The organism is Streptomyces sp. NPDC046925, from assembly GCF_040644915.1.
Lineage (GTDB): Bacteria > Actinomycetota > Actinomycetes > Streptomycetales > Streptomycetaceae > Streptomyces.
Genome location: NZ_JBEYWZ010000001.1, coordinates 115,343 through 172,254, shown reverse-complemented (window position 1 = coordinate 172,254; position 56,912 = coordinate 115,343). Strand labels below are relative to the sequence as shown.

The window sequence follows — 56,912 nt, the reverse complement described above, 5'->3', positions numbered from 1 at the left end:
TCTTCGAGCCGTCGTCGTCCCCGGAGTCCGTGCCGGAGTCGTTGTCCTGGTCGGTCTCACCCTTCGAACCGGAGTCCGAGCCGGAGTCGTTGCCGTTGTCGGGCGACTGCGAGTTCGTCCCCTCCGGGTCCTTCGACGCGTCGCCGCCCTGCTGCGAACCGTCGTCGGTGCCCGTGGAACCCCCGTCGGACGGCTGCTCGGAGGGGTCGGTCGACGGGGTGGAGGGCCGGTCCGGCGAGCTGTTGCGGCCCGTGAAGCTGTTGCTGATCGTGGTGCCGTTGCCCCCGCTGAAGTCCTCGCCGGAGACGATCTCGTACGTCGTGATGCCGGCCATGGCCACACCGAAGACCACCGCGGCCGCGAGCACCGGGCGCTTCCAGCTCCGGGTCCGTGTGCGATGCGTGATGCCTTCGGTGAACTCGCCCTCGGTGAGCTCGTCCGACGGCAGTGGCGGTTCGAGCGGCTCCATCGCGACGGCCGACCCGGCCGGATCAGCCTGCCGCAGCACCCGCGTGGCGTCGTCCCGTGGCACCGGCCGTGTGGCGTCGACCGATCCCAGCAGCTGCGTCTTCTCGGCGTCGGCGCCGGTGCCCGTCACGGGGAGCAGCGTCGTGCGGTCCGCGTCCGCGTCCGCGACCGGGAGCAGCGTCGTGCGGTCCGCGTCGGCGTCCGCCACGCGCAGCACCGTCGTGTGCTCCGCCGCACCCGCGGCGGGCAGCACCGAGGTGGCGTCGGGTTCGACCGCTCTCCCCCATGTCGTCGTCACCGGCCCCGGCCCGGCGTGAGCCGTCGCGTCCGTATACGCCGACGACCGGAACGTCTGCGCCACCGGTGCACCCGAGCCGTCGGTCAGCGGGACCTGCCGCGCCCTGGGCTTGGCCTGCACGGTGACGTCACGTATCTGCTCGCCCGTGCGGCGGAAGAAGTGCTGGAAGAGCGTGCCGCCGCAGGTCGCGACGGCGCTGACCACACCGGCGCCGAGGATCGTGCCGTAGACGCCGAAGCTCGACGCCAGCTTCGCCGCGACGACAGCGGCCACCGCGCTTCCCGCCACCTGCGGCACACTCAGATCGAGGCGCCGCTTTCCGCTCGTCTCCTCCTGGTCCGTCGCCTCGTCCTTCGACTCCCTGCCGGAATCCGGCTTTTCACGCATCTCCGACCCTTGCCTGCCTTTCGCGACCACCTGTCCGAGAAAGGGACGTATGGGTGAAGTGGATAGTTCCGTTTCTGCAGATTCCGTGAAGTGCGCCACTACCGCGCCACCCTGCCCGGGTATCTCCGGGCGCCAACTCCCGCCCCCCGCGAGAACTTCAGCGGCGCGGCGGACCACCCGCGTGGCCCGAATGGAGTACTGTTGCGAGCCCTGGGTCCGGTCTCCCACCTGGGTGCCCGGAGCCTTCCAGGACCTGCCGGGAGGGGGCTCGCTGCACAGGGTGACCAAAGTGGTCACTGAGAGTTGCGAAGAGGTAACCGTGCCATAACGGCGACCTAGGGCCCATGCCCGACACGCCGGGCAACTCGGCAAGGTTGTGGCAGGCTGCACCCGGGCAGGCCACACTCGACTAGCGGAAGCAGCGACGCACGTGACGTCGGCAGGCACCACCCGGGAGGTCCCCATGCCCGAACTGCGTGTCGTGGCCGTCAGCAACGACGGCACACGGCTGGTGCTGAAGGCTGCGGACAGCACGGAGTACACGCTTCCGATCGATGAGCGTCTGCGCGCCGCCGTGCGCGGTGACCGTCCGCGTCTCGGCCAGATCGAGATCGAGGTGGAGAGCCACCTCCGCCCGCGCGACATCCAGGCGCGTATACGTGCCGGTGCCAGCGCGGAGGAAGTCGCCTCGCTCGCCGGAATCCCCGTCGATCGCGTCCGCCGCTTCGAAGGACCCGTGCTCGCCGAGCGCGCCTTCATGGCCGAGCGGGCCCGGAAGACCCCCGTGCGCCGTCCCGGCGAGAACACCGGACCCCAGCTCGGCGAGGCCGTGTCGGAGCGCCTGCTCCTGCGCGGCGCCGACAAGGAGTCCGTGCAGTGGGACTCCTGGCGCCGTGACGACGGCACCTGGGAAGTCCTGCTCGTCTACCGCGTCGCGACCGAACCGCACTCCGCGAGCTGGACGTACGACCCGCCGCGGCGGCTCGTCCAGGCCGTGGACGACGAGGCGCGCTCGCTGATCGGCGAGACGGACGACATCGCCGCGCCCGAGCCGAGCTTCCCGTTCGTGCCGCGCATCGCCCGGCTGCCCAGGGACAGGCCCTCCCAGCCCTCCCTCGAGCGGCCGCTCGACCGCGCCCTTGACCGGCAGCTGGAGCGCCCGACCGCGCCGCCGCCACCGGAGCCGGCCGAGGAGGGCACGGCGGCGACCGCGGCCGTCTCGGAGTCGGAGCGTGACTCGCTCACCAGCCTCCTGGAGGCGGTGCCGAGCTTCCGCGGCGACATGATCGTGCCGGAGCGCCCCGCGCTGCCGACCACGGACCTTCCGCCCGCGGAGGAGCCCGAGCAGGACCCGGAGGCCGAGGAGCCCCCTGCCGCGGCCGGGGCGGGTGCCGCGTACGCGGACGTTCTGATGCCGCGCTCGGTGGCCAGCCACCGCGACCGCCTCGTCGGCACCACCGACCGCCAGGCGGAGGCCGACGGCGTCCGGCCCGGACGGCGTGCCGCGGTGCCCAGCTGGGACGAGATCGTCTTCGGCACGCGCCGCAAGAAGCAGGAGTAGCACCTTCTTGTACGTCGTCGGGCCCCGCATCGTTCAGATGCGGGGCCCGACGACGTATGTGCCGCCCGCTACTGCGGATCCGGCCCCTTGGCCACCGGACGGGACTCGTCCGAGGACCACTGGGACCAGGAGCCGACGTACAGCGACGCCGGAATCCCCGCCACCGCGAGCGCGAGCACCTCATGGGCGCCGGACACACCGGAGCCGCAGTAGACGCCGACCTCGGAAGTGTCCGACGCGCCCAGGGAGTTGAAGCGGTCCGCGAGATCGGCCGCCGGCCTGAAGGTGCCGTCGTCCGTGACGTTCTCGGTGGTCGGCGCGGAGACCGCACCCGGGATGTGGCCGCCGACGCGGTCGATCGGCTCGACGTCACCGCGGTAGCGCTCGGCGGCGCGGGCGTCCAGGAGCAGACCGGAGCGGGCCAGGGCCGCCGCCGCGTCGGCGTCGAGGAGGTCCTTCGTGTTCGGCTCGGGGGCGAACGAACCCCCGGCCGCCGGGCGCTCGTCCCCCGTCTCCAGCGGACCGCCCCACGCGGCGAGCCCGCCGTCAAGCACGCGCACCGAGGGATGCCCCGTCCAGCGCAACAGCCACCAGGCGCGTGCGGCGGCCCAGCCCTGGCCGCCGTCGTATACGACCACGTCCCGGTCGGCGTCGACCCCGGCGGCCCGCATCACCGCGCCGAAGTGCTCGACGTCCGGCAGCGGATGCCGGCCCTCCGGGCCCGCACGCCCTGCCAGGTCTGCGTCCAGATCGACGAAGACGGCGCCCGGGATGTGCCCCTTCTCGTACTCGGCCCGCCCGTCGAAGGCGGCGGCGCCCGCCGCCTTCGCGGTGCTCAGCTGCCAGCGGATGTCCAGGAGCACCGGCGGGTTCTCGCCCGCCGAGTCGCTCGCGAGTTCGGATGCGGAGATGATGGCATTCATGGCCCCATCCTTGCGCACGGGGTGGCCGCGTCGGTCAAGTCCGGCTACCCTGCTCCGCCGGAGACGACCGAACACGCGGCGTAGGGAATCAAGTACGCCGTGTACTGCCGAAAGACACCACTGAGCAACCGCGCGTTAACGGATGAGAAACGGCAAACCGGGCATCCTCCGAGCGGGGCGCGGGAACGCGGCGCGGCCGAAGCGCGCGGCGCCACCGGTGGTGCAAGCATCTGCACGGGCGAAGACGCGCAATAGGCACGCGTGTTCGAAAGCGGAAGCCGAGCGGCCACCATGACGGGCCGAGGAGAGAGTGACGATGACGGAGGCATGGGGGTCGACGGGTCGGCGTGACGGCTCGGAGGCCGTCCGCCGCGCGCCCGGCACACCCACCTGGGTGAGCCTGATGGCGCACGGCCTGGCCGCGACCCAGGAGTTCTACAGAGCGCTGTTCGGCTGGGAGTTCCGGCCGGGCCCCGAGCAGCTCGGGCCCTACGTACGGGCGCTGCTCGACGGCCATGAGGTCGCCGGGATCGGCCAGCTGCCGCCCGATCACCATCTGCCGATCGCCTGGACGCCGTACCTGGCGTCGGACGACGTGGACGCGACGGCCGAGGCCGTGCGGCACTGCTGCGGCACGATCGGCGTCGGCCCGCTGGACGCGGGGGCGGCCGGACGGATGGCCATCGCGGTGGACCCCGCGGGCGCGGTGTTCGGGATCTGGCAGGCGGCGGAGCACGCGGGCGCCGCACTGGTCGGCGAGCCGGGAGCGGTCGCCTGGAACGAGCTGGTGACGCCCGAGACGGCGGGCGTCGTGAAGTTCTACCAAGCGGTCTTCGGATATACCGAAGAGGCGCCCGTCACACCCGACTTCGACCATGTGACGCTCCAGGTCGAAGGCCGTCCCGTGGCCTCGATCCACGGCGTGGGCCAGGCCCTGCCGCGGGACCGGGGCGCGCACTGGATGACGCACTTCGAAGTGGCCGACGTGGACAAGTCGGTGGAGCGCGTCATCGAACTCGGCGGCCGTCTCGTCAAGCCCGCGCGCGCGAGCGCCCACGGGCGGATGGCCACGGTCGCCGACCCGGAGGGCGCGGTCTTCACGCTCGTACGGTCGAGTTCCTGACGGCGTCGGATCACGCGGGCGGATCACGGCGTCGGGTCCCGGGCATCCCGCGTTCCGGCAAGGGGTATTTGACGCCACGTGCTGGCCAGAATCTCACTGTGAGAACTTCACGCCCCGACCGTGAGAGGGCCACTGTTTCCGGCCTTTGTCGCACACGAGTATGACGTGCCACAGAGCAAGTCCGGATCGGCACGAAAGGGCAATACGTTCATGACCCTTGTCATGCAGCACCGTTTCGAGCCCGTACAGCAGACCTCCGCACCGCGCACCAGGACGCAACGTCCGCGCCTGGTGATCGAGAACCTGAGCGACGCGCTGGGTCCGGGCGTCGCCCTGGCCTCCATCTGCACCATCGCCGAACCGCCCGCTCCCAAGACCCCCGCTCCCGAGGCGCCCGGCACCGAGCCGGCCGAGAACCGGCTGCCAGAAGTGCGCGGGTGGCTCACGGCATGACTCTCACCGGGGGGTGGCAGGCCGGTCCGTCGCTGGGGAGCGAACGGACGGCCGTCGGATTCAAGCTTCATCTGCGCCCGGTCGTCGTACCGGGAGAAGCCACGTATCTGGTGTCGCGGCTCGGCGTGACCGCTCTGCGCGGCGAACACGCCGAACTTCTGGTGCCGTTGCTCGACGGCACCCGCGACCTGGAAGGCGTCGTGCGCGACGCCGCACCGGGACTCGACTCCGAGTCCGTCATGCGGTCGCTCGACGATCTCACGACGGCCGGCCTGCTGCGCCTGCACCCTCGTGCCGTGCCGTCCGCTCCGGCGGGCGGCACGGCACGCGCCGCGGCCGAGGCCTACTGGGATCTGGCCGGACTCGACGGCGGGGCGGCGGCGGCCCGGCTGCGGCGGGCGTCGCTGCGCGTCGAGGTGCTCGACGACATCGATCCCGAAGCGGTCCGCGCGGCCTGCCGGGCCTCCGGCATCGCCCTCGCTCCCGAGGGCGGCGCCGCGGACCTCACTCTCGTACTGTGCGACGACTACCTTGCGCCGCGCCTGCGCGACCTGGACACCGCGCACCGCGCCCAGGGCACACCGTGGCTGATCGCCAGGGCCTGTGGCGCCGAGCCCTGGATCGGCCCGGTCTTCCGGCCGGACGGCGGGCCCTGCTGGACCTGCCTGGGCTCCCGGCTCTCCGGGCACCGGCGCGCCGAGGGCCCTGTGCGGCGGGCGCTGGGCATCGAGGGACCGCCGGCCAGACCCGCCGCCTCGCTCCACGCGGGCCGTGCCGTCGCCCTGAACCTGGCCGTCCTGGAGGCGGCGAAGTGGCTCGCCGGGGTACGGGACGACTCCCAGGGGCAGCTCCACACCTGGGACACCCTCCGGATGCGGGGCCGCAGCCACCGCGTCGACCGGCGCACGCAGTGTCCCGTCTGCGGCGATCCGGGCACCGTGGCCGCGTGGGTCGAGCGGCCCTTCGTGCCCGTCACGCGGCCCAAGGCGTCCACGGCGGCGGGCGGCGGGCACCGCGCGCTGACCCCCGAGCAGATGCTGGCCAGGCACGGTCACCTCATCGACCCGGTGACCGGGATCGTCAAGGAGATCCGCCGCGCGCCCCGCACTCCGGAGGGGCTCAACTCCTGTATCTCCGGGCCCAATCTAGCGATGAGCGCACACACCCTCGGCGGGCTGCGGGCCGGGCTGCGCGCGCTGAGCGGCGGAAAGGGGCTCACCGAGACGGAAGCCAGGGTCAGCGCCCTGTGCGAGGCCGTGGAGCGCTACAGCGGGACCCGGCACGGCGATGAGCCGGTGGTGCGCGACACCTACCGGGCTCTGGGCGCCGAGGCCGTGCACCCGTATGCCTGCCAGCTCTACGACGAGCGGCAGTTCCGCGAACGGGAGCACTGGAACGCCCGGTTCTCCAGCTTCCAGTACGTGCCCAGGCCTTTCGCCGACGACCGGCCGACGGAGTGGACGCCCGTGTGGTCCCTGACCTCGGGTACCCGGCGGCTGCTGCCCACCTCGATGCTCTACTTCACCCACGGCGAGCCGACCGAGGACGGCCTGTACGCCGACTCCAACGGCAACGCGGCGGGCAGCAGCCGCGAGGACGCCCTGGTCCAGGGGTTCCTGGAGCTGGTCGAACGGGACGCGGTGGCTCTGTGGTGGTACAACCGCACCCGGCAACCGGCCGTCGACATCGACGCGTTCGCCGAGCCGTACGCCGACCGCATCCGCACGGCCTGCGCCCGTCTGCGGCGCGAGCTCTGGGTGCTCGACCTCACCTCGGACCTGGGCATCCCGGTCTTCGCCGCCCTGTCCCGGCGCACCGACAAACCCGCCGAGGACGTGATCTTCGGATTCGGGGCGCACTTCGACCCCCGGGTGGCGATGCGCAGGGCCCTGTCGGAGCTCGGCCAGCTGCTGCCCACCGTGTGCGACGCGCGGGCGGACGGCACCGGCTACGCGCTCACGGATCCCGAGCCGCTGGGCTGGTGGCGCCGGGCCACGATCGCCAACCAGCCCTATCTGCGCCCCGATCGCCGGCTGCCCGCACGGAAGCCGGAGAGCTGGGACTACGTCCACCGCGCCGATCTCCTCGACGACGTGTCGGCCATCACCGCACTGGTACGGGACCGGGGGATGGAGCTCCTCGTGCTCGACCAGAGCAGGCCGGACCTTGAGGTTCCGGTCGTGAAGGTAGTGGTGCCGGGAATGCGTCACTTCTGGGCACGGTTCGCTCCCGGACGGCTCTTCGACGTGCCCGTCGCCCTGGGCCGCCTCTCCGCGCCGACCTCGTACGAAGCGTTGAACCCCGTGCCGCTCTTCGTGTGACCAGACGCTTCGCCCGGAGCTTCTGTCGGCGAACTCCGCCTCGTAAAGCGACTTTTGAGTACTCATGCGGACTCTTACGCGGTTGTCATGGCCTTCACATATCATCCGCAGACAGACGCGCACAGTTGCGAGAAGAGGTCGCGAACGGTGGACAACCAAGCACGGTTAGACATCGCTGACAGAAGCAACGGAGAGCGCGCCAGGGGCGGCGGGGAGCGCCACAGACCCGGCGGGGAGCCGGGGACACCACCGCCGGAGAGACGCAGCCGGGACCTGCCTGCTCCCCGGGTGGCCCACGTCATCCTGGTGATGGCGCTGCTCAGCTACACCGTCGTCACCCTGCTCAACCTCCTGGGCGCGGACATGGCCGGGTATCAGCAGGTCATCGCCCTGGCGTCGCTCGCGGCCATTCTCGCCCTGCAGCTCAGACACTCGGCGCCCGGTGCCAACCGGGCGCCGCTGTGGCAGCGCTGCCTCACCCTGACCGCGCAGGCACTCCTGACCTACCTGCCGTTCTTCGTCTTCCAGGCCGAGTGGGGCGCCATGGCGGGGTTCCTCGCCGGGTCGCTGCTTCTCCTGCTGCCGGCGCGCGTCGGCTGGAGCCTGTACGGGGTGGTCGGGGCGAGCCTCTCGGTGCCCGCCGCGCTGGAGGGCCGGTCGGTCCTCGTCGTCGTGTATCTCTGCCAGTCGACGCTTCTGACCGGCCTGGTCACCTACGGGCTCTCCCGGTTGAGCGAGCTCGTCAAGGAGGTGCACGCGGCCCGCGACGAGCTGACCCACATGGCCGTGACCGAGGAACGGCTGCGCTTCGCCAGGGACTTGCACGATCTGCTCGGCTTCAGCCTCTCCGCCATCACGCTGAAGAGCGAGCTCATCCACCGGCTCATACCGCAGCATCCGCAGCGCGCCAGGGAGGAGGTCCAGGACGTCCTGTCCGTCGCGCGCGACGCGCTGGCGGATGTGCGTCGAGTGGCCAGAGGGTTTCAGGACATGTCCCTCGAACAGGAGATCAGTTCGGCCCGCTCGGTGCTGAGCGCGGCCGACATCGGCACGACGGTACGGGTCTCGCTCGGCAGCGTGTCCACGCAGACGTCCTCGGTCCTCGCGGCGGTCCTCAGGGAAGCCGTGACGAATGTGCTGAGGCACAGCAAGGCCGACACGTGCAGCATCGAAGCCGTCCAACTCGACGGCAACGTACATCTGTTGGTCGCCAACGACGGAGCCGCCCCGGATCATCACGAGCACTCGTTGCACGGCGGCAGCGGCCTGATGAACCTGGAGGCGCGGGTACGGGCGATCGGCGGAGAGGTGAAGGCCGGGCGGGTCGACGGCACCCGGTTCCGCCTGCGGGTCGTGGTCCCGGCCGAGCAGGAGCAGCCCGACAGGCCATCTTTTCCCGGCAGTTGACCGCTCGGGGCTTTACCGCTTAGTCGGATCTGACCACCCAGTTGATAGAATCCGGCCGGAATTCGCTGATTACGGGGGGGGCCGTGATTCGGATACTGCTGGCTGAGGACATGCACATGGTCCGCGGCGCGCTGGTCGCGCTGCTCAATCTCGAAGCCGATCTCGATGTGGTGGCCGAAGTCGAGCGGGGGGACGAGATCGTCGCCAAAGCCCTGGAGACGAAGCCCGATGTGGCGGTCATCGACATCGACCTGCCGGGACTCGACGGTCTGACGGCCGCGACCCACCTGCGGGAGCGGATGCCGGAGTGCCGCACGCTCATTCTCACCAGCCTGGGCCGCCCCGGCACGCTGCGCCGGGCGCTGGCCGCGCATGTGTCCGGCTATCTCCTCAAGGACGCCCCGCCCAAGGAGCTCGCGGAGGCGGTGCGGCGTGTCGCCGCGGGCCAGCGTGCCGTCGACGCGCAGCTGGCGCTCGCCGCCTGGGGTGGCGCCGAGAACCCGCTGACGGAGCGGGAGAACGAGGTGCTCAAGCTGGCCTCGCAGGGGGCGGAGGCGCCCGAGATCGCCTCCCGGATGCACCTGACGACCGGCACGGTCCGCAACTACCTGACGACGGTCGTCTCCAAGCTCAACGCCCGCAACCGCGTCGACGCGATCCGCATCGCCCGGGACTCCGGGTGGTTGTACTAGGGCCTGTCGTCATCCGGGGCCGGTGGATGCACCGGCTTCGCCATGCCCGCCGCCACCAGATAGCGCAGGATGCCGTCCGTCACCTCGGGGTGCAGCGGCAGGGCCTCGGTGGCGGCGTCCGGGGTGACGGGCCAGGCGAGCATGCCGACCACCCAGACCGCCTCCGGGCGGTGCAGCACCACCCGGTGCAGTGAGGCCGCCGACTCCAGCGCGACCCCCGCGGCGTCCAGCGTCACCCTGACGTCCCGCGGCAGCCGTATCTCGTCCGCGGCCTCGAGTTCGTCGGGAGAGAACGTCGCGAGCCGGGACTCGGGAGACACCGACAGGAGCGGCCCCTTCAGGTCGTCGAGACCCAGGGTGCGCACCGTCAGGTGGGAGATCCGGCTCAGCGTGGGCAGGAGCACCAGGCAGATGCTGCCCTCCGGGTTCGCCCGGACGTTGGCGGGCAGTACGGGGCCCAGCTCCATGCGGCGCAGCGCCTCGCGGACGATCGGGTCGGGGTCGATGAGCTCTTCCGTGCCGAACCGGCCCGTGAGTACCACCGCGTCATCGGTGGTCTCCACGACGACGTCCTCGCTCAGCGACCACAGGTGCAGCGGCTGCCGACCGAGAGGTTCCGGCATGGCGCGCTCCCTTCCGATGCGTGGTCGGCCACCGAGTATCCGGCAGCCCGGCAGCGCGCCGACAGCCACGGTTTCATGGCTCGCACATGAAGATCTCATAGGTGATCGGCAGCTTCCGCCCGTCCCGGATCTGACCCGTCCGCTTGCCGCTTAGCCCGGTCGCAAGGACCACTCCCTACGTTCGGCGACAGTCAGCCCACTGCGTCCACGTCTATGGGAAGGGGGACGGCCGGTGGCCGTTCATACAGTGGAGAGCAACGAGTCCCCACCCGCCGGGAGCAAGGAGGTCCGTCGTCTGAACCGGGTGATCATCCGCTTCGCGGGTGACTCGGGTGACGGCATGCAGCTCACCGGCGACCGGTTCACCTCCGAGACGGCGTCCTTCGGCAATGATCTGTCGACGCTGCCGAATTTCCCCGCCGAGATCCGCGCCCCCGCCGGGACGCTGCTCGGAGTCTCCAGTTTCCAGCTGCACTTCGCCGACCACGACATCCTCACGCCGGGCGACGCGCCGAACGTCCTGGTCGCGATGAACCCGGCCGCGCTGAAGGCGAACATCGCCGATGTGCCGCGCGGCGCGGAGATCATCGTCAACACCGACGAGTTCACCTCGCGGGCACTCCAGAAGGTCGGCTACGCGTCAAACCCCTTGGAGGACAACGGACTTGACGCCTACCGGGTCCATCCCGTCCCGCTGACGACGCTCACGGTCGAGGCGCTGAAGTCCCACGGCCTTTCGCGCAAGGACGCCGACCGGTGCAAGAACATGTTCGTGCTGGGGCTGCTGTCGTGGATGTATCACCGGCCCACCGAGGGCACGGAGCGCTTTCTGCGGACGAAGTTCGCCAAGAAGCCCGATATCGCGGAGGCGAACATCGCGGCGTTCCGGGCGGGCTGGAATTTCGGGGAGACGACGGAGGATTTCGCGGTCTCCTACGAGGTGGCCCAGGCGGCGGCCGCGTTCCCGGCGGGCAGGTACCGCAATATCTCGGGGAACCTTGCGCTGTCGTACGGGCTGATCGCGGCGGGCCGGCAGACCGGGCTGCCGCTGTTCCTGGGCTCGTATCCCATTACTCCGGCCTCCGACATCCTGCACGAACTCTCCCGGCACAAGAATTTCGGGGTGCGCACCTTCCAGGCCGAGGACGAGATCGCCGCGATCGGGGCCGCGCTGGGTGCGGCGTTCGGCGGGTCGCTGGCCGTCACCTCCAACTCCGGGCCCGGTGTGGCGCTGAAGTCGGAGACGATCGGGCTCGCGGTGTCGCTGGAGCTGCCGCTGCTGATCGTGGACATCCAGCGGGGCGGGCCGAGCACCGGGTTGCCGACCAAGACCGAGCAGGCCGATCTGCTGCAGGCGATGTACGGGCGCAACGGTGAGGCGCCGGTGCCGATCGTGGCCGCGAAGACCCCGGCCGACTGCTTCGACGCGGCGCTGGAGGCGGCCTGGATCGCGGTCACCTACCGCACCCCGGTCTTCCTGCTGTCCGACGGCTATCTGGCCAACGGCAGCGAGCCGTGGCGCATCCCCCAGCTCGACGAACTGCCCGAAATGCTGGTGCAGTTCCCGCAAGGGCCCAACCACGTCCTGGACGACGGGAGTGAGGTGTTCTGGCCCTACAAGCGCGACCCGCAGACGCTGGCCCGCCCGTGGGCGATCCCGGGCACGCCGGGTCTTGAGCACCGGATCGGCGGGATCGAGAAGCAGGACGGCACCGGCAACATCTCCTACGACCCGGCCAACCACGACTTCATGGTCCGCACCCGCCAAGCCAAGATCGACGGAATTGCCGTACCTGACCTGGAAGTTGACGACCCTTCAGGCAGGGCCCGCACTCTCGTCCTGGGCTGGGGTTCGACGTACGGGCCGATCACCGCGGCGGTACGCCGGCTTCGCCGTACGGGCGAGGCGATCGCCCAGGCCCACCTGCGCCACCTCAACCCCTTCCCGTCCAATCTGGGCGAGGTCCTGCGCTCGTACGACCGTGTGGTGGCCCCTGAGATGAACCTGGGCCAGCTCGCGCTGCTCCTGCGCGGGACATATCTGGTCGACGTGGTCTCGCACACCCAGGTCAACGGGATGCCGTTCAAGGCCGAGCAGCTCGCCGCCGTACTCCAGGAGGCTCTCCATGCCCGCTGAGGCGCTCACCCTCGTTCCGAAGTCCGATGTGCGGCTGGCCGCCAAGGACTTCAAGTCGGACCAGGAGGTGCGGTGGTGCCCGGGCTGCGGGGACTACGCCGTCCTGGCCGCCGTGCAGGGCTTCATGCCCGAACTCGGCCTGGCCAAGGAGAACATCGTCTTCGTCTCCGGCATCGGCTGCTCCAGCCGCTTCCCGTACTACATGAACACCTACGGGATGCACTCCATCCACGGCCGTGCCCCCGCCATCGCCACCGGACTGGCCTCATCGCGACGCGACCTGTCCGTCTGGGTCGTCACCGGCGACGGCGACGCCCTGTCCATCGGCGGCAACCACCTCATCCACGCCCTGCGCCGCAACGTCAACCTCAAGATCCTCCTCTTCAACAACCGGATCTACGGGCTGACCAAGGGCCAGTACTCCCCCACCTCCGAGGTCGGCAAGATCACCAAATCGACGCCGATGGGCTCCCTGGACGCACCCTTCAACCCCGTCTCGCTGGCCATCGGCGCCGAGGCCTCCTTCGTCGCCCGGACGGTGGACTCGGACCGCAAGCACCTCACCTCGGTACTGCGCGAGGCCGCCGAACACCCCGGCACCGCCCTGGTCGAGATCTACCAGAACTGCAACATCTTCAACGACGGCGCCTTCGAGGTGCTGAAAGACAAGCAGCAGGCCGAGGAAGCCGTGATCCGCCTCGAGCACGGGCAGCCCATCCGCTTCGGAGCCCCCATGGAAAACGGACTCGGCTCCAAGGGCGTCGTACGGGACCCCGCCACCGGCGACCTCAAGGTCGTCCCGGTCACGCCCGAGACCGAGTCGCAGATCCTGCTCCACGACGCGCACTCCACCTCGCCCACCACGGCGTTCGCCCTCTCCCGCCTCGCCGACCCCGACACCCTGCACCACACCCCCATCGGCGTCTTCCGCAACGTCCAACGCCCCGTCTACGACACCCTCATGGCCGACCAACTCGACACCGCCATCGAACAGAACGGCAAGGGCGACCTGGCCGCGCTCCTCGCCGGCAACGACACCTGGACCGTGGAGAGTTCCTCATGACCTACGTCATCGCCCAGCCGTGCGTGGACCTCAAGGACAAGGCCTGTGTCGACGAATGCCCCGTCGACTGCATCTACGAGGGTCCTCGCAAGATGTACATCAACCCCGATGAATGCGTGGACTGCGGCGCCTGTGAACCCGTCTGCCCGGTCGAGGCCATCTTCTACGAGGACTCGATGCCGTCGGAGTGGGCCGGATACGCCACGGCCGACCAGGAGATCTTCGTCTCGGGCGAGGTGAGCGGTGGGGCCGGCGCCGCGGGCCCGCTGCCCGCCGACCACCCCGTCGTCGCCGCTGAGCCCGTAAAGGAGACCAACTGAGCTCTCTGCACGGCTCATTGGACGACGCGAGCGGCCCTTCACCCCGATGGTTCACGGGGGAAGGGCCGCTCGACGTGGTGCAGTGGGGCTGTGGCGCGTCGGGTGGGAGTGCGGTCACGCGGACCGCGGGAACGTGCCCGGGCCCTGCTGCCGCGCGCCCCGTGCCGAGGGGTGGCGGCTGCGCAGCATCCGCCGCCACTGCTCGGCGCTGTACTGAGCCGGTTCCGTGGTCGCGATGAAGTCCCGCAGGACGTTCTCGAAGCGCTGCGGGTCCGTACGGAAGGGGAAGTGGCCCGCCTCCTCGAAGATCTCCAGGCGGCTGCCGGGCATGGCCACATGGCCGAGTCCGGCGTGCGTGGCGGGCACCACCTGGTCGCGGCCTCCCCACACCAGCATCGTGGGCATCCCCCCGGCGAGATAGCAGCGGTCGAGCATGGTGCCGACCTGGCCGCGCCAGTCGACGACGGCCCGCAGTGTCCTGATGAAGGCGCTGCGCGAGGTGCCGTCGGGCAGCGCGTCCACCACCCGCAGCAGGTCGGGGGCGTCCACTCCGAGCCCGGTGTCGAGGAGCCTGAGCGCCTTGACGGCGATGCCGAGCTGGGTGCGCATGGTCGGGAGGCCCAGGGCCATCAGGAGCAGCTCGGCGCCCGGCAGTGTCGCCGCACGCAGCAGCGGGGTCACCTGGCGGCTGATCCCGCCGGTGCCGACGAGGACGAGCCGCTCGCACCGCTCGGGGAACTGGTAGGCGAACTGCATGGCCACCGCGCCGCCGAGCGAGTGCCCCACCAGCGTGACCCGTTCGATGCCGAGCACGCCGAGCAGGTCGCGCATCCCGTTGGCGTACGCGGCCAGGGAGTAGTCGGCGCGGGGTTTGTCGGAGGCGCCGTGGCCGAGCAGGTCCGGGGCCAGGACCCGGTAGTTGCGGGCCAGGCCCGGCATGATGTCGCGCCAGGTGTCGGAGGAGTCCCCGATGCCGTGGATCAGGAGGATCGCCCGGCCCTTGCCGGCCATCCGGAAGGCCCGCCGGTAACCGTGCACGGTGCGGTACCGCATCCGGATGGCCGAGCTGTTGCCGCGCTGCCCGGAGCCATTGTGCGAGGTCATGGTGTGCTGCCTCCCTCGGGGGCACGGTGGCGCCGCTCGCCCGGTCGTTCGCCGGGCTGCCGGAACGCCGCGGCGGGCCTGTGGTGGACGGTGGTCAGATCGCTTTCGGTCACTCCGAGCGAGGCGAGGCTCTGCCAGGGCCGGACCGTTCGGGACGTACGCGAGGGTTTCGGCGAGTCCGTCATGACGGGACACCTCCTCGGGTGGGCCGGCCGGTTCGGGGGGACCCTGCGGACCGGCCGGGCCCGGTGGTGACGCAGACGCGCCGGGCGAGGCGTCGGCGCAGCAGCGAGGAGAACAGCCAGCGCCGCATCGCGCCCAGGTGGGCGGGAGAACCGTGCACGTCGTCGAAGACCTTGAAGCGGGCGTTCTCGGCGCACCGGCGCAGCAGATCCTGTTCCCCGGCGGGGATGATCTCGTCCCGGCTGCTGGCGACGTACCGGACGGGTATCCGTACGGCGTGCAGTTCCTGCGGGGTGAGCGCGAACTGCGGCAGGAGGGAGCGGAGTTCGGCGGTGGTGGCGGTTCCGGTGAGGCGGCGCAGGGTTTCCGCGGTGATGCCGGGCACCTGCGGCCACCAATCGGTGTCGGCGAAGAACTCCGAGACGGGGGCGCCCACGGTGAGGACCTGGCACACCCTGCGGTCCCGTGCGGCCGCCCGCAGCGCGAGGTGGCCGCTGAAGCTGAGGGCGAGCATCGAGGTGTCGTCGACCGCCGCTCGGCCTTGCAGCCGGTCCATCAGGAACGTCAGCATCCGCCAGGAGTCGGGGGCGTACGGAAGGGTGTTCTCGCCGACGCCGGGCAGTTCCGTGACGACGGCGGCGAAGCCCAGCTTGCGCAGCACCGGCAGGAGCGGCGCCCACTGTTCCTTCACGCTGACGATGCCGCCCATCACCACAAGGAGCGGTCGCGGGCGTGGCGCGTCGAGGCCGGACGCCCAGCAGGCGAACGAACCGTCCGGGTGCTTGAACTCAAGGCGTTCGATGCCCTGTTGGCCCTTTCGCCAGCGGTCGAAGGTGTCCACGCACAGCCGCTGGGCGAGGGCCCTGTCGTCGTCCGCGTGGTACGGGAAGCGGGCGAGGGAGTAGTGCCTGCAGGCGTCCAGGAGGTCGCCGCGGGCCGCCGCGACCTTGCCCTCCGCGGTCCACACGGCGGCCCAGGACGCCGGGTCGCCCGCTGTGTCGTTGTCGATGCGTGCGAGCACTCCGGCGGCGTGGTCGGGCGCCATGCCCTGGCCGCGGGCGTGCAGGCGGGCGAATTCCTTGAGTTCTTCCAGATGGTCCATGTCTTTCCGCCCCGTCTCGTAGCGTCTTGTCCCGCGTCGTACGGTGTCGCGCCCGTTCGGTCAGTGGATGGCGCCGTCGGGGCGCCTGAGGCCGAAGCCGAAGGCACGGTCGACCGCGATGTGGGTGGTCCAGCCGAGTCCGGCGAGCAGCAGCGGCCGGTTCGCCGTGAGCACGCCCGCCGCCACGGCGGCGCCGGCCAGGCGCGGGTCGTGCAGGGTGTTGTAGAGGCGGACGGTGTCGGGCGAGAGCATGCCGGGGCCCGCGGGCGGTGTCGCGCCACGGTGGAAGAAGGCGGCGTCGGGGGCGACGAGCGCGGTCCAGAAGGTCCAGCCCACCGCCCCGCCGAGCGCGAGTCCGGTGCCGAACGCGGCGGCTCCGGTGACCGCGCTGAGCGCCCGCCCCGTGGTGGTGCGCCAGGTCCAGCGGTCCGCCGGGACGGGTGCCGGCGGAGCCGGGGCCCCGGCGGCCGGCGAGTGTGCCGGCGTCGTGCGGGGGGCGGGTTTCGTCACCCGGAGATCGGTCTTCATGGAGCGTCTCCTGTCGCGGTCACCTGCGCGGCTTGTCGGTTCTGCCGCCAGTGTTCCCGCGGGTGCTTGGGGCCCGCTTGTACGGGATCGGGCCCCGTCACCACCAGTCGTCGGCCGCGTCCTCCTGCGCCTCGTCCTCGCCGAGCACCTCGGCGAGCGCGTCCATGATTCCCGCGTCGAGGGCGGTGCCTGCGGCCGTGTCGGCCGTGGGGCCGAACCCCGCGTCGCCGACGGCCACGCTGACGGTGTACGCGCCGTCGATGTCGTACGTACGGAACGTCCACTCGCCGTCCGAACCGGGGCTGCCGTCGGGGCGCAGCACATCGGTGGACGTGCCGTCCGTACGGAAGCCGAAGTTGGTGAAGCGGAACTGCATGCCGAGGCCGATCGCCTTGCTGTAGGCCTCCTTCAGCGTCCAGAGCCGCACGAGCGCCGGATCGCGTTCCTCCGGCGCCATCGCCTCGATCTCGGCGGCCTCGTGCGGGGTGCACAGATGCCGGTCGAGCCCCGGACCGTACAGCTTGCGGTCGGCGAGCTCCGCGTCCACGCCGATGACACCGCCGGTGGCCAGGCCCACGAGAAGCAGCTCGTCGGTGTGGCTGAGGCTGATGTGCACGCCGTCGTAGCCGCGCAGATAGGGCCGCCCGGTGTGCGTGTAGCCCAACTCGACGGCCTGCGGCGGCACATGGAGTGCCGCCGCGGCCGCGAACTTGAGCAGCACCCGGGACGAGGCGAACCTGGTCCGTACGTCCGGGTGGGTCAGCTCCAGGAAGCGCGCCCAGTCCCGGCCGAGCAGGGCCCGCAGGCGCGGGCCCTTCGCCTGCTCCGGACGCCAGTCGCCCAGGCGGGCGTAGAGGATCGTGCAGGCGTGCCGGTCCAGGTCAGCGCGGACTTGGCTCCAGTCCCCGCCGGGCCCCGTGATCACGATCGGCTCCCCGATGGTCCGGAGGGCAGGCCTGCCCGCTGGAGCCGTCATCAAAGGCCTCCATGGTGTGGTGGAGATCGGTCAGCAGGTCGGCGGCCGACCCGCCGTCGATCACCCGGTGGTCGAAGGTCAGGCCGAGCCGGAGCACGGGTGCGGCGGCCACGGACCCGTCCGCGCGGACCACGGGCCGCTGTGCGACCCGCCCCGCGCACAGGGTGACGGCGGTGCCGCCCGCCGAGTGGAAGCCGTCCACCGAGCCGTGCCCGAGTGAACTGACCGAGACGGTGCCGAAGACGGCGGGCCGCTTGCGCGGGTCGCGCAGCGCCGCCGCGAACGCGGTACGGGCCACCGGCAGCGGGAGGCGTCCGAGCATCCGCACGCCCTTGAACTCGGGGAGTTCGGCGGTGTCCTGCCCCCGGTAGCGGTCGACCTGCTGCTGTATCTCGCGCAGCCCTGCCCGCTCCAGGTTCGGCACCAGGGCGGACAGGACGGTCCGTTCGCCCTCCACTTTCCGGTCGAGTGCGAGTTTCGCGGTCACGCCCTCGAACCGCACGATGCGGGGCGCGCGCAGCAGGCCCGGCCAGCCCGGTGCCATCACCGCGTTGGCCTCGGGGTGCCGCTCCAGGGCGCGGCCCGCCGCGTACAGCAGATACGTCACGTACGAGTAGCGCAGGCCGCGGGCCCGGGCCTCGGACCGGTGTTCCTGGATCCGCGTCATGTCGATGTCGGTGTCCAGATGCACCGGGCGCTGGCCGGCCGCCCACTCCAGGAAGAACAGAGTGTGCCGACGGCGCCGCTCCACGACGGTGCGCGCCCCGGGCGCCGTGGCCCTGCTCATGCCGGCACCGCCAGGTCGTAGATCTCCTTCAGGCTGCGCGCCTCCAGGATCCTGCCGACGGGGACGCCGTGGCCGGTGGCGCGTTCCAGGGCCGTCACCAGTTTCAGCAGGTAGAGGGAGTCCCAGTCGGGGAGTTCGTCGAAGTCCGCCGTGACGTGCTCGGGCTCCAGGGGGATGCCGATCTCGTCGCGGACGAGTCGGGTGAACGCGTCGACGGTGAAGGTGCTCGCGGGGCTGCTCATATCTTCTCCAGGGCGAAGCCGGCTTTGATCCACTTGCTTGACTCGACGGCGACCGCCAGGGCCTTCTCGCCCGGTGACATCTCGCCGAGGAGCTTCTCCATCTGCAGGAAGGGCAGGGCGTTGCCGTTGTTCCCGGTGTCGGCGACGCAGGACACCTCGCGGGCGGTCGGCAGGCCGAGCTCCTCGGTGATGCGGCGCGTCATACGGCCCGACAGCTGGGGCGGCAGCAGATAGTCCAGGTCGTCGGCCTCCCAGTCGAGTTCGCCGAGGAGTTCCCAGAGGATCTCCACGGCCATCACCGGTACGCCTTCCTCGATGGCCTTGTAGTCCTCGGTGAGCGCCTGGCGGTCGTCGTGGCGGTCGGCGAGCCCGAACCACTCGATCACCTGCCCCGCCTTGCGGCCGAGGCCCGTGAACCGGTTGAGGACGCGGCGCACCGCGATCCGCTGCCCGGCCGGCTCGGACGTGAGCACGGCGGCGCCGGCACCGTCCCCGAAGAGGACGAAGTTGACCAGGTCGCTGGGGGCCGCGTCGGAAAGGTCGCGCTTGACGTCGAGGTGTTTGCTGCACACGTCGCCGCCGATAACGAGGCCGGTGCGGTACTGCCCCGAGGCGATCATGGTCTGGGCCAGGCTGAGCGCCTGGACGGCGCCCGCGCAGCCCGACTGGAGCTGGAAAGTGGGCACTTGGTCGAGGCCGAGCTGGTCGGCGACGTCGTTGACGGTGGCCGGCATGAGGGTGTCGGGCGTCGCGGTGCCGAGCACGATGAAGTCGATGTCGGCGGCGTCGACGCCGTCCGCGTACAGGGCCTTCTCGGCGGCCTTCGCACACAGGTCGGCGAGGGACCAGCGGACCTCGCCGGTGGCCAGGTCGCGGGCGAAGTGCCGGGTCTTGGTGCCGATGAAGACCTCGATCCACTCCTCGTTGACGCCCAGCATCTTGGCGAGCGTCGCGTTGTCCACCGGGTCGCCGGGCAGGGCGGTGCCGATGGACGCGATATGGGCGGTGGGGGTGGTCTCGGTGTGCGGTTCCTGGCTCATGCCGTCCTCTCTTCGTGGCCGGGTGCGGCGGCGTCGATCTCGTGGAGGAAGCTGACGAGGTCGCCGATGGTGGCGAGCCGCGGCAGCAGATCCTGGACGGTCACCGAGTCGAGCCCGGTGAGCCGCTCGTCCAGACGGGTCTTGAGCTCCATGACCATCACGGAGTCGAAGCCGAGGTCCTCGTACAGGCGCAGCTTCGGGGTGAGTTCGTCGGAGCTGTAGCCGCCGACCTGCCCGACGGCCTCCAGGGCGGCGAGCGCCACCGGGCCGTCCGCCTTGCCGCGGCTGACGTTGAGCACGGCGACGGCGCCGGACTGGGGCTGCCGGGTCTCCTTGGTGTCCCTGGCCTCCCTGGTCTCCCGCCCGCGCTCCGGCGCGGTGAACTCCGAGGCCGGGGCGACCGGTCGGGGTGCGGCGCCGCGCGAGGGGATCCGCGCCGCCCAGTAGCGGTGCTGGTCGGAGAAGGCGTACGCGGCGAGCTGCTGCGGTACGCGGTCCCGCTCCTCGTAGACGGCGTCCCAGTCGGGGTCGACGCCGCCGCGGTACAGCGCGGCCAGGGCGTCGGCCAGGTCCTGGCCGCCCGCGCCCTCGGCGGGCACCGGCGTGACGTGTGTGGGCTCCGGGCCTGGCCGCGCACCACTGAGGGAGCGGACCATCCGGGACAGGACGGGGCGCGGCCCGGTCTCCACCAGATGGCTCGCCCCGTCGTCGAGCAGGGCGGCCGCCGCGTCGGCGAAGAGGACCGGGGCGCCGATGTGTTCGGTCCAGTACGCCGCGTCCATCGCCTCGCCGTCGAGGAGGCGCCCGCGCACCGTCGAGTAGACCGGGATGCCGGGCACCCCGCCGCCGACCTTCTCGGCGAGCGCCGCGAAGCGTTCGACGACCGGCTCCATGAGCGGCGAGTGGAAGGCGTGCGACACCGTCAGCCTGCGGGTACGCACGCCGTCCGCGGTCAGCACGGTCTCGATGCGCTCCAGGGCGGCGAGATCACCGGACAGGACGGTGGCCTGCGGACCGTTGACGGCCGCGATGCCCACCGACGGTTCCGCGGCCACCCGCTCCTCGAGGGACTCGCGCGCGGCCCGCACCGACAGCATGCCGCCGCCCTCGGGGAGTTCCTGCATCAGCGCGCCCCGCGCCGCGATCAGCCGCGCCGCGCCGTCCAGGGGCAGCGCCCCGGCGAGGACGGCCGCCGCGTATTCGCCGACGCTGTGCCCGATGAGCAGGTCGGGCCGCACGCCGAGCGCGTCGAGGGTGCGCCCCATGGCGTACTCGACGGCGAACAGGGCGGGCTGGGTCCATCGGGTGCGGTGGATGGCGTCGACGTCGCCGGACCTGCCGAGGAGCAGATCGCGTACGGAGGTGTCCGTGTGCGGCAGGAGCGCCGCGTCGGCCTCGTCGAGGAAGGAGCGGTACAGGCCCGAGTCCCGGTAGAGGCCCGCCGTCATCGCCGGGTACTGGGAGCCCTGCCCGGTGTGGAGGAACGCGACCCGCGGGCGGCCGGTGGGCGCCGCGGTGAGGCGGTCGAGGACGTCGTCGTCCGCCGCGGCCTCCCGCAGCCGGGTCACCAGCTGCGCCGTGTCCGCCGCGGAGACGGCGAACCGGTGGCGGTGGCCGCCCTTGACGTGGTTGCTGGTCCAGCCAAGCGCCCCCACCGGCACCCGCCGCGCCGCCGCCGCGTCCGCCTGGGCGAGCAGGTTGCGCCGCAGCGATTCGACGCCCGGCGCGGTGAGAGTGAACACGGCGGCGGCGAGCCCGCCGGGTGCGTCGGAGGGCCGCGCCGGCCGGCCCGCGGCCGCCGGTGCGCTCTCCAGGACGGCGTGGGCGTTCGTGCCGCCCATGCCGAAGCTGCTGAGCCCGGCGACGACGCCCGTCGCGGGCAGCCGGAGAGGGGCCTTCAGGAGTCTGAGTCCGCGCTCGCGCAGCTTCAGGCCGGGGTTCTCCTTGGCGGCGAACCGGCTCGCGGGAACCACCCTGTGGTGCAGGGCGAGGGCGACCTTGATGAGGCCCGCGATGCCCGCGGCGCCCTCGGTGTGCCCCAGGTTGCCCTTGACCGAGCCGAGCGCCATCGGCTTGCCCTCGCGCCCGGCGTGATGGTGGCCCAGGGCCTTGATCTCCATCATGTCGCCGAGGGCCGTGCCGGTGCCGTGCCCTTCCGTGAAGGTGACGTCGGACGCCTCCACGCCGGCCCTGCGGTAGGCGGCGGCGAGCACGTCCTGCTGTGCCCAGCGGTTGGGTGCGGTGATGCCGTTGGAGCGCCCGTCCTGGTTGACGGCGGTGCCGCGGATCACCGCGTAGACGCGCTGCCCGTCGGCGACCGCGTCCGCCAGCCTGCGCAGCACGACGACGCCGACGCCCTCGCCGCGCCCGATGCCGTCGGCGTCCGCGCTGAACGGTTTGCAGCGGCCGTCGGGCGCGGAGAGGCCCGCCTGTGTGTAGAAGATCGAGAGGGCCGGGGTGAGCGCGACGTTGACGCCCCCCGCGAGCGCGACGTCGCTCTCCCCGGACAGCAGGGAGTTGACCGCGAGGTGCACGGCCACCAGCGACGACGAGCAGGCGGTGTCGACGGCCAGCGAGGGCCCCTTGAGGTCCAGGTGGTAGGAGACCCGGTTGGCGGTCATGCAGTAGCCGTTGCCGGAGCCGATCTGCGCGGTGACGTTGTCGTAGTCGGTCAGGTGGAGCTGCGCCCACTCGTTGCCCATGACGCCGACGAAGACGCCGGTGTCCGATCCGGCGAGGCGGTGCGGGGCGACCCCGGCGTCCTCGACGGCGCGCCAGGCGCACTGCAGGAGCAGCCGCTGCTGCGGGTCCATGGCGGCGGCCTCGCGCGGCGAGATGGTGAAGAACTCGTTGTCGAACGCGTCGGGGTCGCTGACGAAGCCGCCCTCGGTGGTGTTCGTGTGCCCCGGCGAACCGGCGGCCGCGTGGAACTCCTTGGCCTCCCACCGCAGCCGGGGCACCTCCCCCACACCGTCTCCCGAGCGCAACAGCAGGTCCCAGTAGGCGCGGGTGTCCGGCGCCCCCGGGAACCTGCAGTCGATGCCGACGATGGCGATGGGTTCCATCAGCTGGCGCCGCCTTCCACGGCCGCGAATTCCGCGAGGAGGTGGTCGGCGAGCGCGTGCACCGTCGGGTAGTCCCAGGCGGCGGTGGGTTCGAGGACGAAGTCGAAGTCCTCCTCGATGTCGCCGCACAGGCCGAAGGCGGCCACCGAGTCGAGGCCGTACTCGGCCAGCGGCACGGCCGCGTCGATCTCGGACGGCTGCCGCTTGAGGTACAGGGCGATGCGCTCGGTCAGCCAGGTGGTGAGCGACTCACGGGTGTGTCCGGTGAGGGATGCGGGCATGGTGCACTCCTTGGTTCGGCGGTGAGTGGCTCGGGGTCAGCCGGCCAGCGGCGTGTTGTAGAGGTCGAAGCTCCGGCGTTGGTCGAAGCGGCGCAGCACTTCCTCGTGCAGCCGGGCGTCGACGGCCGCGGGCAGGTCCGGGGGCTGCTGGCCGAGCCGGCGTGCCAGGCGGTGCAGCACGGCGGCGAGCCAGGACGGGTCGGCGAGGAACGTGTCGTCGCCGGTGCGTGCCTGCTGCCAGACGCCGATCGCGGAGGCGGCGGCGAGGAGCACCGCGTACCGGTCGGCGAGGGCGAAGGTGGCGGGGCTCGCCAGGGCGGTGCGGTTCTCCGGGGCGAGCGCGAGGCTCGCCTCCTGCAACTGGCGCAGCTCGTCCATCATCTTCAGGGCGATGCCGTGGACCGCCCGCTCCTCGGGGGTGGAGCTGGGCAGTTCCTCGACGGCGGCGACGAGGGTGGCACTGAGCGCGTCGCGGCCGCTGGCCAGGGTGAGCTTCTCGAAGGGGATGTCCGGCAGGTCCTCGCGCAGCCGGAACAGCGATCCCGGCGCCGGGTCCCCCGCGAACCAGGACCGCCGGGCGAGGCGGGCCAGCTGGGGGATGATCGTGGCCTGGCAGGCCGCGGAGCCCGCGTGGCCGAGGCTGAGCACCGGCAGGTCCCTGATGTGCTTCTGGAAGATGCCGAACTCGCCCTCGCGGACGTAGAAGCGGGCCCCGAGGACGATGGACAGGTCGTGCATCGTCTCGGTGAGCATCTTCGGCACCAGGTATTTGGTGGCGGCCGCGTAGACGCTGGTCTCGTCCGGCAGCAGATGCACCGCGCGGGTCGCGGCCAGCGAGAGGCTGTCGCAGGCGAGGAGGTCGAGGAAGGCCCCGGACAGGGTCGCCTTGGCGTGCGGGATGTCCATCACGGACTTGCGGTACAGCTCGCGGCCCAGCGCGAACGAGACGACGGTGCGCAGGCTGGTGTCGGCCGCGCCGAGTGCCATGCCGGGTACGGCGCTGCGGGTGATCTGGAAGGCGCGCAGGGCGAGTTCGACTCCCATGCCGCGATCCCCGACGAGCGCGTCGGCGGGCACCGGAGTGTCGTCGAAGTGCAGCCCCGACAGATGGCAGCCGCGCACGCCGACCGCGTCGTAGCGCGGCAGCACCCGGTAGCTTCCGGCGTCCAGGCCCGCCCGCTCGGCGAAGACGACCGAGTGGCTGCGGCTGCCGGGGGCCTGGCTGGTGCGGCTGAACAGGACCCAGGCCGCGGCCCGGTCGGCGTTGTTGATGACCTGCTTCTCGCCGGAGAGCAGAAGGCCTCCGTCCGGTCCGTCCTTGGCCTCGAACTCATTGCGTACGAAGTCGTTGCCGTGCGCCAGTTCGTGGTACGCGACCGAGACCTTGCCGCCGTCGAGCAGGATCCGGGCGAGGCGTTCGCGCTGCTCGGCGGAGCCGGACGTCCATACGTTGACGCCCGCCATGAACGAGGTCACGCCGTAGCCGAGGCCCAGGGTGACGTCGCGGCGGAACACCTGGCGCATCACCCGTACCAGCGTGTCGATCCGCTCCAGGCGGCCGCCGTGCTCCCGCGGCACGAAGTCGGCGTTGAGCACCGCCTCGTCGAGGACGCGCTCACCGGCCGGGGAGATCTCCCCGGCTTCGTCGGCCTCCAGGAGCCGGGCGTAGGAGACGGGGTTCTGCTCGTCGGTCGGGTCGCCGAGACGTTTCTCCAGCTCGGCGACGCGGGCGGCGACCCTGGTCTCCTGGTCGGTGGCGGGGGCTTCTGGGGCCCCCTGGGGCAGGGAACCGGTCAGCATGACGTCCTCTCGTTCTCGCCGTGCGTGGCGGCGGTGTTCGCGGGGTTGGTGCCTGCGGATTCGGGCGGGGCCGGTTCCCGCTGCTCCAGGAGCGAGAACAGGCGGCCCCGGGCGCGCGCGGACCGCAGTTCGGCGAGCAGCGCCTCGTAGGTCTCGGGCTCCGAGTCGTCGGCCGTGCCGGGCGAATCGCTCTCCCCGAGGCCGGCGAGGATCCGGTCGAGCGCGGCCCGCAGCCACAGCGCGTCCCGCCAGAGCGCGGCGGTCTCGCCCTCGCCGAACCGGTCCGCGTTCGCGGCCCACAGGCCGGTGACGGCGGCGCCCGCGTAGCACAGGGTGTAGCGGCGGGCCGTCTCGAAGGCGGCCGGTGGCACGTCGGTGACGACGTCCTGGTGGCTCTCCATCTCGGCGTGCACCGTGTCGGTGACGGCGAGCAGCCGCCGGGCCGCGGCGACGGCCGGCCACAGCTGGGGGCGGGACTGCGCGCGGCGGGTCAGCTCGGCGACATGGCCCGCCAGGCCCGCGATGATGCCGCTGCCGCGCCGTGCGACCACGGACAGTTGGCCCGGGTCGAGCGGGGGCAGCGGCACAGCCAGGTCCTGGGCGGCCGCGGCTCCCGCCGTGTCGCCGGTGCCGCGGCGGTGACCGCGTACCAGCGAACGGAACTGGTTCACGACGGAGTTGAGGTTCACCAGTGTGTTGCCGTCGAACAGGCCCACGATGCGGTGGTCCCGGTCGAGCTTCTGGAACCGGCCGTGCGCGTACACGTCCTTGAGGAAGGCGCGGGCGCCGAGCAGCCGGGTCAGTTCGGTGAGCACGCTCTCGGTGCCGGAGGGCAGCAGGTACTTGGTGACCGCGGCGGTCAGGCTCATCTCCGCGGTCTGGGTGTGCACGGCGCGCGAGGCCACCAGGGCGAGCGCCTCGTGCAGGAGTACGTCGGCGGCCGCGGCGCCCAGGGTCCTGCGGGCCTTCGGCAGCTCGATGAGCCGCCGCCCATACAGTTCGCGCTGCTCGGCGAAGTCCAGGGCGATGCGCAGGCCGTGGTCGCCCGCGCCGAGCGAGAGCGCGGCGCACATGGTGCGGGTCAGTTGCAGGGCCTTGATGACCGTCTCGATGCCGCCGCCCTCGGCGCCGACCAGGGCCCGGCGCGGCACCCGGGCGCCGTCGAAGACGATGCCCGAGATGTCGGCGCCCCGGATGCCGTGCGTGTCCACCTTGGGCAGATGCCGGTAGGCGGCCTCGTCCAGCTCCCGCTTGTCGACGAGCAGGACGCTGAAGCCGCGCGGGCCGCCCGCCGGGTTCGTGCGGGTGAGCAGCGCGAGGAGCGAGCCGCGGGTGGCGTTGTTGATGAGCCACTTCTCGCCGCTCACCAGCCAGCCGTCACCGTCGCCGTCTTCCGGCGCGTTCACCGGGCTGCCCTGCACCTCGCACGCGAGCAGGTCGCTGCCGTGGGCCCGCTCGGTGAGGCCGAGCGAGACCGGCACCCCGGCCCGGATGTCGGCGCCGAGCCGCTCGGCCTGCTCCGGCCCTCCGGCCACCCAGACGCAGACGCCGCCCAGATAAGTCTTGCCGTGTCCGATCGCGGTCGTCAGATCGCGCCTGGCGACGGCCCGCAGGAGCTGGAGCAACTGCTCGTAGTCGTGGAGCTGTCCGCCGTGCTGGACCGGCACGTAGTAGTCGCTCAGGCCCCACTCCTGGAGGAGACGGCAGATGTCCGCGGGAAACTCCTCCTTCTCGTCGAGCTCGGCGCAGCGCTCGTACGAGAAGGTGGTGCGCGGGTCGTTCGGATCCCCGAGGAAGGCGTCGAACTCCTCGGCCAGCCGGTACGGCGGATGCTCCATGTCAGGCTCCCGGAACCAGCGGGCGGTCGATGGCGTCGGCGACGAGCTCACGGACCGCGGGCTCAAGGACCTCGTACAGCGGGGTGATCTGTCCCTTGAGGAACAGCTGCTTCATCAGCGTGCGCTGGATCTTGCCGCTGGTCGTCTTGCGGATCGTGCCGGGGCGCACCAGGAGCACATTGCCCGCGGGGATGTTGAACTCCCGTCCGACAAAGGCCTGGACGCCGGTGGCCAGGGTGCGCAGATCGGTGGCGATCTTGCTGGTGCGCACCTCCTGGACAATGATCAGGTGCTCGCGGTCGGTCTCCACGGCGAAGACCGAGCCCGCACCGATGCCGAGCGCCTTGTCGGTGCCCTGTACCGCCCGCTCGATGTCCTGCGGGTAGAGGTTGCGGCCCGCGAAGATGACCAGTTCCTTGAGCCGGCCCGTCACATAGAGCTGGCCGTCCTCCAGGACGCCCAGGTCGCCGGTGCGCAGCCAACCGCCGGCGTCCTGGCCGCCGTTGCCGTTCGAGATGGCGGCGTCGAAGATCTCCTTGTTGGTCAGCGGGCGCTTCCAGTAGCCGCCCGCGACGCTCTCGCCGCGCACCCAGATCTCGCCGACGGTTCCCTCGTCGCGCTCCTTGTGGGTCTCCGGGTCGACGATGCGTACGTCGAAGTCGTCGGCGTTGACGATGCCGCTGCTGACCAGGGTGCGGCTCGGCGCGTTCTCGCGCGGGTCGGCGAGCTCACCGGCCTCCAGGGCCTCGGAGTCGACGCCGAGGATGACGGGCCTGCTGGCCTGCGGGGTGCCGGAGACCAGGAGCGTCGTCTCGGCCATGCCGTAGCAGGGGAAGAAGGTCTCGGGCCGGAAGCCGGCGGGTGCGAAGCGTTCGGTGAAGGCCCGTATCGTCTCGGCCCGCACGGGCTCCGCTCCGTTGCAGGCCACCCGCCAGCTGGACAGGTCGAGGGTGGCGAGCTGCTCGTCGGTGACGCGGCGCAGGCACAGGTCGTAGGCGAAGTTGGGGCCGCCGCCGATGGTGACCTTGTGGTCGCCGATCATCTGGAGCCAGCGGTGCGGCCGCTTGAGGAACGACACGGGCGACATCAGGGCGGCCGAGCCGCCGAGGAACAGGGGCTGGAGGATGTGCCCGATCAGGCCCATGTCGTGGTAGAAGGGCAGCCAGCCGCCGTAGCGGGTGTGGGCGTCGCCCCCTGCCGAGTTCTTGATGGCCTGTTCGTTGGCGAGCAGGTTGCGGTGCGAGACCATGACGCCCTTGGGGTCGCTGGTCGAACCCGACGTGTACTGGAGGAACGCGAGGTCTTCCGGGACCAGGCTCGGCGCGGTCCAGGCCGCCGCGTCACCGTGGTCGGGGGCGTCGGTGGCCAGGCACCGCACGTCGGTCATGTTCTCGGCCGCGAGCCAGGCCGTGATGTCGGGGGCGTTGTCCGAGTCGGTGAGGACCGCGCGCGCCTCCGCGTCGCGCAGGATCCCCGAGACCCGGGTGAAGTGGTTGCCCTGCTCGGTGGGGAGCGGCGCGGGCACCGCGACGGCCCCCGCGTACAGGCAGCCGATGAAGCCCTTGACGAATTCGAGGCCGGAGGGGAACAGCAGCAGGACCTGGTGCCCGGCGGCCCCGTTCTGCTGCAGCCAGGCCCCTATTTTGCGGGCCTCCAGGTCGAGTTGGCGATACGTCAGGTGCTGGGGGGCCGAACCCTTGGCGTCGTCCGGCAGAAAGATGAAGGCGTCCTTGGATCCGAGCGCGTCGGTACGCGCCAGGACCAGTTCCGTAAAGGTTCGGAAGGCTGTCAACGTCGTTCCCTGACCTTTCGACGATCCGCCGGCGCAGCGCCGGACGTTGGTCTTTTCGGACAATGCGATGCTGCGGCGGAGAGCTTGGGTGCCGCTTGTGCGGGGGCCTGACACGTTTCGACGGCCTTGATGTCAGCCCGCCGGGCGGGCGCTCGGCGCGAAGTCGGCGTCCAGGGCGAGGTGTTCCGGGACCGGCGGGATGTCGCCGAGCGAGTGGGTGAACTCAAGGCTTCCGTCGACCGTTTCGGCGGTCGTCCCGAAGCCGAGCGAGGGGTAGAAGCCGCGCACGCGGTGGTTCTTCGCGGTGGGCCGGTAGCTCGCGTGCACGGCCGCCGCCCCGGTGTCCCTGGCGTGTGCGAGGAGGGCGGACAGGGCCGCCTGCTCGATGCCGCGGGCGAAGACCCGGCAGCTGAGCAGCATGTTGTCCAGGTGCAGGGTGCCGTCGTCGCGGTGCGCGAAGACGGCGCCGATCACGCCGTTGTCGCCGAACCTGTCGCGGGCGCGCAGGGCCAGGACGAGGTGGTCGGGATCGGTGCGCCGCTCCTGTACGTCGGCCTCCTGCAGTCTGCGCGTGGTGAGGTTGAACTGGTTGGTGCGCAGGGTGATCTGGGAGATGCGGGCCACCTCGTGGTCGCGTACGGGCGACATCTCCAGGCGGATGTCCAGGGCCCGCAGATAGTCCTCCATCGAGCCCGAGCTCTCCTGGAGGTCCTGCCGCTCGGCCTCGGAGCGGTACTGGCCCGAGCGCAGCCGGTCCTCCGCGGTCAGCGCGCGTACGTCGAACCAGCCGTCGGCGAGCAGCCGGTCCACGTGCAGCGCGGGTTCCTCGTCGAGCCTGACCACGGCGACTTCCGGCAGGCCCGCGGCCACGAGACCGCACTCGAAGGGCGAGTCGTCGGCGAAGACGAAGCTGTCGACGCCGAGGTTGAGGCGCGCTGCGATGTCGCGGAGGTTTCCGTCCTTCGGGTCCCAGTTGGCGTTGATCCGCGTGAAGTCGGCCTCGCGCAGGGTCATGTCGGGGTGCTCGCGCAACACGTCGACGACCGGTTCCCGGTCGTTCTTGCTGCACACCGCGAGCAGTACGCCCTGGGCGCCGATCTGTTTGACGGTGCGCTGGAACTTGCCGAACGCCTCGCCGCGGTACGTCGTCGCCGCCGCGATGCCGTCCGCGCCGTCGTCGCCGAGGATGCCGTCCCACAGGGTGTTGTCGAGGTCGACGACCAGGACCTTCTTGGCGCGGCCGCGCAGAGTCCGGGCCAGGTGCCCGACCTCCCGCGCGTACCGCCCCAGAACCTCCTCCCCCAGGTGCACCTTCGCGTAGGCGGCGAGCCTGCTGTCGCGCACCGGGCCGCCGTCGGCGATCAGCGGGTCCAGGTCGACCACGTGCAGGCGCGGGTGGTCGGCGGCAAGGCGCAGCAGCCCCGCGTTGAACTCGCGCCAACGCCAGGCGAGTTCGGTGCGCGATGCCTGGTCGACGAGCTGGTGCGTGTGGCTGCTCAGGAGCGGCAGGGTGTTGAGGACCAGGGTGCCGGGGCCGTGCTCGGTGTAGCGCGCGACGAGTCCGGCGAGCTGCTTCAGCTTGCCGTCCAGGGCGGCGGCCAGGTCCGTGATCTGCCAGGGCAGCGGGAGCTCGTCGAACACGAGCTGCGCGTCCAGGACGCACAGGGCGAGTTCCGTGCCGGGCTCGTACAGCGGGCTCGTCGTGTCCTGGAGGTCCCGCAGCCAGGAGTCGTACTCGGCGTCGGAGATCCGCACCGGTATGCCGTGCCGGGCGAACTGGGCGGTGAGCGCCGGGGGCAGCGCGTCCAGCATGCCGTGCCCGGTCAGCGCCACGGTCGCCGGTGCGGCGCCCGGGTGCAGCTCTCTGATGCTCTCCGGGGAGACCCGGGCGAGCAGCCGCCCGGCGCGGGCCAGGGCCGCGAAGTCCGCGTCGTGACCGATGAGTTCGGCCAGGAGCGCGGGCACCGCCGGGTACTCGGCCGCGATCCGCCCCTCCTGGTGCAGGGCACGGAGCCGGTCGAGCGGCCCCAGCCGCTCCGCCTCGGGGGTCGTCACTGCTGTGGTCACGTTCCGCTTCTCCCGTCAGTAGCGCGGCAGCCACCCGCACACCCATCACCGCCGCTCCAGACCAACCACCGTGATCGGGGCAGCTAAAGGGGCGGTTGCAGGCCGCAGGCCCCAAGCCCCAGGCCGCAGACGGAACGCGCAGGCCGCAAACCGCAGGGCGCAGGCGGAACGCGCAGGGCGCGCCCTGCGCGGGCCGGATAGGCCCCGCCCGGCGCGAGCCGGAATAGGCGCACCCGGCGGAAGCCGGAGCTGGGGGCTTCAGCGAGGCGCAAGCGGGCGCGCGCACGATGCCGTACCTGCACGCACGTCCGACCCGGAACATCCAGTCCCCGCCGGCCACCCCGGCCCGGCATGCGAGGAGACCTCATGAAGACCGACCCGGCTCCCGAGCGGGGTACCGCTCACGCGGGGGCGTCCGCACCTGCCGCCACCGCTCCGCCAGACCCCCGGCGCTGGTGGGTGCTCGGAGTCATCTCCCTTGCCCAGTTCGTCATCGCCATCGACTCGTCCGTCGTCAACGTGATGGGCCCCGAGCTCAAGGACGCCATCGGCCTGTCGACCACCGGCCTGCAGTGGGTCATGAACATCTACGTCCTCCTCTTCGGAGGCCTCCTGCTGCTCGGCGGCCGGCTCGCCGACGTACTCGGCCGCCGCCTCGTCTTCCTGGCCGGCCTCGCGCTGTTCACGCTCGCCTCGCTGGGCGCCGGAATCGCCGATTCGGAGGGCGCGCTGCTCACCGCGCGTGCGCTCCAGGGCATCGGCGCCGCCGCCCTCTCGCCCGCCTCGCTGTCCATCCTGGTGACGACGTTCCCCGACACCAAGGAACGGGCGAAGGCGTTCGGCGTCTGGGGCGCGGTCATCGGGATCGGCGCGAGCACCGGCACCATCCTGGGCGGAGCCATCGCCAACGTCGACTGGCGCTGGGCGTTCTGGATCAACGTGCCGGTCGGCCTGCTCGTCGGCGCCGCCGCTCTCGTCCTCATCAAGGCGCCCCGCCCCTCGGGCGAGCGTCCCGCGAAGGACCTGGCGGGAGCCGTCACGGCGACCGGCGGTCTGCTGCTGCTCGTGTACGCCATCGTGACCTCCGGCGACCACGGCTGGACGGACTGGCGCACCCTGGGTGCCTTCGCCGGCGCGGCCGCGCTCCTCGTCGCGTTCGTCGTGGTGGAGGGGCGCAGCAAGGCGCCGCTCGTACCGCTGCGGCTCTTCCGTTCGCGTTCCGTGGTGGCGGGCGGTCTCGGCGAGTTCCTCACCGCGGCGATCATGATGCCGATCTTCTTCCTGCTTCCGCTGTGGATGCAGGGCGTTCTCGGCTACAGCCCGCTGCGGACCGGCCTCGCGTATCTGCCGGTGAGCATCGCGCTGATGGTCCTGGCTCCCCTGGCCTCCACCCTGATCGGCAGGACGGGACCGCGGAACATGTACCTGGCCGGTACGGTCGCGCTGGCGGGCTGTGTCGTCATGCTGATCGGCCTGCCCGTGCACACCGGTTACTGGAGCTTCCTCCTTCCGGCCACCACGCTGTTCGGTGTCGGCCTGGTGTTCTGCCTGATCCCGACCCCGGTCGTGGGCACGTCGGAGGCGACCGACGAGGACGCGGGGACCACGTCCGCGCTGCTCAACGCCTCGACGCAGATCGGTGCCGCGTTCGGTATCGCCGTCGCCGTGACGGTGCTCAACCACAAGACGGCATCGGAGGCCGCGCACGGCGTGGGGCCTGATGTCGCGCTGGTGAACGGTTTGCAGTCCGCGTTCACGGTCCTGCTCGTCTTCCTGGCCCTGTCGGTGCTCACCGGGCTCCTCGGCTTCCGGCGCGGCCCCCTCGCTTCGGCCGGCACGGAGAGCACGGCCACGGCGGAGGACACCCCCGCGGCCCCGGCGGTCAAGTCCCCCGCGCAGACCGTGGGCTGAGCCCGCCCCTTCCTACGCCGCTGTGGCCCGCTTCCCGGATGACGGGACGGCGGGCCACAGCGGCGTACGGGGGGATCAGCCGGCATCGTGGAGTTCTCCGAGCCGCAGCGCGACGCTCTCCGCGAGGGCGGCGGCGGTCAGCGAGGCACCGCCGACCGCCTCAACGGCCCCGGATACGGATACGGATACGGACACGGACACCGCAAAGTCCCGCACCGTCACCGAAAGAGCGTGCTCGGCGGCGAGTTCACCGAGCCGTGCGGGCAGCGGTGTGATCCATCCCGGGTCCACGACGGTCACCCCCACCCCCCGCTCGTCGAGCAGCCGGGCCGCGTCCAGGCAGATCCGGGCCATGGCCCCGACGGACACGATGAGTACGTCGTCGGGCAGCCGCTGCGGCGCACGGCAGAGCACGTCGAGCCCCCGGTCGTGGGCCACGGCCTCGACGTCCGGGGGCACGGGCCCTTCGGGGAAGCACACCGCGGTGGGCGCGTCCCCGATCCCCAGGGCCTCCCGCAGCCGCGCCCGCAAACTCGCCCCGTCACGCGGCACCGCACAGCGCACCCCGTCCGGCAGCCCGGCCGGGGACAGCGCACCGCCGAGCACGAAAGTCGTCCCGCGCCCACGGCGGGCCGCGGCCGCCGGCACCCCGTCGGGCACGGCGACCACGGGATGCAGCCCCTCGGCGGCGAGTCCCGCCGCGCAGTAGGCGGCGTGCTCCCGGCTGCCGCCCGCGGCGAAGGCACGCTCCGGGTCAAGGGCGGCGAACTCCGCGAAGACACGGGGAAGCCGCCGGGCAGCGCCCACCGCGACGACGTGCGGCTGCTCCGCCCCGGCCTCGGCCAGTTCCTCGGCGAAGACGGCCGCCCACGACCGGGACGGCGCGAGGCCGATCCGCCCGGGCCTGGCCCGCCCGGGGGCCACGCAGTGGACGACCGCCGGGCGTCCCGCGTCCCTGGCCGCACGCAGCGCGGACTCAAGCCGCGCGGGGCTGGAGCCGTCGACCGGCCCGGTGTGGTCGAGACCCGGCCCGCCGAACGCGTCGTACAGGCTCGCCCCGACGAGCGGAGCGCGGCGCAGCGCGCCCCCGATCCGGCCGGTGAGCCCACCCCGCGCACCGCTGTGCGACCCCGGGCCACCGCTCTCCTCTCCGATGACCACGACGACGATCCGCAGTCCGGGGGTCCGGGCGAGGGAGTCGAGGGCTTCCCTGGCCGCGTCGGTCGCGAGGGTCGCGCCGTCCACGACGGCGACGGCGTGCCGGTCGGTGCGCCCGCCGAGCAGAAAGGCGCGGGCGAGCCCTTCGGCGTACGAGAGGGCCCGGGTGCCGAGGGCTTCGGTGGCGCCGATCCGGTTCATGAACTCGGCGCGGTTCCGCAGCAGTTCATAGGCGTACGCCCACCGGGGTCTCTCCCAGGCCACCTGGTCCCGGGCGGAGTCGAAGACGCGGTGCAGGGCGATGCCCAACTCGACGGTGGTGTCCGCGCCGGGGTGGGGGGCGAGGAGTTTCCGTACCTCCACGGCCAGCGCGGGCAGTCGCGCCGGCCGCAGGGCGCGTACGTCGTGCGGCCCGTACACGTCGTCGAGCACGAGCGGCCACGGCTGGGTCTCCGGCATCACAGCGCACCTCCTGATCAGGTCGCGGCCCGCTCCGGCGACCCTTCACGGTGGCACGCGGGGGCGTACCGGGACAGTGATCCGGACACGGGCCGGACCGTGCGTGCGCGAGGGCCGGACCATGAGCAATTCATGGTCCGGCCGCCGTGGTGCCGTATCGGGTCCGCGCCGTCACGCGGCGACGGGCACCCGCGCGTACTGCCGTACCAGCGGGGCCAGTTCGCCCAGGAACGCCTCCTCGTGGGCCCGGACGAAGAAGTGCCCGCCCGGCATGGTCCGCACCTCGCAGCCCCGTCCCGCGTGCCGCCGCCACGAGACCACCTCGGGCACCGACACGAGGCGGTCCCTGCGGCCGGCGAACAGGTGCAGCGGCACCCGCAGCGGCTCGGAGGTGTACGAGGCCGCGTCGCCCGTGCACAGCAGCAGGTCGTCGCGGGCCACCGGAAGCAGCGCGGAGAGGAAGTCCGGGTGGTTCAGGAGGACTTGGGGGATGCCGCCGAGCGCGGCCAGGCTCTCGATCAGCTCCTCGTCGCTCGCCTCCGGGCGGGCGATCTGCGGCGCGGGCAGGTGCGGTGCCCGGTAGGCGCTCAGCACGACCGCGAGGGGCAGCGGGGCGCAGCGCTGCTGCCGCCGCCAGGCGAGCGAGTAGGCGATCAGCGCGCCCATGCTGTGCCCGTAGAAGATGTGGGGCATCTCCAGTTCGTCGTCGAGCTGGGCATCCATGTCGTCGATCAGGGCGCGCAGGTCGGTGAACCGCGGTTCGTCGATGCGCCCTTCGCGGCCGGGGAGCTGGATGGGCATGACCCGCACCCCCGCGCCGTGGGCGTCCAGGGTGCGCTGCCAGCGCCCGTACGCCGATGCGCCGCCGCCCGCGTACGGGAAACAGAACAGCCGTAAGTCCGCGCTCGAACTCTCGTCGATGCTGCTCCGGGCCAGGTATCGCGTCATTGTGCTCCGCCTCGGGTCCGTCCTGCGTGGGTGTGCCGGCGGGGTCCGCCGCGCGGCGCTCGGCCGGCGGCCGATCGGACGGGCGGAGCCGGGCCCGCACAGGATGGACATGCGCGGGCGAGGTCACTGCCCGGCCGGGAGGGCGCCGGATCCACTGCGGAGCGGACCCCCGACCGACACATCACGCAGCGTGCGGTCGACGGCTAAAGGACGGCCAAATCCGGGGGGCGGAGGGGGCTCGGCGGCCAGGACTCAGGCGGATCCGGAAGTGACTCGGGCGGGCCCGGACGGGACTTAGGCGGGTCTTTAGGGCGTTCCGCCAGGGTGGCGCCGACGCATGCCGTACGCCCGCACGCGCCCGCATCTCCTGCCCGCGCACCCCCTCACTAGGAGTGAGTTCATGACGTCTCCCGCCGCCCGGGAAGCCACCCGCAGTTCGACGCCGGTGGCGGTCCGCGCCGCCTGGGCGCTGCTCGGCGCGTTCCTGCTCGTCTGGGTCGTGTTCGAGATGGTCAAGCACGCGGGCTGGGTCATCCCGCTCGGCGTGCTCGGCTTCATCGCACCTGACCTGTCGTTCTTCGTCGGCGCCTCGGGCCCGCACCGGCACGGACAGCTGCCGCGCGGCACGGTGGGCGCGTACAACCTCGTCCACCGGCCGGTCGGGCCGCTGGTCTGGATGACGGTCGTGGCGCTGCTCGCGGACGGTCCCGGCCAGAATGCCGCGCCCTTCACCTTCGGCCTGGCGTGGCTGCTGCACATCGCCCTCGACCGGTCCCTGGGATACGGGCTGCGCACGCCCGACGGCTGGCAGCGCTGAACCGCCCGCACGCCCACGCCCTCACGCCCCGCCCCCGCCCCCGCCCCGGCCTTTGCCGCGCCACAAGCCCGCGTCGCGACGATCTCACGAGCCCTGACCCCCTTCATGGAGGCAGCACCCATGGACATCGAAGACCAGCCGGCCCCCGACGGCGCGAGTGCCGCCGAGCCGACCCTGAGCTACCCGTTCCACCGGCCCTCCGCCATCGAAGTACCGCCCGTGTACGAGGAGTTGAGGGAGCGGTGCCCCGTCGCTCACGTACGCCTGCCGAGCGGTGACCCGGGGCACGTGGTCACCCGCTACGACGACGTGCGCACCGTGCTCGCCGACCCCCGCTTCAGCCGCGCCGCCACCGTCGAGCCCGGCGCCCCGCAACTGTCCAGCACTCCCCCGCTGGCCGGCGGCCTGTTCACGATGGACCCGCCCGAGCACACCCGGCTGCGCAAGCTGGTCCTGCGGGAGTTCACCGGGCGTCGCGTGCAGCGGCTGCGTCCGCGCATCCAGGAACTCACCGACGGGCTGCTCGACTCGATGGAGCGTCTCGCGCCGCCCGTCGACCTCAACACCGAACTGGCGTTCCCGCTGCCGGTGATGGTCATCTGCGAGTTGCTCGGCGTGCCCTTCGAGGACCGGGGCCGCTTCCGCGCCTGGTCCGACGCCTTCGTGTCGCTCACCTCGCACACTCCCGAGGAGACCGCGGCCCAGCGCACGTCGATGATCGCGTACCTGGCGGCTCTCATCCAGCGCAAACGCGACGAGCCCACCGACGACCTCATCGGCGCGCTCGTCGCCGCCCACGACGACGAGGGCCGGCTCACCGAGCACGAGCTGATCACGATGTGCATCACGCTGCTCGTCGCCGGACACGAGACGACCGTCTCCATGATCGGCACCTGTGTGCTGACCCTGCTGCGCCACCCCGAGCACCTGGCCGCGCTGCGCGAGAACCCCGACATGATCGAGCACGCCGTCGAGGAGCTGATGCGGATCAACCCGATCGGCGACGGCGGGCCGCTGCGCATCACCCTGGAGGACGTCGAGCTCGGCGGCACGCTCATCCCCAAGGGCAGCGCCGTGCTCGCGGCGATCTGCTCGGCCAATCAGGACGCGGCGCGCTTCCCCGAGGGCTCGCCCGCCGACTTCGACCCCCGGCGCCCCTCGGCGACCCAGCACGTCGCCTTCGGCCACGGGCCGCACCACTGCCTCGGCGCGGCCCTCGCCCGCGCCGAACTGCAGATCGTCATCGGCTCACTGCTGCGCCGCTTCCCCGCCCTGAAGCTCGCCGAGGACGTCGCCGACCTGCGCATGACGACCGGGATGATGGTGCACGGCCTGACCCGGCTGCCCGTCGCCTGGTGACTTCCCCCGTGCCGCACGTCCAGCACGGGCACGGCGAAGGCCCTGACTCCCGCCCGGAGTCAGGGCCTTCGCCGTGCAGCGGCGCCTGGGTCACACACGCGAGGTGGGCCGGTGCGTGGGCACCGCGTGCGGGCCCGTCTCCTGCAACTGGAAGTACGCCCCCGCGAGCACCCGCTGCTTCAGCCGCTGGCTGCGGTCCACGACCCGGTACAGGGTGCGCCGGAGCGTGCCGCCCGCGCCGTGCAGCGCGAAGAGCCGCTCCTGGCGCAGCTGGAGCCCCCGCGATTTGCTCACGGAGACCTCCCTGGCCTGCTGGAACTCCCCGCAGGCCCGCTCCAGTTCGGCGACCGAACCGCCGGCCGCGAAGGCCTCCTGCACCAGCGGCGCCAGCGTCACCGCGTCGATGATGGCGTGGTTGACGCCCTGCCCCAGGATCGGCGTCAGGGTGTGCGCGGCGTCGCCGGTGAGGACCAGGCCGGGGCAGGACCAGCGCGGCACCAGGGTGGTGAAGATGTCGAGCATCGAGGTGTCCGACCAACTGCGGATCTCGGAGCGCACCGCGCCGGACAGCTCGGGGGCGAGCCGGTCGAGGCGCTCGTACAGGGCGGGCAGACCCTTGGCGCGCAGCTCCTTGAGGCCGCCCTTGGGGATGTTGAAGCCCACCCGCACGCTGTCGGGGCGGGTGGGGATGAACAGGCCGTGCTGATCGCCCTCGATGCGGATGCGGTACGTGCGGTCGTCCCACTCCCCCGGGAACGGCAGCTTCAGCCACACCACGTCCCGCTCAAGCGGCACGCGGGTGTAGGGCAGCCCGGACATCTCCCGCACCTTGCTGAACCGCCCGTCCGCCGCCACCGTCAGGGCGGCGTGCACGGTGACCTCGCCGTCCGGCGTGCGCGCCCGCACCCCGGTCACCGGCCCCCGGCCCTCCCGCACCAGGCCCACCGCCGTGGCCTTGCGCAGCAGCGTGAAGTGCTCGGCGTGCTCCTCGCCGAGCCCCGCGAGCGCCGAGAGGAGCGCGGGCTGCGGCATCTCGACCGGGTAGGGGTGCGGATACGGGAAGCGGGTGAAGTCGGCGCGCAGCACGGCGCTGCCGGAGTCCACTATCTCCATGCGGTGCATCTGCTGGTACGCGCCGTCGAGCCGCCCCAGGACGCCGAGGCGGTCCAGGAGCCACACCGAGTCGGGAGAGACCGACTCACCGCGGAACGACCGGTCGAAGTGGCCGCTCTGCTCCAGGACCACGACGGAGACCGAGCGCTTGGCGAGCTCCACGGCCAGGGTGAGGCCCGCGGGACCCCCTCCGACCACGCACACTTGTGCGGTCAGCTCAGTTGTCATCGTCAACGCTGCCTTTCCGGAGGAGTCACGGTCGCTCGACTCTCCCGGCAACGGCTAAAGAGGCCCTTGCAGACCGTACGCCGGCCCGGGGCCCAAGTACGCCTTTAGAGCGCCCCGGCAAGGTGATGGACATGCGCCGCACCGGTTCGGCGCGGCCCCGGGGCGAGCCCGCCGCCGGCCCCACTCCCCCGGGGGCCGGCGGCGGGCTCGACCGCTCGGCCCGGGCTCCCGGATCCCTGCTTCCGGCCCCCGGCTCCTGGCTTGCGGCCCTCAGTGCGCGGCCCGCTCCTCCACCCGCCCCTTCAGGGCATCGGTCAGCATCCCGAACCCCGCCTGGCTCTGCCGGATGACGGACCCCGTGACGGGGACGAGCGCGCCGGTGAACGTCTCGCTCTGCAACACGTGCGTGCCGCCCTCACTCGGCGTCAGCTCGAAGGAGTGCAGCCCGTCGAACACGCCGGGCACGCCCAGCCTGCCCCGCCAGCGCAGCAGCCGGCCAGGCTCGCTCGTCAGGACGGTCGGCTTGAACACCATCTCGCGGCCGCCCTTCGGCAGCCGGAAGCGCAGCATGAGGCGCTGGCCCGGCTCGGCCCGGCCCGCCGCCCGCACCAGAAACGGATTCCACTCGTGGAAACGCTCGAAATCGGTGAGCACGGCCCACACCTCGTCGGGACCGGCGCTGATCTGGACTTCGGACGCGATACGGCGCACTGTCTCTGCGCTCCTTCCGTGGCGTCCCCGCAGGGAGCCACTCACGGGATTCACTCACCGGGGGGCACCACGTAACGCTACTGGGTCAACTCGGCGAGTTGCAGAGCACTTTGAGGCCGCGCAAGCGTCCCTTCAGCGGCCGGGAACGGGCGCCGAAAGCAGCCACACGCCCGGCCTGACTTCCAGCGGCCGGCCCGCGAGGTCTCCCTCGCGGCCCGCGGCCACCGCCGCCTCCACGGCGCCGAGCGTGCGCGTGGCGTACTCCTCCCAGCGCCGGTCGCCCGCGCGCCGGGCCTGCGCCGCGCACTCGGCGAGGCGGCCCCCGGCCTCGGCGGCCCGGCCCTCCCGCAGCGCCACGAGGGCCAGGCCGCGCAGGGCCTCGGCGGTGCCACGGGGGTCGTTCTCGGCCTGCCCGGCCGACAGCGCCCGCACGTAACAGCGCTCGGCGCGCGCCCCGCGGCCCTGCCCGAGCATGACGTCCGCCTCGCCGGACAAGCAGCGGGCGGCGGACGCGCGGTCCCCGCAGCGGGTGAAGAGGTGCCAGGCGAGGCGGTAGCGGTCGACGGCCGTCGCCGTCTCCTGCCGCTGCCACGCCAGATCGCCGAGGGAGCGAAGGACCGCGGCCTCCGCGTGCGGGTCACCGGCCTGCCGCGCCGCGTCCAGGGCGAGTTGATGCCCCTGCGCCCAGTCGTCCCACAGCGCCCCGGTCTCGTAGTAGCCCGCCGACGCCGACGCCAGGGCGGAGCAGAGCTGCCAGAGTCCGGCCGCGTGCGTCTGCCGCACGGTCTCCAGGAGGCCCGCCGCCTCCTCCCGGAACCACTGGAGGGGCGCCGATCCGATCAGCGCCTCGGGGCTGATGCCGGCCGGAGGCCGAAGGGTGTCCCCCAGAGGGTCGCGCCCCGGCGCGAGCAGGGCGTCGGCGTGCCGCGCGAGGGCCAGGAAGGCACGGCCGAGCCGGTCGGTCGCCGACACCGGCCGCCTGTCGAGCAGTTCGAGGGAGAGGGACCGCAGCAGGGGGTGGAAGCCGTAGCGCACCGTGGTCAGCTGCCCCGGGCGGGCGCCGGCCTCCAGGAGCCGGGCGCGCACCAGCTCCTCGGTGTGCCGCTCGGCCTGCGGGAGTTCCGTGTCGAGCAGCGCCGCCGCGCTCCACAGCGGGAAGTCGGGCAGCGGGGCGAGCCCGAGCAGCCGGAACGCCTGCCGTCCCTGTATCCCCACGTCCCGGTAGGCGGTCAGCAGACTGCTGCGCACGTCGAGGTCGCCGAGTTCGAGCGAGCTGAGCCGGGTCCGCTCGTCGGCGAGCCGTGCCACGAGGTCCGCGGCGCTCCAGTGCGGCCGCGCCGCGAGCCCCGCGGCGGCCACGCGCAGCGCGAGCGGCAGGTTGCCGCACAGCCGGGCGGTCTCGCCGACGGCGGCCGGGTCCTCGCGCATCGCGGGACCGCCGCACCGCACGAGCAGTTCTTCCGCCTCCTCCCGGCTGAACACGTCGAGGACGAGGTGCTGTACGCCGTCGAGGGCGCCGAGCGCGTGCCGCCCGGTCAGCAGGACCGTGCTGTCGGGCAGCGCGGCGAGCACCGGCCGCACCTGCGCCTCGGACACCGCGTCGTCCAGGACGATGAGCATCTTGCGGGCCTTGGTCAACTCGTAGACCAGATCGGCGGGTTCGGACTCCGGAGCGGCACCGGCTGACTCCCCCTGGGCGCCGCCCACCACGGGCGGCGCGTCTTCCCTGCCGCCTCGCAGCCGGCGCAGCAGCGTCGTCAGAGCGGCATGCGGGGTCAGGACGCGCCCACCGGCGTCGCGCAGCAACAGCAGCACCCGGCCGTCGGGGAAGAGATCGCCCGCGTCGTGCGCGAGGCGCGCCGCGAGGGCGGTCTTCCCGGCCCCGGCCCGCCCGGACATCGCGAGCACCCGCCCCGGCAGCGGCCCGGCGCCCGCCAGGAACCGTCTGCCCAGGGCCAGTTGGCTCTCGCGCCCGGTGAAGTGGTCCACCGGTCCCGGCAGCCGCACCACGGGCCCCGCCGGGCGGTGCGGAGTCCCGGGGGTACGGGGAGTGTCCTGCTGCCAGGTCAGCGCGGGGTCGGAGGCGAGGATCCGCTCCAGGAGGCGGCTCATCACGGGGCCGGGTTCCACCCCGAGTTCGTCGACGAGTCCGCGGCGGGCCCGGTGGTAGACGTGCAGGGCGTCCGACTGCCGTCCCGAGCGGTACAGCGCGACCATCAGATGGCAGTGCAGGGTCTCGCGCAGGGGGTGGTCATGGGCGAGCGCCATGAGTTCACCGATCAGCTCCTGGTGGCGGCCCATGCGCAGATCGGCGGAGATCCGCTGCTCCAGGGCCTCCAGGCGCAGCTCGTCGAGCCGGATCGCGGAGGTCTGCAGGGTCGGCCCGTGCGGAATGCCGGAGAGGGCGGGGCCCGTCCACAGGGCGAGCGCCCGCGAGAGCCGCCGGGAGGCCTCCGCGTAGTCCTTGCGCCCGTAGGCCGCCCGCCCCTCGTCCCGTAACGTCTCGAAGACCAGCAGGTCGAGGTCGTCGTCGGCGACCCGGAGCAGATAGCCGGGCGGCACGGTCAGCAGCGGCTGCGCGCCGTCCCCGACGCCCGCGACGCCGTCCGCGAGCGCCTTGCGCAGGTGGGAGACGTAGACCTGGAGGGTGGTGGCGGCCGTGCGGGGCGGCTCCTCGCTCCACAGTTCGTCGATGAGGGCGTGTGTCGACACCACGCTGTTGCTCTGCATGAGCAGGGTGGCGAGCACCACGCGCGGCTTGGCCGCGGTCGGCGCCCGCGGTGCCATCCGTACCGGTCCGAGCACTCGGAATCGCATGGCGTGCCTAGCAGTCCTGCAGTACGGACGCGGACACCCTGGCCACTTCGCGGTCGCCCTGCAGGAAGTCGAGGCGTAACCGCGCCGTGGGCAGCCCGGCGGCATCCCGCACGATGCCCCCGTCGTCCGGCTTCTGCGGGTGCACCGCGCAGTGGAGGGGGAGCGCGGGTTCGGCGAAGCCGCGGAAGTCACCGTGCCAGCGGGTGAGCAGCGCGTGCGACGTGACGAATCCGTGCAGCTCGGCGGCGGCCATCAGGGCGGCCTGCCGCGAGGCCTCCAGGAACAGCGCCGCGGGCACCTCGTCGCCGAGCACCTGTCCCGCGGCGTCCAGGTCCACGGGGAAGACGAGCCGTTCGTCCTCGCCCTCGACCGGAAGGCCCACGAGTACGTTGCGGGAGCTGCGGCGCCCCACGCGTTCGGGCGCGGGCACGCCGGTCACCGCGAACTGCCCGTGTCCGGCCAGGAGGCTCTGTTCGCTCTGCCGCCGGCCCGCCTCGCGGTGTCCGCGGTGCACTCCGGGCGAGAGGAAGACGAGCTCGGCACCGGCCGTTCCGCAGCGCCGTCCGCCGATCGACACGACGGCCTCGCATTCAAGGCCGCGGGGCACTCCCGTGATCACGTTGACCGGGGTGAGGGCGAGTTCGAGCGCGATCCGGGCGGGCCCGCCGGAGTGCCGCCACGGGGCCACGTCGGTGATCTCCGTGCCGCTCGCGGAGACGGCGGTGATCCGCTGCGGCGGCACCCGGAAGTACTGCCGGGCCGCGAAGAGGGCGGCGTGCCGCAGCGCCTCGACGGGGAAGAGCAGATCGTGGAAGGGCGCGGCCACATCGCCGAACAGCGGGTGTCCTTCGGGCAGTTCGGTCGCGTAGGTGAAGCTCTGCCGCACGGGTGCGCCCGCGTCGAGGAGGAAGGCCTCGGGGCTTTCCGGCTTGTGCACCAAGTGCTGAGGACCGCGGAAGAACGGCGAAAGCTCGGGCACGATGTCCATGGCAGTCCTTCGGGGCGGGCGACCGAATCCTTGGCACGTTCGAGTCTCGGTCACACCCCGCCGACCAGGGAATCCTCGCCGTCATGCCTTCAACATGACGAATTCATGCGTGTCCCCGCACGCCCTCCCCGCACGCCCGTACGGCGGGCGGGCGAGCGGGCGGCGCTCAGCCGGGAGTGACCGGCAGGACGTCCGGCGACAGGGCCGCCGCGTGCGACGTGGCGCTCGTCATCCGCTTGCGGTGGTGGCGGCGGCACAGCACCTCGTAACCCACCTCGTCCGCCGCGTGGTTGACGTCGCCGACGACGACCTGGGCGCCTTCCACGACCATCGCACCGCCTATGGTGCGGGCGTTGTGGGTGGCGCGGGCGCCGCACCAGCACAGGGCCTCGACCTGCAACACCTCGACGCGGTCGGCGAGTTCGACCAGGCGCTGCGAGCCGGGGAAGAGCTTGGAGCGGAAGTCCGTGGTGATGCCGAAGGCGAAGACGCCGAGCCCCAGGTCGTCCACGACCCGGGCGAGCTGGTCAATCTGCCCGGGGGCGAGGAACTGCGCCTCGTCCACGATCACGTAGTCCGCGCGTCCGCCCCGCGAGAGATGGTCGACGAGATGGGCGTAGAAGTCGAAGTCGTCCGCGGCCTCGATCGCGTCCGTGACGAGGCCGAGCCGCGAGGAGAGCTTGCCCTCGCCCGCGCGGTCGTCACGGGTGAAGATCATCCCTTTCAGGCCGCGGGCCGAGCGGTTGTGCTCGATCTGCAGAGCCAGCGTGCTCTTTCCGCAGTCCATCGTTCCGGAGAAGAACACCAGCTCGGGCATGGGGAGTTGCGGCCTTTCGGGGCGTACGGCGTGCAGTGCTCAAGGGAGGTCCGGTCAGGAGCGTACTTCGATCAGGGGCACGAGCTGCTCGACGGGGGTCATGGAACCGTGCATGCCGACCAGGGCCGACTCCTTGGGCTCCTTCTCGGTGGCGATGATCGCCACGTCGTCGTGGGCCGCCGCGATGACATCGCCGATGCGCCCGCGGACCCGCTCGTCGACGGCGCCCGGCGGGCCGAACCAGCCCGCCGCGATCGCCTCGTCGCGGCCCGCCACCCAGAACTGCTCGCCGAGCACCTCGCGCCAGACGGTCAGGACGTCGTTCTCGGCGCCCGGCACCGCGTACACGTGGCGGGCGCGGCCCTCGCCGCCGAGGAGGGCGACACCGGCGCGCAGCTCCCAGTCCTCGTCGAAGTCGATGCGGGACTGCTCGTCGAAGGGGATGTCGAGCATGCCGTGGTCGGCGGTGACGTACAGGGCGCTGCGCGGCGGGAGTTGCTCGGCCAGCCGCTGGACGAGGCGGTCGACGTACATGAGCTGGCCGCGCCAGGCGTCGGAGTCGACGCCGAAGCGGTGACCCTTGCCGTCGACCTCCGCGTAGTACGTGTAGACCAGGGACCGGTCACCCGCGCCCAGCTGCTCGGCGGCGAGGTCCATGCGGTCCTCGCCGGAGAGCTTGCCCCGGAAGGTGCCGCCGCTCAGCGCGATCTTGGTGAGCGGGGTCCGCTCGAAGGTCGGCGACGACACCTGGGCGGTGTGCACACCCGCGGCGTGGGCCTGCTGGAAGACGGTGGGGTACGGCTGCCACTTGCGGGGGTCCGTCCACGGGTTCCAGCGGAGCTGGTTCATCAGCTCGCCGGTGGCGGGGTTGCGGACGGTGTAGCCGGGCAGTCCGTGCGAGGCGGGCGGCAGGCCCGTGCCGACCGAGGCGAGCGAGGTCGCCGTGGTGGCGGGGAAGCCGGCGGTGATCGGACGGCCCGTATTGCCACGGGACGAACTGATGAGCGAGGTCAGGAAGGGCGCCTCCGCCGGGTGGGCGCGCAGCTGCTCCCAGCCGAGGCCGTCGATCAGGAAGACGCAGTTCCGGTCGGCCGGGGCGAGTTCTTGGATGACGGGTGCGAAGCCTTCGACGCCCTGGTGCGCGACGAGCGTGGGCAGCAGGTCGGCGAGCGAGCCGACGCCGTACTCGGGCAGGGGGGCGGAGTCGAGGGAGAGCGGCTGTACGTCGTCCCAGGCGGGCAGGGACATCAGCGGGCGGTGTCCGCGGTCGCCTCGGACAGCGCCTGTGCGAAGGCAAGGGTCTGGCGCACGGTGTCCGGGCCGTCGCCCGCCTCGCTGACGCGCAGGCTGAGGTCGTCGGCGGTGGAGCTGCCGGTGTAGCCGTGGTCCGCCTCGCAGTTGGGGTCACCGCAGGCGGCGGGCTCGATGTCGATGCGCGCCACGGCGCCCCAGCCGATGGTCAGGACGACCTCGCGGGGCAGCGAGCCCGGAACGTACTTCTCGGGGTTGGCGACGACACGGCTGACGACGACCGAGGAGATCCGGCCGATCTTCACGGACTCCGTGGAGGTCGTCGCGTACGGCGTCGGGGAGGTGCTGTCCGCCGCCTGCTCGTCCGTGTGGCTGACGATGAAGCGGTTGCCGGTCAGGACGAGGACCGTCACGTGCCGGCGCACTTCGTTCGCGTCGAACGTGGTCTCCTGGTGGACCAGGTACGACCCGATGGGTTCGCCGCCGATCGCGGCCTCCACCGCCTCGGCCACGAGGGCCGGGTAGTAGCCGCTGCGCTCGATCGCCGCGCGCAGCCCCTGGGTCGTCGTACCGGTCTTTGCCATGCCGTCCATCCTACGACCCGGCGGAGGGCACGCGGTGCCCCACCGGCCGCCTCAGTACCCGGGCAGGGCCCGCGGACCGAGGTCGTCGCGGGCGGGCGGGGGCGCGAGACGCACGGAGGCGCCGAGCACGGAGAGGCCGCGCTGGGCGACGACCACGGGCTCCAGGGACACGGTGACCACCTCGGGGTGATCGTCGACGAGGCGCGAGACCCGCTGGAGCAGTTCCTCCAGGGCGGGAGTGTCCACGGGCGCCGAGCCGCGCCAGCCGAAGAGGAGCGGGGCGGTCCGGATGGACCTGATCAGGGAGCCCGCGTCGCGCTCCGTGACCGGGATCAGCCGGTGCCCGGTGTCGCCGAGCAGCTCGGACGCGGCGCCGGCGAGCCCGAAGGAGAGCACCGCTCCGGCCGCCGGGTCGATGACCGCGCGGACGACGGTGTCGACGCCGCGGGGCGCCATCGCCTGCACCACGGGCCGCAGCTCGACGGGCTTGCCGAACGTCTCGGTCAATTCGGCGTAGGCACGGCGCAATTGCTCTTCGTCCGCCAGGTCGAGGCGCACACCGCCGAGGTCGGCGCGGTGGCGCAGGTGCGGGGCCGTGGTCTTGAGGGCCACGGGGAAACCGAGCGTACGGGCGGCGGCCACCGCCGCGTCCGGGTCGGGCGCGGGCAGGGCGTCCCGTACGTCGATGCCGTACCGCCCGAGCAGTTCGCGCGCGTCGTCCTGCGTGAGGGTGGCACCACGCGGATCGTCTTGCCCGGCAAGCAGCTCATCGATCCGCCGGGCGGTGCCGTGCTCGTCGATGTCCTCGTACTCATGCACTTTCCCGGGCTCCCCGGCCTCACGCCGCCACTGCCCGTACTTAACGGCTTCAGCAAGCGCACGGACGGCGCGCTCGGCGGCGGGGTAGGCGGGGATGGAGGTGCGGTCATGTGCCCCGGCTGTGGGCAGGCGTTCCGCAGGGCGATTGGGGTCTCCCCTGCTCGAACGAAGTTGAGAGCTTGGGGAAGGGTGGGCACAGCCCTCAGTGCCGGGTGCGGGTGCAGGGGCGCCGGGGCGAGTACGGCTGGCAGCAGCCAGCGCCTCGGCGAGCCCGCCGAGCTCGACGTGCACCACGGCCACCGGCTTCGCCGGACACCCCGCGGCCGCATCCCGCAGAGCGGCGGCAAGCTCCTCCCCCTCGGGAGACTCGGGAGTGGGCCCGTCCTCCCCCACCCAGGGAATGGCAGTCACGATCACCGAGTCACAGGCATCGTCCGACAGGGCGTCGACCAACGCCCCCCGGAAGTCATCCGGGGTAGCCCCGGTCGTGAGATCCCGCGGCGGCATCGGCCGAAGCCCATCGGCAACACACGCGTCGTACGTGAGCAGCCCGAGCGACTCGGAGTTCCCGAGAATCGCCACCCGCGGCCCCGCGGGCAACGGCTGCCCCGCAAGCAACAGCCCCGCATCCACCATCTCGGTGACGGTGTCGACCCGGATGACCCCCGCCTGCCGCAGCAGCGCCGACACCGTGGCATACGGAAGCCGCGTGGCCTGCACGGCGTGCCCCGTGGGCGCGATCCCGCTGTGCTTGGCCCCCTGCACCACGACCAGCGGCTTCGCCGTCGCCGCCCGCCGGGCGAGCCGGGTGAACTTGCGCGGGTTGCCGATGGATTCCAGGTACATCAGGGCGACATCGGTGTCGGGGTCCTCGTACCAGTACTGGAGCACGTCGTTGCCGGAGACGTCCGCGCGGTTGCCCGCACTCACGAAGGTCGAGAGACCCGCACCGCGCCGGTGCAGCCCGGACAGCAGCGCGATGCCGATCGCGCCGGACTGGGTGAACAGGCCGATCCGTCCGCGCTCGGGAGGGTGCGGGGCCAGCGAGGCGTTGAGCCGTACGTCCGGCGACGTATTGATGACCCCGAAGGCGTTCGGGCCGAGGATGCGCGTGCCGTACGACCGCGCCTGCCGCACGAGCTCGCGCTGCCGCTCACGCCCTTCGGGACCGCTCTCCGCGTATCCGGCGGAGATCACGACGAGCCCGGGCACGCCGCGCTCACCGCACTCGGCGACGGCCTGCGGCACCCGCTCGGCGGGCACGGTGACGACGGCGAGATCGACGGGCGCGTCGATGTCCCGCACGGAGCGGTACGCGGGCACCCCGTCGATCTCACCGCCCCCGGCGCCTTCGTCGAACGCGCTGTTCACCGCGTACAGGCTCCCCGTGAAGCCCGCCCCGCGCAGATTGCGCAGGACGCTGCGGCCCACGCCGCCCGGCGTGCGTCCGACGCCGATCACGGCGACCGACCCCGGGGTGAGCAGCCGCTGGACCGACCGCGCCTCGGCGCGCTGCTCCCTGGCGCGCTGCACGGCGAGCGAGCGGTCGGTCGGCTCCAGATCGAATTCGAGCCGTACGACGCCGTCCTCGAAGCTGCGTTTCTGCTGGTAGCCCGCGTCCGTGAACACCTTGATCATCTTGGTGTTGGCGGGCAGCACCTCGGCGGCGAAGCGCCGGATGCCGCGCTCCCTGGCGACGGCCGCGATGTGTTCGAGGAGGGTGGAGGCGACGCCGCGGCCCTGATGGGCGTCCTGCACCAGGAAGGCGACCTCGGCCTCGTCGGCGGGCGCGCTCGCGGACATGCCGCGGGAGTCGATGCGGTCGAAGCGCACGGTCGCGATGAACTCGCCGCCCACGGTGGCCGCGAGACCCACCCGGTCCACTTGGTCGTGATGGGTGAACCGGTGGACGTCCTTGGCGGACAGGCGGGGGTAGGGCGCGAAGAAGCGGTAGTACTTCGACTCGTCCGAGACCTGCTCGTAGAAGCTGACGAGGCGGTCCGCGTCCTCGGCTGTGATCGGCCTGATCCGCGCGGTGCCTCCGTCACGCAGGACGACATCGGCTTCCCAGTGGGAGGGATATGCCTGCCGGTCCGACGGGGTCGTCATGGGGCCAGGGTACGGGTCGCGGGTGCGCGGCGGCCGGGGCAGGCTAGGAGTCGTCGAAGGGCGGGACGCGGGCCCGTGGCACGAGGACGTACGGTCGACGGGGCAGGACCACCGGTCGATGCCGTACGGACCAGCGGCCGGCGGAGCACGCGCAACGGCATGAGACACTGGTCTAGACAACTGTGAGACATCCGGAAGGGCAGCAACACATGGCTGAGCGCCGCGTCAACGTCGGCTGGGCCGAGGGCCTTCACGCCCGACCCGCCTCCATCTTCGTCCGCGCGGCCACCGCCGCCGGCGTCCCCGTGACGATCGCCAAGGCTGACGGCAACCCCGTGAACGCCGCCTCCATGCTCGCCGTGCTCGGCCTGGGCGCGCAGGGCGGCGAGGAGATCGTGCTCGCCTCCGACGCCGAGGGTGCGGACGCCGCTCTCGACCGTCTGGCGAAGCTGGTCGCCGACGGCCTCGAGGAGCTTCCCGAGACCGTCTAGCAAAGACCGGTACTCGTACGGCGAAGGGCCTGCCCGAATTCGGGGCGGGCCCTTCGCCGTTTCCGCGCACCCCATCGAATACCGAGGGCTTTTACCGAATTCGGGCAGCAGAAATAACGCCCCCGCCGAATAGCACTTCTTTGTATACGGCGCCTCTGTTAATGCCGGAGGCCCACCGTGTTTACGGCATGTTGCGAATCCCTCACACGATCACGGCCCACGGTCCGGTGACCTTGCGGAACCGGAGAAAAGCGCGGCCTGTGCGCGGCCGTCGACCGTTCCGCGTGGGCCGCGGCGAGCGACCTGGCCCGTTCCGCGTCCCCGCGGGCGACCGCGTCGACGATCGCGGCGTGCTCCGCCCAGGACTCCGCGGGAGCGGCCGGGCCCTCGACGACGTACATCCAGGCGATCTTGTGGCGGAGCTGGGTGAGCAGCGCCGTGAGGCCGGGGCTGCCGGACGACTGGGCGAGCGTCTCGTGGAACCAGCCGCTCAGCGAGCGCAGATCCTCGCTCTGGCCGCGCCGGGAACGCTCCTGGCCGAGCCTGACGAGGCCGCGCAGGACCTTCAGGTGCGCCTCCGTGCGGCGCTGTGCGGCGCGGGCGGCGCCGAGCGGCTCCAGGAGCACGCGCATCTCCAGGAGGTCGGCGGCCTCCTGCTCGGTGGGCTCGGCGACGCAGGCGCCCGCGTGCCGGCGCGTGACGACGAAGCCCTCGGCCTCCAGGGTGCGCAGGGCCTCGCGCACGGGGACGCGGGAGACTCCGTAGCGGCGCGCGAGCAGTTCCTCGGTGAGCCGGCCGCCCCGTTCGTAGACACCGGAGACGATGTCGTCCCGGATGGCCGTGCACACCGAGTGCGCGGGAATGCGCATGAGCTGACCTCCGCCTTAATCCCCGCGAAACGCGGTCGACCGACGCTTTTTCAGTGACTCTATTGCAGAGCGGCTGCATTTCCGACGGCTGGCCAGAATCCATGGATACTTTTGGCCAAAGGTGATGCGTGACCAAAGGCGGCGGGGAACGGCGAAAGCCCCGGCTCGCGATGAGCCGGGGCTTTCGGTGAATCAGGTGCGCGTCGCGCGAACCGCCGTGGGTCAGACGTTGACGCCGTGCGAGCGGAGGTACGAGACCGGGTCGATGTCCGTGCCGTAGTCCTCGCCGGTGCGGGCCTCGAAGTGCAGGTGCGGGCCGCTGGAGTTGCCGGTGGAGCCCGAGAGGCCTATCTGCTGGCCCGGCGTGACCGCCTGGCCGACGGTGACACCGAGGGACGACATGTGGCCGTACTGGGTGTACGTGCCGTCGTTCATCTTGATGACCACGTTGTTGCCGTAGGCGCCGCCCCAGCCGGCCTCGACGACGGTGCCGGAGCCGACCGCGTGGACCGAGGTACCGGACGCGGCGTGGAAGTCGACGCCGGTGTGGCTGCCGGAGGACCACATGGCGCCGCCGGTCTGGTAGCCCGTGGAGACGTACGAGCCGGAGATCGGGGAGACGTAGGTGTTCAGGCGCTTGCGCTCGGCCTCGCGGGCGGCGCGCTCCTTGGCCTCGCGCTCCTTCTTGGCCTTGGCCTTCGCCTCGGCCTCGGCCTTGCGCTTGGCCTCCTCGGCCTTCTTCTTGGCGGCCTCTTCGGCCTTCTTGGCGGCCGCGGCGGCGTCGGCGGCCTCCTGCTGCGCGGTGGCCTGCGCGTCGATGCTCGCGGCGAGCGAGTCGCCGACGGAGACAGCCTGGGTGAGGCCGGTGTGCTCGAGAGCCACCGCGTCGTCGGCGGCGAGCGCCGGAGCGGCCAGGCCTCCGATGACACCGGTGGTGGTCAGTGCGGCGACGCCCGCCACATTCGCGGTCGTGCGCGTGAGGCGGCTCGGGCGACGGTGCTTCCCGGTGGCACGGGTGAACGCCATGAAGCGGCTGGTCCTTTCCTTCCCTCTCGCCTACCGGGTTAGCTGACGGGTTCGGAGCAGGAAGGTCTCCTACGAGTCCCTCGCCTCACGGCAAGGTTCCCGATTCACCCCAAGGGGACATGTGGGTCCCCGGCTCCCCTGGCTCGCGCCGTACGGGGACTCGGCGATGACTGTCCGGTGCCGCGGGTGCGGCGTACTGCATGACGAACAGCCGGACCAGACGCTAAGCGTGGCGTCTTTCAAACGACAAACGGATCAGAGCTTTTGTAGCGCACGCCACAGGGCAGACACGTAACCTCCATACCAATTCGGACAAATGAGGACCCCGGTGGCCAATTCCAGCCACCGGGGTCCCGATATGTCCTGACTGTCACTCAGGCTGTCACCGTGCTCAGCCGGTGACGACACTCACTTCGCCGATGCCGAGCGCCCTGACGGGCTCCTCGATCTGCGAGGCGTCACCGACGAGCACCGTCACGAGCCGGTCCACGGGGAAGGCGCTCACCACGGCGGCGGTGGCCTCCACGGTGCCGGTCGCGGCCAACTGGCGGTACAGCTGCGCCTGGAAGTCGTCGGGCAGGTGCTGCTCGACCTGGTCGGCGAGGGTGGCCGCCACGGAGGCCGCCATCTCGTACTTGAGCGGGGCCACGCCCACCAGGTTCTGCACGGCGACGTCACGCTCGGCGTCCGTGAGGCCCTCGGCGGCGAGGGTGCGCAGGACCTTCCACAGGTCGTCGAGCGCCGGTCCCGTGGACTCGGTGTCCACGGAGCCGCTGATGGCCAGCATCGCTGCGCCCGTGCCGTCCGGAGCCGAACGCAGGACCTGGGCGAACGACCGTACGCCGTAGGTGTATCCCTTCTCCTCGCGCAGGACGCGGTCCAGGCGCGAGGTGAGGGTGCCGCCGAGGCAGTACGTGCCGAGCACCTGGGCGGGCCAGACGCGGTCGTGCCTGTCCGGTCCCACGCGTCCGATGAGCAGCTGCGTCTGGACGGCGCCGGGGCGGTCGACGATCACGACACGCCCGGTGTCGTCGGCGGTCACCGGCGGCACCGGACGCGGCTGCGCCGTGCCGCCGGTCCAGGAGCCGATGGTGTCGGCGAGGACGGCGTCCAGGTCGGTGCCGGTGAGGTCGCCCACGACGACGGCGGTCGCCGTGGCGGGCCGCACGTGCTTCTCGTAGAAGGCGCGCACCGCGGCCGAGTCGATGGCCGTGACCGTCTCCTCGGTGCCCTGGCGGGGCCGCGACATGCGCGACGTGGCCGGGAACAGCTGCCGGGAGAGCTCCTTGGCGGCGCGGCGCGCCGGGTTGGCGGCCTCGTGCGGGATCTCGTCCAGGCGGTTGCGTACGAGGCGTTCGATCTCGCTGTCCGCGAAGGCGGGGGCGCGCAGGGCGTCGGAGAGCAGGCCGAGCGCCTTCGGGAGGCGGGAGACCGGGACCTCCAGGGAGACCCGGACGCCGGGGTGGTCGGCGTGCGCGTCCATGGTGGCGCCGCAGCGGTCGAGTTCGGCGGCGAAGTCCTCGGCGGAGTGCTTGTCGGTGCCTTCGTTGAAGGCCCTCGCCATGATCGTGGCGACGCCGTCGAGGCCCGCGGGCTCGGCTTCGAGCGGCGCCTCCAGGTGGATCTCCACGGCGACGACCTGCTGGCCGGGGCGGTGGCAGCGCAGCACGGTGAGGCCGTTGTCCAGGGTGGCGCGCTCGGGCGCGGGGAAGGCCCACGGCCTGGCGGCGCCCGCCTGGGGCTGCGGGTGGAACTGCATCGTCGCGGCCTCGGTCACTTCGCCGCCTCCTCGTCGTCCTCGTCGGTGGCTTCGGGGCCCGCTGTGCCCTCTACGGGCTCGTACACGAGCACCGCCCGGTTGTCGGGGCGCAGGCGGGCGGCGGCGGCCTCACGGACCTCTTCCGCCGTGACGTCGAGGACGCGCTCGACGGCGGTCAGGGCGAGCTGCGGGTCGCCGAACAGGACGGCGTACCGGCACAGTTCGTCCGCGCGGCCCGCGACCGTGCCCAGACGGTCCAGCCACTCGCGCTCCAGCTGTGCCTGGGCGCGCTCCATCTCCTCGGCGGTGGGGCCCTCTTCCGCGAAGCGGGCGAGCTCCTCGTCGACGGCGGCCTCGATGACGGGCACCTCGACGTCGCCGGACGTCTTCACGTCGAGCCAGCCGAGCGAGGGCGCGCCGGCGAGCCGAAGCAGGCCGAAACCGGCCGCCACCGCGGTGCGGTCGCGGCGCACGAGGCGGTTGTAGAGCCGCGAGGACTCGCCGCTGCCGAGGACCGTGAGCGCCAGGTCGGCCGCGTCGCACGCGCGCGTGCCGTCCTCCGGGAGGCGGTAGGCGGCCATCAGGGCGCGGGCCGGGACCTCCTCCTCGACGACCTCGCGCAGCTCCTTGCCGATGATGTCGGGCAGCGAGCCGTCGCGCGGCGGCTGCTTGCCGTCGTGCGAGGGGATGGACCCGAAGTACCGCTCGACCCAGGCGAGGGTCTGCTCCGGGTCGATGTCGCCGACGACCGAGAGGACGGCGTTGTTGGGCGCGTAGTACGTACGGAAGAAGTTCCGCGCGTCCTCCAGCGTCGCCGCGTCCAGGTCGGCCATGGAGCCGATCGGGGTGTGGTGGTAGGGGTGGCCCTCGGGGTACGAGAGGGCGGTCAGCTTTTCGAACGCCGTGCCGTAGGGAACGTTGTCGTAGCGCTGGCGGCGCTCGTTCTTGACGACGTCGCGCTGGTTCTCCATGGATTCGTCGTCGAGCGCGGAGAGCAGCGAGCCCATCCGGTCGGCTTCGAGCCACAGGGCCAGCTCCAGCTGGTGTGTGGGCATCGTCTCGAAATAGTTGGTGCGTTCGAAGCTCGTGGTCCCGTTGAGCGAACCGCCCGCGCCCTGTACCAGCTCGAAGTGGCCGTTGCCCTGGACCTGCTTCGACCCCTGGAACATGAGGTGCTCGAAGAGGTGCGCGAGGCCCGTACGGCCCTTGACCTCGTGGCGCGAACCGACGTCGTACCAGAGGCAGACCGCGGCGACCGGGGTCAGGTGGTCCTCGGAAAGCACCACGCGCAGGCCGTTGGCCAGCCGGTGCTCGGTCGCTGTCAGGCCGCCGGAGCCGGCCTCGGCTGTGGCCGTGTGACCCATGGGCATGTACGTCCCTTCGATCGCTAAAAGCTGGAATTTCTGCCAGTCCTGACACTGTATGCAAGCGCGCTGACTACCGGCGAAGTTCCCGCTCCGCCCTTGGCGTACTCGTGCCCGAAGTCCGGGTCGTGTTCGGCGTTGTCAGTGGGACAGTCCACAATGGTCGGCGTCAGATCCCGTTGATGGTCGGCGTCAGGTCTTGCTGATGCCCTGGCAGACACCGTGAAGGAGCCGCAGCCGCGATGGCCCGCCGCAGCACGAAGACCCCGCCGCCCGACGAGTCGTTCGAGGAGAAGATCCTCGACATCGACGTCGTCGACGAGATGCAGGGCTCCTTCCTCGAGTACGCGTATTCGGTCATCTACTCGCGCGCCCTGCCGGACGCCCGCGACGGCATGAAGCCGGTGCACCGCCGCATCGTGTACCAGATGAACGAAATGGGCCTGCGCCCCGACCGCGGCTACGTGAAGTGCGCCCGCGTCGTCGGCGAGGTCATGGGTAAGTTGCACCCGCACGGAGACGCGTCGATCTACGACGCCCTGGTGCGCATGGCGCAGCCCTTCTCCATGCGCCTGCCCCTGGTGGACGGGCACGGCAACTTCGGCTCGCTCGGCAACGACGACCCGCCGGCCGCCATGCGGTACACCGAGTGCCGGATGGCCGACGCGACGTCCCTGATGACGGAGTCGATCGAAGAGAACACGGTCGACTTCGAGTCGAACTACGACGGCCAGGAGCAGGAGCCGGTCACCCTCCCGGCGGCCTATCCGAACCTGCTGGTCAACGGCGCGTCGGGCATCGCCGTCGGCATGGCGACGAACATGCCGCCGCACAACCTCGGCGAGGTCATCGCCGCGGCCCGCCATCTGATCAAGCACCCCGGGGCCGACCTGGAGACGCTGATGCGTTTCGTGCCGGGCCCGGACCTGCCCACGGGCGGCCGCATCGTCGGCCTGTCCGGGGTCAAGGACGCGTACGAATCAGGGCGCGGCACCTTCAAGATCCGCGCCACGGTCGCCGTGGAGAACGTGACCGCCCGCCGCAAGGGCCTGGTCGTCACCGAACTGCCCTTCTCCGTAGGACCCGAGAAGGTCATCTCGAAGATCAAGGACCTGGTCGGCTCGAAGAAGCTCCAGGGCATCGCCGACGTCAAGGACCTCACGGACCGCTCGCACGGCCTGCGCCTGGTCATCGAGATCAAGAACGGCTTCGTTCCCGAGGCCATCCTGGAGCAGCTCTACAAACTGACGCCGATGGAGGAGTCCTTCGGCATCAACAACGTCGCCCTGGTGGACGGCCAGCCCCTCACCCTGGGCCTCAAGGAGCTCCTCGAGGTCTATCTCGACCACCGCTTCAACGTCGTGCGGCGCCGCAGCGAGTTCCGCCGCGGCAAGAAGCAGGCCAGGCTGCACCTCGTCGAGGGTCTGCTTGTCGCCCTCGTGGACATCGACGAGGTCATCCGCCTCATCCGCTCCAGCGACAACTCCGCCCAGGCCAAGGAGCGCCTGATGGAGCGCTTCTCGCTGAGCGAGATCCAGACGCAGTACATCCTGGACACGCCGCTGCGCCGCCTGACCAAGTTCGACCGCATCGAGCTGGAGTCCGAGCGCGACAAGCTCAAGGCCGAGATCGACGAGCTGACCCGGATCCTGGAGTCGGACGCGGAGCTGCGCAAGCTGGTCTCCGCCGAACTGGCCGCCGTGGCCAAGAAGTTCGGCACCGACCGGCGCACGGTCCTCCTGGAGTCGGCGAGCACCCCGGCGCCCACGGTCTCGCTTCAGGTGGCGGACGACCCGTGCCGCGTGCTCCTCTCCTCGACCGGCCTCCTGGCCCGTACGGCCAACGGCGAGCCCTTCGCGGAGAACGACACCAAGCGCGTCAAGCACGACGTGATCATCTCCGCCGTTCCCGCCACCGCGCGGGGCGAGGTGGGCGCGGTGACCTCCGAGGGACGCCTGCTCCGCCTCTCCGTGGTGGACCTCCCGCAGCTTCCGGAGACGGCGGCTGCGCCCAACCTCTCCGGAGGCGCGCCGATCGCGGAGCTGCTCACCCTGGAGCCGGACGAGAGCCTGATCTGCCTGATGACCCTGGACGAGTCCTCACCGGGTCTCGCCCTCGGCACCGAACAGGGCGTGGTCAAGCGTGTGGTCCCGGACTATCCGTCCCACAAGGAGGAGCTGGAGGTCATCACCCTCAGGGACGGTGACCGGATCGTCGGTGCGGCCGAGCTGCGCACGGGCGAGGAAGACCTGGTCTTCATCACGGACGACGCCCAGCTCCTTCGCTACCAAGCCTCCCAGGTCCGTCCGCAGGGCCGTCCCGCGGGCGGCATGGCGGGCATCAAGCTCGCGGACGGCGTCAAGGTCATCTCCTTCGTCGCGGTGGACCCGGCCGTCGACGCGGTGGTCTTCACGGTGGCGGGCTCCCGGGGCACGCTCGACGACTCGGTGCAGACGACGGCCAAGGTGACGCCGTTCGACCAGTACCCCCGCAAGGGCCGGGCCACGGGCGGCGTTCGCGTCCAGCGCTTCCTGAAGGGCGAGGACTGCCTGAGCTTCGCGTGGGCGGGCCCGACGCCGCCGCTCGCGGCCCAGCGCAGCGGCCTGCCGGCGGAGCTGCCGGAGATCGACCCGCGCCGCGACGGCTCGGGCGTCTCGCTGGCGAAGCCGGTGGCGGCGGTGGCCGGCCCGGCGTAGTCGCCTACTCCACGGGTTCGGGCTCGGCCTCGGGCTC

The 56,912-nt window shown here is 71.9% G+C and carries 46 protein-coding genes and 1 riboswitch (2 of these 47 running past the window's edge); of the genes, 14 read left to right on the top strand and 32 right to left on the bottom strand.

What is annotated here, in order from left to right:
• Window positions 1-1,153, bottom strand: partial view of a hypothetical protein gene (locus tag ABZ906_RS00685; protein ID WP_361375735.1) — the 5' portion only. The gene continues 125 nt to the left of window position 1, outside the view; the window shows 1,153 of its 1,278 coding nt (coding positions 1-1,153); the start codon lies at window positions 1,151-1,153; the stop codon falls past the left edge of the window.
• A 463-nt stretch (window positions 1,154-1,616) separates the two neighbouring features.
• On the opposite strand from ABZ906_RS00685, the gene sepH reads away from it, so the two are divergent.
• Entirely contained in the window at window positions 1,617-2,714 is a 1,098-nt protein-coding gene (sepH, locus tag ABZ906_RS00680; protein ID WP_361200404.1) for a septation protein SepH, read from the top strand.
• Window positions 2,715-2,782: 68 nt separating this feature from the next.
• Here the strand turns inward: sepH and ABZ906_RS00675 are convergent, their stop codons facing one another.
• Window positions 2,783-3,637, bottom strand: coding sequence for a sulfurtransferase (locus tag ABZ906_RS00675; protein ID WP_361375732.1), 855 nt, complete (start codon window positions 3,635-3,637; stop codon window positions 2,783-2,785).
• Window positions 3,638-3,953: 316 nt separating this feature from the next.
• Between ABZ906_RS00675 and ABZ906_RS00670 the strand changes: the two genes are divergently transcribed.
• The 5 genes from ABZ906_RS00670 to ABZ906_RS00650 all read left to right on the top strand — a co-directional run bounded on the left by ABZ906_RS00670 (window position 3,954) and on the right by ABZ906_RS00650 (window position 9,633).
• Complete coding sequence (locus ABZ906_RS00670; protein ID WP_361375729.1) at window positions 3,954-4,760, top strand: VOC family protein; 807 nt, start codon at window positions 3,954-3,956, stop codon at window positions 4,758-4,760.
• 210 nt (window positions 4,761-4,970) lie between these two features.
• Complete coding sequence (locus ABZ906_RS00665; protein ID WP_361200412.1) at window positions 4,971-5,213, top strand: hypothetical protein; 243 nt, start codon at window positions 4,971-4,973, stop codon at window positions 5,211-5,213.
• Window positions 5,210-7,534, top strand: coding sequence for a TOMM precursor leader peptide-binding protein (locus ABZ906_RS00660; protein ID WP_361200415.1), 2,325 nt, complete (start codon window positions 5,210-5,212; stop codon window positions 7,532-7,534). The genes ABZ906_RS00665 and ABZ906_RS00660 overlap by 4 nt, the downstream gene beginning before the upstream one ends.
• 288 nt (window positions 7,535-7,822) lie before the next feature.
• Window positions 7,823-8,941, top strand: a complete 1,119-nt coding sequence (locus tag ABZ906_RS00655; RefSeq protein WP_361200418.1) for a histidine kinase — start codon at window positions 7,823-7,825, stop codon at window positions 8,939-8,941.
• An 83-nt stretch (window positions 8,942-9,024) separates the two neighbouring features.
• Window positions 9,025-9,633 carry a response regulator transcription factor gene (locus tag ABZ906_RS00650; protein ID WP_361200421.1) on the top strand — a complete coding sequence of 203 codons (609 nt, stop codon included), beginning with the start codon at window positions 9,025-9,027 and terminating at the stop codon, window positions 9,631-9,633.
• On the opposite strand, the gene ABZ906_RS00645 is transcribed toward ABZ906_RS00650, so the two are convergent.
• A complete protein-coding gene (locus ABZ906_RS00645) occupies window positions 9,630-10,256 on the bottom strand; it encodes an NADH oxidase (protein WP_361200424.1) in 627 nt (208 codons plus the stop codon). The two genes, ABZ906_RS00650 and ABZ906_RS00645, sit on opposite strands and share 4 nt — an antisense overlap.
• A 232-nt stretch (window positions 10,257-10,488) precedes the next feature.
• Between ABZ906_RS00645 and ABZ906_RS00640 the strand changes: the two genes are divergently transcribed.
• The 3 genes from ABZ906_RS00640 to fdxA are packed head-to-tail and all read left to right on the top strand — an operon-like array spanning window position 10,489 to window position 13,776.
• Window positions 10,489-12,393 carry a 2-oxoacid:acceptor oxidoreductase subunit alpha gene (locus tag ABZ906_RS00640; RefSeq protein ID WP_361375726.1) on the top strand — a complete coding sequence of 635 codons (1,905 nt, stop codon included), beginning with the start codon at window positions 10,489-10,491 and terminating at the stop codon, window positions 12,391-12,393.
• Window positions 12,383-13,456, top strand: a complete 1,074-nt coding sequence (locus ABZ906_RS00635; RefSeq protein WP_361375723.1) for a 2-oxoacid:ferredoxin oxidoreductase subunit beta — start codon at window positions 12,383-12,385, stop codon at window positions 13,454-13,456. The genes ABZ906_RS00640 and ABZ906_RS00635 overlap by 11 nt, the downstream gene beginning before the upstream one ends.
• Entirely contained in the window at window positions 13,453-13,776 is a 324-nt protein-coding gene (gene fdxA, locus ABZ906_RS00630) for a ferredoxin (protein WP_361200432.1), read from the top strand. Before ABZ906_RS00635 ends, fdxA begins: the two co-directional genes overlap by 4 nt.
• A gap of 114 nt (window positions 13,777-13,890) precedes the next feature.
• On the opposite strand, the gene ABZ906_RS00625 is transcribed toward fdxA, so the two are convergent.
• The 14 genes from ABZ906_RS00625 to ABZ906_RS00560 form a co-directional block, all read right to left on the bottom strand.
• Entirely contained in the window at window positions 13,891-14,880 is a 990-nt protein-coding gene (locus ABZ906_RS00625; RefSeq protein ID WP_361200435.1) for an alpha/beta hydrolase, read from the bottom strand.
• Window positions 14,877-15,065: a hypothetical protein gene (locus ABZ906_RS00620; protein WP_361375720.1), complete on the bottom strand. Its 189-nt coding sequence runs from the start codon at window positions 15,063-15,065 to the stop codon at window positions 14,877-14,879. The genes ABZ906_RS00625 and ABZ906_RS00620 overlap by 4 nt, the downstream gene beginning before the upstream one ends.
• The gene (locus ABZ906_RS00615) at window positions 15,062-16,165 is read right to left on the bottom strand and encodes an alpha/beta hydrolase (protein WP_361375717.1); all 1,104 of its coding nucleotides are present in this window, start codon (window positions 16,163-16,165) and stop codon (window positions 15,062-15,064) included. The genes ABZ906_RS00620 and ABZ906_RS00615 overlap by 4 nt, the downstream gene beginning before the upstream one ends.
• A 60-nt stretch (window positions 16,166-16,225) precedes the next feature.
• The gene (locus tag ABZ906_RS00610) at window positions 16,226-16,693 is read right to left on the bottom strand and encodes a DUF4260 family protein (protein ID WP_361200443.1); all 468 of its coding nucleotides are present in this window, start codon (window positions 16,691-16,693) and stop codon (window positions 16,226-16,228) included.
• Between the two features lie 97 nt (window positions 16,694-16,790).
• The gene (locus ABZ906_RS00605; RefSeq protein WP_361200446.1) at window positions 16,791-17,618 is read right to left on the bottom strand and encodes a 4'-phosphopantetheinyl transferase superfamily protein; all 828 of its coding nucleotides are present in this window, start codon (window positions 17,616-17,618) and stop codon (window positions 16,791-16,793) included.
• Window positions 17,575-18,456 (bottom strand): 2-oxo acid dehydrogenase subunit E2, encoded by an 882-nt coding sequence (locus ABZ906_RS00600; RefSeq protein WP_361200449.1) that lies wholly within the window; start codon window positions 18,454-18,456, stop codon window positions 17,575-17,577. The genes ABZ906_RS00605 and ABZ906_RS00600 overlap by 44 nt, the downstream gene beginning before the upstream one ends.
• Entirely contained in the window at window positions 18,453-18,698 is a 246-nt protein-coding gene (locus tag ABZ906_RS00595; RefSeq protein ID WP_361375714.1) for an acyl carrier protein, read from the bottom strand. Before ABZ906_RS00595 ends, ABZ906_RS00600 begins: the two co-directional genes overlap by 4 nt.
• A complete protein-coding gene (locus ABZ906_RS00590; protein ID WP_361200455.1) occupies window positions 18,695-19,738 on the bottom strand; it encodes a 3-oxoacyl-ACP synthase III family protein in 1,044 nt (347 codons plus the stop codon). The genes ABZ906_RS00595 and ABZ906_RS00590 overlap by 4 nt, the downstream gene beginning before the upstream one ends.
• Entirely contained in the window at window positions 19,735-22,803 is a 3,069-nt protein-coding gene (locus ABZ906_RS00585; RefSeq protein ID WP_361375711.1) for a beta-ketoacyl synthase N-terminal-like domain-containing protein, read from the bottom strand. The genes ABZ906_RS00590 and ABZ906_RS00585 overlap by 4 nt, the downstream gene beginning before the upstream one ends.
• Window positions 22,803-23,084: an acyl carrier protein gene (locus tag ABZ906_RS00580; RefSeq protein ID WP_361200461.1), complete on the bottom strand. Its 282-nt coding sequence runs from the start codon at window positions 23,082-23,084 to the stop codon at window positions 22,803-22,805. The genes ABZ906_RS00585 and ABZ906_RS00580 overlap by 1 nt, the downstream gene beginning before the upstream one ends.
• Before the next feature lie 36 nt (window positions 23,085-23,120).
• Window positions 23,121-24,884 carry an acyl-CoA dehydrogenase gene (locus ABZ906_RS00575; RefSeq protein ID WP_361375708.1) on the bottom strand — a complete coding sequence of 588 codons (1,764 nt, stop codon included), beginning with the start codon at window positions 24,882-24,884 and terminating at the stop codon, window positions 23,121-23,123.
• Entirely contained in the window at window positions 24,878-26,722 is a 1,845-nt protein-coding gene (locus ABZ906_RS00570) for an acyl-CoA dehydrogenase family protein (protein WP_361375705.1), read from the bottom strand. Before ABZ906_RS00570 ends, ABZ906_RS00575 begins: the two co-directional genes overlap by 7 nt.
• 1 nt (window position 26,723) lies before the next feature.
• A complete protein-coding gene (locus ABZ906_RS00565; protein ID WP_361375702.1) occupies window positions 26,724-28,514 on the bottom strand; it encodes a fatty acyl-AMP ligase in 1,791 nt (596 codons plus the stop codon).
• A 132-nt stretch (window positions 28,515-28,646) separates the two neighbouring features.
• A complete protein-coding gene (locus tag ABZ906_RS00560; RefSeq protein WP_361375699.1) occupies window positions 28,647-30,581 on the bottom strand; it encodes an HAD-IIIC family phosphatase in 1,935 nt (644 codons plus the stop codon).
• A 366-nt stretch (window positions 30,582-30,947) separates the two neighbouring features.
• Here ABZ906_RS00560 and ABZ906_RS00555 point away from each other — a divergent pair, with 366 nt between their 5' ends.
• Window positions 30,948-32,492, top strand: coding sequence for an MFS transporter (locus ABZ906_RS00555; RefSeq protein WP_361200474.1), 1,545 nt, complete (start codon window positions 30,948-30,950; stop codon window positions 32,490-32,492).
• 75 nt (window positions 32,493-32,567) lie between these two features.
• Here the strand turns inward: ABZ906_RS00555 and ABZ906_RS00550 are convergent, their stop codons facing one another.
• Window positions 32,568-34,109 (bottom strand): 1-deoxy-D-xylulose-5-phosphate synthase N-terminal domain-containing protein, encoded by a 1,542-nt coding sequence (locus tag ABZ906_RS00550; RefSeq protein WP_361375696.1) that lies wholly within the window; start codon window positions 34,107-34,109, stop codon window positions 32,568-32,570.
• Window positions 34,110-34,280: 171 nt separating this feature from the next.
• Window positions 34,281-35,057, bottom strand: a complete 777-nt coding sequence (locus ABZ906_RS00545; RefSeq protein WP_361375693.1) for an alpha/beta fold hydrolase — start codon at window positions 35,055-35,057, stop codon at window positions 34,281-34,283.
• Between the two features lie 400 nt (window positions 35,058-35,457).
• Here ABZ906_RS00545 and ABZ906_RS00540 point away from each other — a divergent pair, with 400 nt between their 5' ends.
• On the top strand, window positions 35,458-35,874 hold the full coding sequence (locus ABZ906_RS00540; RefSeq protein ID WP_361375690.1) for a DUF4260 family protein: 417 nt from the start codon (window positions 35,458-35,460) through the stop codon (window positions 35,872-35,874).
• 120 nt (window positions 35,875-35,994) lie between these two features.
• Complete coding sequence (locus ABZ906_RS00535) at window positions 35,995-37,233, top strand: cytochrome P450 (protein WP_361375687.1); 1,239 nt, start codon at window positions 35,995-35,997, stop codon at window positions 37,231-37,233.
• A gap of 90 nt (window positions 37,234-37,323) precedes the next feature.
• On the opposite strand, the gene ABZ906_RS00530 is transcribed toward ABZ906_RS00535, so the two are convergent.
• The 8 genes from ABZ906_RS00530 to ABZ906_RS00495 form a co-directional block, all read right to left on the bottom strand.
• Window positions 37,324-38,574 carry an FAD-dependent oxidoreductase gene (locus tag ABZ906_RS00530; protein ID WP_361375684.1) on the bottom strand — a complete coding sequence of 417 codons (1,251 nt, stop codon included), beginning with the start codon at window positions 38,572-38,574 and terminating at the stop codon, window positions 37,324-37,326.
• Between the two features lie 270 nt (window positions 38,575-38,844).
• A complete protein-coding gene (locus ABZ906_RS00525) occupies window positions 38,845-39,285 on the bottom strand; it encodes an SRPBCC domain-containing protein (protein ID WP_361197705.1) in 441 nt (146 codons plus the stop codon).
• A gap of 132 nt (window positions 39,286-39,417) precedes the next feature.
• Window positions 39,418-42,102, bottom strand: a complete 2,685-nt coding sequence (locus ABZ906_RS00520; protein WP_361375681.1) for a BTAD domain-containing putative transcriptional regulator — start codon at window positions 42,100-42,102, stop codon at window positions 39,418-39,420.
• Between the two features lie 7 nt (window positions 42,103-42,109).
• The gene (locus ABZ906_RS00515) at window positions 42,110-43,090 is read right to left on the bottom strand and encodes an AfsA-related hotdog domain-containing protein (protein WP_361197712.1); all 981 of its coding nucleotides are present in this window, start codon (window positions 43,088-43,090) and stop codon (window positions 42,110-42,112) included.
• A 166-nt stretch (window positions 43,091-43,256) separates the two neighbouring features.
• A complete protein-coding gene (locus tag ABZ906_RS00510; protein WP_361197977.1) occupies window positions 43,257-43,907 on the bottom strand; it encodes a thymidine kinase in 651 nt (216 codons plus the stop codon).
• Between the two features lie 54 nt (window positions 43,908-43,961).
• The gene (locus ABZ906_RS00505; protein WP_361197715.1) at window positions 43,962-45,155 is read right to left on the bottom strand and encodes a nucleotide pyrophosphatase/phosphodiesterase family protein; all 1,194 of its coding nucleotides are present in this window, start codon (window positions 45,153-45,155) and stop codon (window positions 43,962-43,964) included.
• On the bottom strand, window positions 45,155-45,751 hold the full coding sequence (locus ABZ906_RS00500; RefSeq protein WP_361197718.1) for a DUF5998 family protein: 597 nt from the start codon (window positions 45,749-45,751) through the stop codon (window positions 45,155-45,157). The genes ABZ906_RS00505 and ABZ906_RS00500 overlap by 1 nt, the downstream gene beginning before the upstream one ends.
• A gap of 42 nt (window positions 45,752-45,793) precedes the next feature.
• Window positions 45,794-48,670 carry a GNAT family N-acetyltransferase gene (locus ABZ906_RS00495; RefSeq protein WP_361375678.1) on the bottom strand — a complete coding sequence of 959 codons (2,877 nt, stop codon included), beginning with the start codon at window positions 48,668-48,670 and terminating at the stop codon, window positions 45,794-45,796.
• Window positions 48,671-48,879: 209 nt separating this feature from the next.
• On the opposite strand from ABZ906_RS00495, the gene ABZ906_RS00490 reads away from it, so the two are divergent.
• Window positions 48,880-49,161, top strand: coding sequence for an HPr family phosphocarrier protein (locus tag ABZ906_RS00490; RefSeq protein WP_190085156.1), 282 nt, complete (start codon window positions 48,880-48,882; stop codon window positions 49,159-49,161).
• A 158-nt stretch (window positions 49,162-49,319) separates the two neighbouring features.
• Here the strand turns inward: ABZ906_RS00490 and ABZ906_RS00485 are convergent, their stop codons facing one another.
• The 4 genes from ABZ906_RS00485 to ABZ906_RS00470 form a co-directional block, all read right to left on the bottom strand.
• On the bottom strand, window positions 49,320-50,030 hold the full coding sequence (locus ABZ906_RS00485) for a GntR family transcriptional regulator (protein WP_361197726.1): 711 nt from the start codon (window positions 50,028-50,030) through the stop codon (window positions 49,320-49,322).
• Window positions 50,031-50,252: 222 nt separating this feature from the next.
• The gene (locus tag ABZ906_RS00480; protein WP_361375675.1) at window positions 50,253-51,056 is read right to left on the bottom strand and encodes a M23 family metallopeptidase; all 804 of its coding nucleotides are present in this window, start codon (window positions 51,054-51,056) and stop codon (window positions 50,253-50,255) included.
• A 12-nt stretch (window positions 51,057-51,068) separates the two neighbouring features.
• A riboswitch (cyclic di-AMP (ydaO/yuaA leader) is annotated at window positions 51,069-51,232 on the bottom strand.
• Window positions 51,233-51,447: 215 nt separating this feature from the next.
• A complete protein-coding gene (locus ABZ906_RS00475; protein ID WP_361197731.1) occupies window positions 51,448-52,833 on the bottom strand; it encodes a pitrilysin family protein in 1,386 nt (461 codons plus the stop codon).
• Complete coding sequence (locus tag ABZ906_RS00470) at window positions 52,830-54,185, bottom strand: pitrilysin family protein (protein ID WP_361375672.1); 1,356 nt, start codon at window positions 54,183-54,185, stop codon at window positions 52,830-52,832. The genes ABZ906_RS00475 and ABZ906_RS00470 overlap by 4 nt, the downstream gene beginning before the upstream one ends.
• A gap of 236 nt (window positions 54,186-54,421) precedes the next feature.
• Between ABZ906_RS00470 and ABZ906_RS00465 the strand changes: the two genes are divergently transcribed.
• A complete protein-coding gene (locus tag ABZ906_RS00465) occupies window positions 54,422-56,875 on the top strand; it encodes a DNA topoisomerase IV subunit A (protein WP_361375669.1) in 2,454 nt (817 codons plus the stop codon).
• A gap of 4 nt (window positions 56,876-56,879) precedes the next feature.
• Here ABZ906_RS00465 and ABZ906_RS00460 read toward each other — a convergent pair whose 3' ends face one another.
• Window positions 56,880-56,912: the 3' end of a GTP-binding protein gene (locus ABZ906_RS00460; protein ID WP_361375667.1), read on the bottom strand. 1,071 nt of this gene lie beyond the right edge of the window; 33 of the gene's 1,104 nt are visible here — the last part of the coding sequence; its start codon lies beyond the right edge, outside the window — the gene reads right to left on this strand; its stop codon occupies window positions 56,880-56,882.

Bases quoted from the DNA above. Each gene is read 5' to 3' on its own strand.
- sepH (WP_361200404.1), top strand. From the start codon at position 1,617: ATGCCCGAACTGCGTGTCGTGGCCGTCAGCAACGACGGCACACGGCTG.
- ABZ906_RS00675 (WP_361375732.1), bottom strand. From the start codon at position 3,637: ATGAATGCCATCATCTCCGCATCCGAACTCGCGAGCGACTCGGCGGGC.
- ABZ906_RS00670 (WP_361375729.1), top strand. From the start codon at position 3,954: ATGACGGAGGCATGGGGGTCGACGGGTCGGCGTGACGGCTCGGAGGCC.
- ABZ906_RS00665 (WP_361200412.1), top strand. From the start codon at position 4,971: ATGACCCTTGTCATGCAGCACCGTTTCGAGCCCGTACAGCAGACCTCC.
- ABZ906_RS00660 (WP_361200415.1), top strand. From the start codon at position 5,210: ATGACTCTCACCGGGGGGTGGCAGGCCGGTCCGTCGCTGGGGAGCGAA.
- ABZ906_RS00645 (WP_361200424.1), bottom strand. From the start codon at position 10,256: ATGCCGGAACCTCTCGGTCGGCAGCCGCTGCACCTGTGGTCGCTGAGC.
- ABZ906_RS00635 (WP_361375723.1), top strand. From the start codon at position 12,383: ATGCCCGCTGAGGCGCTCACCCTCGTTCCGAAGTCCGATGTGCGGCTG.
- fdxA (WP_361200432.1), top strand. From the start codon at position 13,453: ATGACCTACGTCATCGCCCAGCCGTGCGTGGACCTCAAGGACAAGGCC.
- ABZ906_RS00625 (WP_361200435.1), bottom strand. From the start codon at position 14,880: ATGACCTCGCACAATGGCTCCGGGCAGCGCGGCAACAGCTCGGCCATC.
- ABZ906_RS00620 (WP_361375720.1), bottom strand. From the start codon at position 15,065: ATGACGGACTCGCCGAAACCCTCGCGTACGTCCCGAACGGTCCGGCCC.
- ABZ906_RS00615 (WP_361375717.1), bottom strand. From the start codon at position 16,165: ATGGACCATCTGGAAGAACTCAAGGAATTCGCCCGCCTGCACGCCCGC.
- ABZ906_RS00610 (WP_361200443.1), bottom strand. From the start codon at position 16,693: ATGAAGACCGATCTCCGGGTGACGAAACCCGCCCCCCGCACGACGCCG.
- ABZ906_RS00600 (WP_361200449.1), bottom strand. From the start codon at position 18,456: ATGAGCAGGGCCACGGCGCCCGGGGCGCGCACCGTCGTGGAGCGGCGC.
- ABZ906_RS00595 (WP_361375714.1), bottom strand. From the start codon at position 18,698: ATGAGCAGCCCCGCGAGCACCTTCACCGTCGACGCGTTCACCCGACTC.
- ABZ906_RS00590 (WP_361200455.1), bottom strand. From the start codon at position 19,738: ATGAGCCAGGAACCGCACACCGAGACCACCCCCACCGCCCATATCGCG.
- ABZ906_RS00585 (WP_361375711.1), bottom strand. From the start codon at position 22,803: ATGGAACCCATCGCCATCGTCGGCATCGACTGCAGGTTCCCGGGGGCG.
- ABZ906_RS00580 (WP_361200461.1), bottom strand. From the start codon at position 23,084: ATGCCCGCATCCCTCACCGGACACACCCGTGAGTCGCTCACCACCTGG.
- ABZ906_RS00575 (WP_361375708.1), bottom strand. From the start codon at position 24,884: ATGCTGACCGGTTCCCTGCCCCAGGGGGCCCCAGAAGCCCCCGCCACC.
- ABZ906_RS00570 (WP_361375705.1), bottom strand. From the start codon at position 26,722: ATGGAGCATCCGCCGTACCGGCTGGCCGAGGAGTTCGACGCCTTCCTC.
- ABZ906_RS00555 (WP_361200474.1), top strand. From the start codon at position 30,948: ATGAAGACCGACCCGGCTCCCGAGCGGGGTACCGCTCACGCGGGGGCG.
- ABZ906_RS00550 (WP_361375696.1), bottom strand. From the start codon at position 34,109: ATGCCGGAGACCCAGCCGTGGCCGCTCGTGCTCGACGACGTGTACGGG.
- ABZ906_RS00545 (WP_361375693.1), bottom strand. From the start codon at position 35,057: ATGACGCGATACCTGGCCCGGAGCAGCATCGACGAGAGTTCGAGCGCG.
- ABZ906_RS00540 (WP_361375690.1), top strand. From the start codon at position 35,458: ATGACGTCTCCCGCCGCCCGGGAAGCCACCCGCAGTTCGACGCCGGTG.
- ABZ906_RS00535 (WP_361375687.1), top strand. From the start codon at position 35,995: ATGGACATCGAAGACCAGCCGGCCCCCGACGGCGCGAGTGCCGCCGAG.
- ABZ906_RS00530 (WP_361375684.1), bottom strand. From the start codon at position 38,574: ATGACAACTGAGCTGACCGCACAAGTGTGCGTGGTCGGAGGGGGTCCC.
- ABZ906_RS00520 (WP_361375681.1), bottom strand. From the start codon at position 42,102: ATGCGATTCCGAGTGCTCGGACCGGTACGGATGGCACCGCGGGCGCCG.
- ABZ906_RS00515 (WP_361197712.1), bottom strand. From the start codon at position 43,090: ATGGACATCGTGCCCGAGCTTTCGCCGTTCTTCCGCGGTCCTCAGCAC.
- ABZ906_RS00510 (WP_361197977.1), bottom strand. From the start codon at position 43,907: ATGCCCGAGCTGGTGTTCTTCTCCGGAACGATGGACTGCGGAAAGAGC.
- ABZ906_RS00505 (WP_361197715.1), bottom strand. From the start codon at position 45,155: ATGTCCCTGCCCGCCTGGGACGACGTACAGCCGCTCTCCCTCGACTCC.
- ABZ906_RS00500 (WP_361197718.1), bottom strand. From the start codon at position 45,751: ATGGACGGCATGGCAAAGACCGGTACGACGACCCAGGGGCTGCGCGCG.
- ABZ906_RS00495 (WP_361375678.1), bottom strand. From the start codon at position 48,670: ATGACGACCCCGTCGGACCGGCAGGCATATCCCTCCCACTGGGAAGCC.
- ABZ906_RS00490 (WP_190085156.1), top strand. From the start codon at position 48,880: ATGGCTGAGCGCCGCGTCAACGTCGGCTGGGCCGAGGGCCTTCACGCC.
- ABZ906_RS00485 (WP_361197726.1), bottom strand. From the start codon at position 50,030: ATGCGCATTCCCGCGCACTCGGTGTGCACGGCCATCCGGGACGACATC.
- ABZ906_RS00480 (WP_361375675.1), bottom strand. From the start codon at position 51,056: ATGGCGTTCACCCGTGCCACCGGGAAGCACCGTCGCCCGAGCCGCCTC.
- ABZ906_RS00470 (WP_361375672.1), bottom strand. From the start codon at position 54,185: ATGCCCATGGGTCACACGGCCACAGCCGAGGCCGGCTCCGGCGGCCTG.
- ABZ906_RS00465 (WP_361375669.1), top strand. From the start codon at position 54,422: ATGGCCCGCCGCAGCACGAAGACCCCGCCGCCCGACGAGTCGTTCGAG.